Genomic DNA, 57671 nt, shown 5'->3' with positions numbered 1-57671 from the left:
ATGTGATAACAATTTTCTGTTTAGTTAATTACATAAATGAATTTTAAGAATCCCGCTAGCTAGCTTACTTATTAATTATCTTAAATTCATATGCGTTAATTAAATATAATAAGGATCAGAGCTTATCTATTGTTACAGATACACTCTGATCCTTTAGTTTAACTACATTAAACGCACTTAATATTTATAACTTTTCTTACATCGTGATGAAATACTAGTTCATCGATTTTATCTCATTTACTGATTAGATTTGTTTAATGTAAATATAATATCTCGCGACACTTAATTTGTTATTATCACTAGTGACATTTCCTGCAGTTGTTTTTTCATTAAAGTACAGACCTTTTTCCATTCATTGAAAAAGACAACTCCCCTTTTACTACTTTACTTCCACCGTATAATTCCCTGTCCCCCCGCCATACTGATACACATGTAAATAATACTTCCCTGGATACGTGTAGTAGCTACCTACTAATTTATTCCCTTGTTGCTGAGCATACGTAACATAATTATTTAAATCTGCTTCAGAATAAAGTACCCAGTTCATTCCAATATTATTTTCATTCGTTACGTTAATTTGAAGGTTTTTAGCAGTTTCCACATTAATTTCAAAGAAATCACTTGTATCGCCATTTCCTAAACTAGCACGTAAGACTTGATTTAACTGCAGTTTGTTTGCTGTTTGGAATGAGTTATTCGGTTCTTTTTCTACACTGTTATCTTCTTTCTTTTGAACAGCTACAGTCGCTGTAGCAGTATTAGTTGCTCCTTTATCGTCTGTTACTGTTAATTTAGCCGTATACGTTCCTTCTTTTGTATATACGTGAGTTGGATTTTGCTCATTACTTACTGCTCCATCACCAAACTCCCATTTATATGAAATAATTTTCCCATCTTCATCTTTTGATCCGTTGCTTGTAAATGAAATTGCTTCATTTACATTTCCACTATACGGACCGTTTATAACCGCAACTGGTGCTTTATTCTCTGCCCCTTCTTCCGTATTAATACCATGGAACACAACATCATATTCAAATTGTCCTGATACATTCACGCGATAATTTACGAAGTATGCTGTTACTGTTTTATAACCTGTCCATTCCTTTGCACTTAAACGTTTTAACGTATCATTAACGTTTTGTGTAATTGTTTTCCAATCTTCATATTCTCCTTTTGCTGCAGTTCCTGTATATGTTCCTTGTAGTGTGAATGTATTAAAGAACTGTGATTTATTTTTCTTCACTGATACATTTTTCAATTTTGCTTCCGCTGTTATTTCTGCTGCAATATCTGAAACTGGCTTCGATGCATGATTCGCTAAATAATCGTCTGATACTAATGGCACATTATATTTCTCACGATTATCAACTAACATTTGCATATAGTCTTGATATTCTTTATTTAAATTCGCATCTTTACTTAATGTAGAGCGATATGCATCATATGCTGTTACATCATTTTTCCTAATAAGATCATGTATTTTATCAAACATATCATATCTCTTATTGTACATATACGATTGTAAAGCAAAGGAATAATTATAGAAATCCCACGTTCCATACTTTGCATTTAACGTTCGCTCTGCCGTATAACGCTCTGCTGGGTTTGAAGATAACCCTCCTATAATACTCTTTCTCGGTACAACATTATCCGTTCTCGTTGCCCCTGCAAAAAATTCAGCATTCCCTTCTTCAAACCAAGATAATCTTTCATTTTCATATATTTTTCCTTGTCCCCATAACCCTGGTACTTCATATCTACCTTGTAAATAATGCGTAAACTCGTGCCGGAATAATTCTTCTAAACTATAAATACTTTCTTCTGGCGTACGCTCATAAGTAAAGAACGTACCTGTTCCTTCTATATAAAGACCACCGTTATTCGTTTCATATCCGTACAATTGACGATTAAATTGATATTCCGCTGGGCTATTATAAATAACCATCGTTAATACATCATCAGGATTTCCTTTTTCTAAAGGTTGATCACTTTCAACCGTACGATGGAATTGTGCCTTCACTTCTTTTGCCGCCCAATATAAACGTTTTACTTTTTCTTCTGTCACTTTATCTCCAGCTTTTAAAACAATTGCCCCATCATCAAACGTATACGTTTTTGGCAAATATTTTTTCTTTCCATCTTCTCTTATTTGATCTAAATTCACCACTTTACCATTTGCATCTTTCCCGCCATAATTCGTTGCAATTTGCTCAGCAGCTACGAAATATTGCTCCCCTAAATATGGATATATTTTCATCGCATCTGTTACAACTTGTAACCCTTTCGTTCCTGTACTATGGAACGTACCGAGTCTACCTGTATAATAAATGCCATTATTAATAAGCCAACCGGTTTTTGCTGTAATCGTTCCCATTAATGCAAAACGACTTAATTCATTAATATAACTATCTATTTTCTGATACCATACTGTATCTTTCGGTGCTTTCCTCGTATCGTACAAATACGATTGAATATCGTAATCAACACCTTGCATAATATCGTAAATAGCATTTCCAGCTGAAAGATTATCTACTAATGTAGAAAAATTATCATTATATTGTTTAAAAATCTTTGCAGCTGATGTTATCGTTTCCACATCACTCGAAGCGTTTCCTATTAACTTTCCGTATGATGATACCACTCTATTTTGCTCTAATGTACCCAGCTTGAAATTTGAATTGTTAGCTATCGCTTTTAATGCAGGTAAGCATTTATCATGATAACTCCGTTCATTTAATTTACTAAGTTCCGAATTATAAAATCCTAAATAAAATCCTGAACGTAATACCTCCACTAATGTCTCAATCCCTTTTGAATCATCCTTCGTATAGGCTTGTCCTTGCTGCTTCAATTTATCAATAATCGCCTGCATCCTACTATCATTTTGATAGAATGCTAGACTGTCTGTATTAAACTGAAATAGCCCCGTAATTTGCTCCCAATCAATTGTTACAAGTAAATCTACTAACTGCTGATTGCTTAATTGATTTAATTCAGCAATTGTATAAGTTTTCGCTACAGCTAATTGCTTACTTTCTTTTTTCACCTCAGGTGGTCTTTGTGATAAATCGGCAAATTGTAGCCTTTTCTCAAAAGACTTGCTTTCGAGCACTTTCGATGAATGAGCTAATTCTTGTACTGGTAGTTGTACACCGACTGGCTCCATTTTGAGCACATTTCGATAAGAAACTTGCTCTCCCTTAGTATCTTCTGCCAAACTTCCCCCTTGAAAACTCCCTAACATTAAACTAGCAAAACTTACCCCTACTAACATTTTCTTTGAATAGCCTTTCATGCTCTCCCCTACCTTACATTTTTAGTGTCCCGCTCCATTATTTTACTATTTTTACTTTTTGTCCTGTATTGAGAAAAAATAAGGTAACGTTCACACATGTACCCATTCCATGTAAAATTAACGCTTGACTTTCCGTGCATTTTATATCAAAAAAAGATAGATAATAGCAAAATTTCTGCTACATCTATCCTCGTTTTCAACACTATGATTTTAACTTTATAAACGTAACTTCCGGTAATGTTTGCATATGCTGAATAAACTCATTCTTTTCTTCTGACGATATATTTTTCAGTTGCATTCCTACCTTATAAACAGTTTCTGTACCTTGCTGTGAAGCTTCCACCTCATATGAGAGTATTGGGATGCCTTTCACTTGTAGTGTTTCTAATATTTGTTGTATCGCTTCATGTTTATTTACAAACATTTGCACTGTTATATTTTGTGGAAATAAAAATTGCACCTTAAAAATACGACTTACAATTTCTAAACCAATTAAAACGAGAATCGTCGCTCCAATGCCTACTACATACATTCCCGCTCCAATTGCTAATCCTATACCGGCAGTAGCCCATAAACCAGCCGCGGTCGTTAATCCTTTCACCGCCTGCTTTTGAATAATAATTGTGCCTGCACCTAAAAAACCAACTCCACTAACGACTTGTGCTGCAATACGACTTGGGTCTAGAGACATATGCTCTTCAAACACAATATCTGAAAAGGCATATTTCGAAACAACCATTATTAACGCACTTCCTACCGCTACGAGGAAATGAGTCTTTAATCCAGCTTCTTTCGATCGAATTTCTCTTTCAATACCAATCATTGCTCCTAACAAGCCAGCAACACCGATTCGTATAATAAAATCAAAATCTACACTCACGGGCACTTCCCCCTTTCATTCATTATAGATAGATAAAACAAAAAATATCACAAACATCCATTTATCAACATGAAGGAATACCACTAAAATACACTTAATACTCCGGTCGTTTTATGTTAATATTTTAAATATTAACATAAAATAAATAACTTCTAATTTTAAACCTTCACTAATTTTCTAAAAAATAAAAGGTGAATTACATGAAATTAGGTTGAGAAACTTCAGAAAACGCTTTCATTTTGTATCATAATTTTTTATAAATACTACATAAACAAAGGAGCTTACTAACAATGAACGTCTCGTTACTTACACCTACTACTGATTTACAAGAAGAATACTTAGATTTCTATAACGAATGGAAAGATAGCGGTGAAACAATGATCCCGTGGGTTATCTCAAAAAATCCTGCTAACTTCCCAGCTATGGTTCAAGAACTTCTCGATGCGCATAACGGAATAAATATCCCTGAAACTTGGGTACCAGATTCTACATATTGGCTCGTTACAAATAATAATAGAATTGTCGGAGCTGTTAATATACGTCATAGTTTAACTGAACATCTATTTAACGCTGGCGGTCATATCGGTTATGGCATTCGCCCTTCTGAAAGAAGAAAAGGTTATGCTACGAAATTACTAGCATTATCATTAGAAAAAACGAAGGAATTAGACATCACGAAAGTACTTGTCGTTTGCGACGCAGTGAATACCGCTTCTGAAAAAACGATTTTACATAACGGCGGGCTTCGTGATCATGATTTCACTGAGGAAGATGGGAATGTAGTAAGAAGATATTGGATTGAGCTATGAATGATCACAAATAAGCGAGAAAGTGATTATACACTTTCTCGCTTATTTTACACTGCTTCTATTTCAAATTGCACTGTAATACCACTTGGATCTACCACCACAAACCCATTTGTAGTTTCATTTATTTCATGTTGTTTTTCTATTAATCTTTCTTTCACTTCATCTAACGCCTCTTTATATGGTAGTACAATCGTATACACCTTTAGCCCAGTTGCATGTACTGGTGGGTGTGGATTGTTTACTCCGTTCCACGTATTTGCACCAATATGGTGATGATATCCCCCTGCTGAAATAAATAAGCAATCCTCTTCACGCTGTTGTACTTCAAAACCTACTGTTTCCACATAAAATTCATGTGATTTCTCTACATCAGCTATTCGTAAATGTACGTGCCCAACGACAGTATTAGCAGGCAAACCATCAAACTCATAATCAACAAGTGTTGCCAATTCTTTTAAATCAAGTGGTGTACTTCCTCCTGGCCCTTCTCCCCATTGATCACGCGGACGGTCTGCATAAATTTCAATACCATTCCCCTCTAAATCTTGCAAATAAAAAGCTTCGCTATATGTATGATCACTTGCACTATTAAACCTTGAAATTGGTAAAATTTCATTTGAATATGTATAACGCCCTTCTTGCTCATCCGGGCTGTCAATTACATTTTTATTACGAAGAACCCCAAATAGCGCAGAAGCAAAAGCTTCACGAGTCGGAACTAAAAAGGCTACATGATATATACCAGTCGTACGCGGTTCTTGCAGTACCCCGTCCTCTAACCTTTCAAGAACAAGTAACGCGTTCTTTCCACCTTTTCCAGATAAATATGCTTTATTCCCCTCTTGCTTAATTACCTCTAATCCTACAACATTCTCATAAAAAGCAATTTGACGCTCTAAATCTTTCACTTTAAATTCAACATGACCAATACGTGTTTTCGGATGAATTTTTACCATGAATAACTTCATCTCCTTATCCCTATATTTTCCCATTACATATAACCGTTACTATGAAGGATACAACTAAAATCATCCTATGTAAATAAGAAAAGTCAGAATTCACATGCATTTTTATTTTCATAATAAAAATGCCACCTTTTCTAACTTTTAGAAAAGGTGGCATTTTAACTCTTATCTCATTTTATGTACTTCAGCAACTAGCTTTCCACCCTGAATGCCCATATAAAGCTTCACAGGTGCATCATTCGTATTTTCAAATACTAAATCTAAATATGGATATGCAATTGTAGCATCTCTTCCTTGTGGAACATAACCTACCGTTTTAGAATGTGTAGTTCTCTCCACCATTTTCAGGCCAGCTTGATCTGCTGCATTGTATAAAGTTGAAGATGTTTGACAAACACCACCGCCATATCCATCTACTAATTTACCATCTACTATTTCTTTCCCTAATTGATATCCTTTATCTGGTGTTGTATCACCGATTAATGAATTAAAAGAGAAACGGTCTCCTTTTGCTAACACAACTCCATTTATGCTCGCTGCTGACAAACGAATATTCTCAATACGGCCACCTGTTGAACCACCTAAGTTCGTTTCATATCTACCAATTACCGTACCATTTCCTTGCGCATCACTTAATGTTGCGACTGGTTTTTTCTCCACAATCGGCAACTGATACGTAGCATCCCACATACCAACATTTAACAATTTATCTACTAATTCTTTTTCCATTAATTCATAAGAAGGTTTTCCTTCTTGCCAACTTCCATCAGGTGCTATACGTGAAGGAACCATTTTTTTGTCGACGCTTTTTCCAACCTCACCAACAACCTTTGTTACAGACTTTTTAAATTTCGCTTCATCTTCAAAATAGCCTAAACTAGATAAATCTAATTTTTTCACTTCAGTACCAGTTCGACCATCAACTAAACTAATAGTATCCTGCACTTCTGCTTTAGCCTCTACAGTATGCCCACCAATATCACTTACCAATGCAACATCACTTACTTTTGCACCACAGCCACTCATTATAGCTACACATAACACCCCAACCAATATACCCTTTACTTTACGGAACAATATACTCTCTCCCTTTCCCCAACATCACTATTATGTATTTATTTCATTTTTATGTATGTTTTGTTACAATCATTTTACAATATGTTTATAAAATGTTACAAGTTATTTTTCACTCTATATAAATTACTCTTTTCTTTTATAAATGTCTATACATATTTACATAAAAGTTTGAGTTTGATAGAATTGTAACTTTTATGTAAACTCTCTCTTTTATCCAGTATATACCATTAAGCAAAAGAAATACAAATCAAAAACCCTCAAGCTATTTTTTATAAAGTGAAACTGTAATCAGTGGGGGTTTTACGGGCATCCCGACCTTCTTTGTTTCTGCTGAATTTTGACATGGGGGTCTTATTGCCCAGCAAATAGCGGGATAAAGAGAAATCCCGTCAACATAAATAGGTATTTGCCGTGCCACCACTCCGCTTTTGCACATACATTATGGTGAATTCAACCTATTTTAAAGAAATGGAGGATGTTATTATGTATCCCTACAATCCATATGATCCATATAATCAATATGCGTACCAACAACCACAGTATGACTTACAAACACAATATCAATCTTATATAGATCAAGCAGAGCACACGAATCCATATGACCAAAATAGACAATTCCAACTTCCAATCTCTTTTCCTGGCACTGGAAATCGTCAATTAGAAAGACGCGTAAATGAGCTTGAACAAAGAGTTCGTCAACTAGAAAATACAGTTGAGCGCCATACACGTAGACTAAACCGCTTAAACCAACGTTTACGCACAGTAGAAAACAGACTAAACATTCCATTCGCAGCATTAGAAGACGGATTTTAATCGAGAAAATAAAGATTATATAAGGAAGGGGCTTCCCCTTCCTTATATAAATTGACGAAAGTTTTTTCCATCTCTATACTGATAAGAGTTAATGAAATGAAACAAGGTGATAAATATGGATTTTGAAATAAATTATCTTTCCTTTTATGTTGTACAAGTAGAAGGAAAAGGTGAAGCAGTTGATAAACGCTACAAACATTTTCAAACTTTAGACGCTGAAGAATATGAAGATAGTTCCTTAAAAGAATTTTTGAATGGTGAGTTATTAAAAATATCGAAGCGAAAAGTAGAACGTCATGCAAAAACAGAACAAGCCCCAACAAAAATTGGTCGCTTTATTGTAGAAGAAGGGCACGAACTTGATTCAAACCCTCATTACAACCTTTTTAATCGTATTCGCTTTGCAGAAACAAAAGAAAACTTTAAAGATATGAGCGAACCTCTCGTTTATACATATCTTGACACAAGCGCTGTACGTGGTGGTGTATTTTTAATTGCTCAGGCAAAACTACGCAAATACTTTGATGATCCCTTCGTATTCGTAATGAAATGCGACTTTGAACCAAAGGTTGCTTCTATTTCTGATGAATCAACACTGATTCGTAACGTTGAAATGGCCATCACAACAAAGAATATGAAATCTATCCAATATCCGTACATGCCTGAAGAAGGTATGGTTGAAGTAGGCGAACTAAAAATACACCAAGCATCACATGCCCGCTACTTTGAAGACTTCTTAAAATTCGTCGAATACGAACGCTCTATGCCTGAAATTATGAAAACACAAGTAATGGACATGGTATACGACCAAATTGAAGATGTATTTGAAGAAGGTACGGAAGAACGCGAACAATTCGACCAAGCGATGGAAGTATGGGCTGCCAGTCCGAAACGCGAAATTATGGAACAATTTTCAACCGAAGAAGTAATGGAAGCAACTGCTCAAATCGTCGAGCATGCTCCTGAAGTCGAATTAAAACTAAAAGCAGATCATATCTCTGTGAAGGCCCTGCTTGCTGATTTCGGGGATCAAATACATATTGCGAAGGTAAATGATCGATATGTACTTATGATTGAAGCAGACACACTTACATTTGAAAAAGGCTTCTCTCCTATTGAGTTTCTGAAGCCAGATGAGCTGCAAGATGTGATTGAGCGGATTGAGAATAAGCAGCAGTATTCGTTTGATCCGAGCGGTATTGAATAAAGTGAAACTTTAATCAGTGGGGTTTTGTTCATCCCCCACTAATTATTAACCCTCACCAATCGGGCTTTTACGGGATAAATACTTCCATATAACTGTTGTTACTGGGCGCTTTTAATAAGCGCTCTTTTGTTTATATTAAAAACCGATTCTACTAAGAATCGATTTTTCTGCTTTATAATAAAACATGTTTATTTTCAAATTTTTTTGATGCACGATGACATTTGTTGCAGAATCAAATACATCCCTTCCTTGTTATACAAGCTTATTTCCATTAGAAATATCTACTTCAATATTTCTAGTTGACCAAGTCCTTCTATAAGTTGTTAAGATGCAAATTTCACTTTACTACCTCAAATTTATTGTACTCGTAAAAAGATAATTGAAAACGATATTCCGGATGTTCTCTCACCCAATCGTAGGCTTCTTCTAAAATTTCCATTTTGTTTTGCAAGTCATTAAGTTCACTACATTCGTCCCTTTTCTGTTTGCACAGAGGGCAGAATCCATTCACTATTTCCGCACTCGTCGCCCTAATAGTTTTACTTTCTAAATCAACTACTAGACGAAGAATAACAGAATGCTCTTCTTTTGTAGTCACCTTCATTTCAGCAATCCGATCCTCATTCCAAAAGACACCGTTTAATTCCATCTTTACTGTGACATCTTTAATATCCAAGTCTACCACTATCACACCTCCCTTGTACAAAACTCAATCTTACTCTTCTATTTTAAACTTTAATACACCACAACTTAAAGAGATATTAAGTTTTTTCCAATTCTTCTTTACTATGAAAGAAAGTGTAGTTAATGCTAATTGTGTGGTAAATATTATCCCAAAAACTAAAACAGTTAAAATGTTAAAGATTGTTTCCATTAAACTACACTCTTTTCTTTATATATATTTTTATTTTATTAATACGGTTTAAAACGCTTATTACGTCTTAACAATCCCAAAACAATTATAATGCACAATCACAACAACAAATTGATGCCTATTTAATATCAATACGCTGTTATTACATGTATGTAGTTAGAGGTGGAGGAGAAATTCATTTAACCTCTGTATTCTCCTCCATCTCAGCCAAATACCTAATCTGCCGTTCCGCTTTTCTCACTGCTGTACGAAAATGTTTTTTCAGGAGTTCTACTGTATTTTCACTTATATAATATCTTTCCGTTATACTTTCCCATGTGTCACCACTTTCAAATGTACTCCATTCAAAAGGGCGTTCTGTATTTTTCTTTAGTTCTTTAAACACCCATTTTCGCATCTTTTTTTTCGCTTTTTCTGTTAGTTTTCCGTTTTTTACAAGTTCAAGTTCACCATGTCTTTTGTATCGCTTATTAATATCTCTCTCGCTATATACTTTAAGAAGTATATTTGCTGTATTTTCAGCATCTGCTAAAGCACGGTGCTGTTTTCCTTCCCACGTTAAAGCGAGCTGTTCTACCGCAAATTGTAAACTTGGCGTATGTTCAAACAATTCCTCATATGCTTGGAAAACAAATTTTTGCAAATCAATTCTATTTTCTTTTTCTATACTTGGGCATTCAACACCATATAATGTACAATCATGAGATAGAAAGCGATAATCTTCTTTTCCCCATGAAACAAATATAGAACCTTCGCCGATGAACTGAATAAATTTCTCTATAATTTGAGGGAATTTTTCTACACCCATTAAATCTTTTTTCGTAATACCGGTTAATTTTGTTGTATGACGAGTTAATCGTGCACTTGGTTTTACTAACTCCGAAAATTCTTCAATTATCTTCATTGTACCTATTTCTATTTTTACAGCTCCGATATCAACTATTTCTGATGGATCTTCTGATTTATACGGTCTGAAATTCCTTTCAATATCAAACACAATGAAATGTGTAGCGTTTTTCAATTTATTTACCTCTTTCTAAATTCCTTTTCACACAAACACTTTATTTTCAGTATTTATTTATTCATGTACTTTATACAAAAATACTCCGAATAAATGAATGAAAATTCAGTCTTGTTATGATATGTAAGTAGGAGGACATCTATAAAAATGCAAAAAAAAAGAAGGGCGAGCCCTTCTTTTTTCAAAAATTACTTCTTGTTTACGTTAGTAGCTTGAGGTCCACGGTTACCTTGTTCTACTTCGAAAGTAACTTCTTGACCTTCTTCTAAAGTTTTGAAGCCTTCGCCTTGGATAGCTGAGAAATGAACGAATACGTCTTCTCCGCCTTCAACTTCGATGAAACCGAAACCTTTTTCTGAGTTAAACCATTTTACTTTACCGTTTTGCATGAAAAAAATCCTCCTACAATGTACCTATATGTACATATTCATTTTCAACCACCTTACAATAATAAGCCAGATATTAAAAAACTGCAACCCCTGAGGAGATTTAACATTGCTATCCTCCTCGGAAGTTACAGCTCATTTAAATCTCTATATTATTAAAAGTAAAATGGTTTAAATATACTATATCATATCAATATAATAAAAGTAAAGTTTTTTTTCTTAAATTATTTTTTGTTCCCACTGCATTGCTTTTAATTCACCTGATCCGGCTACTACATAACCATCTTTTTGATTAACAATGCGCCATCCGTGCCCTTTAACTGAATCACATACTGTAACAATACCTTCTTCAAGAAGCACACGGCACACACTACTAATCCCCGCCTTATTTTGTGTTGAAGTTGTATATAAAACATGTTGATCTACACTTAAGTCTAAATAACTACTTGCTTTCTGCTCACTTTGACATGTATGCCAATATATTTTTTCACTTGCAATACTTTCATCTATTTTACAATAAGAAATATTCCCGCTAACTCCCTTGCACGATCCACTTGCCGCTACTAAATAAGAATTGTGTAAAGTCAACGCGGAGATCATTTGATTCATCGCAATTTTAATCCTCTTTAATTTACGTGTCTTCAAATCAAAGAGCCAAACACCACCATATTTAGCATGTATTTTCGTACCAATAAATAAGTAATGTTTATATAAAAATAATGATCGAATAGACGGTGCCGCACTGCCATACTCAAGAAACGGATGAATAGTTTCCCATGTCAAACCGAAATTATGAGAAAGATACAGCGTTTTTTCTCCATGAGCAACAACAGTTCCTTGTACAGTGCTACATACATTCCAACTCGTTGCTTTTGTTGGAAAACGCTGAATTGTCCAGTTCTCTCCACCATTCATACTGCGAATAAAAATCCCTTCGTCACCTACACCATAAACTACATTATCTTCGCTATGTAAATCCCTAATTCGTTTTTGAAAACCATTTAAAATTCGTTTCCATTCTCCGTCTTGTTCAACAAATAAGCCATTATATGTAGTAGCTAACAACAGTTTTCCATCTCTTAACTTTGTAATAGCAGTTGCACTTAACATTGTCTCCACGTTGACACTCCCATTCTTAGAACTTCTCAGCAAATGCAATTGCAAAATTACTGCATTTTTCAACATCCTCTTCATCTTCTGGAGCTAATTCAATTTTCAGCCCTTCTTGTACAAGCTCTGCACCGCGTTCCACAAGACGTTCTTCAAATATCGTTACCGCTTCACAAAACAGTTCATACGCCGTATCACCCGATCCGAATACCGCTACCTTTTTCCCAGCTAAATCTATATTTTCTAAGTCATCATGAAAATCTTCCGCTTCAAATGGTAATTCACCATCGCCCCACGTATAAGATCCTAAAATGATTCCATCATAAGCTAATAATTCTTCAGCATCCATGCCTTCCATTTCTTGCAATACTACTTCATGATCAAAAGCATCTAAACTAACTTTAATTAAATCAGCAATACTCTCTGTATTTCCTGACATACTTGCATAAGCTATTAAAATTTTTGCCACTTTGGCATCCCCCTCTAACGATAAATGATTCTCATTCTCATTATATTAATAATGAGAATCAATTTCAATTGATTTTTTCTACTTTTATTTACATTTCACATTACTTATTTCAAATAAAGTGAGGGTATTCATCCCCCACCTAACTTCTTTGTTTCCGCTGAATTTCGAGGCGGGGGGTCTTACTGCCCGGCAAATAGCGGGATAAAGTGAAAGTTTAATGAGTCCTCACCAATCAGGCTTTTTCAGACAGCCCACAAAGAGCGGAATAAATAAAAAAGCACAGATGACTATACAATCATCTGTGCTTTTTTATTATTTTTTAAAAATACCAAAAGGCTTTCCTACTGGTAAAACAACTTTTCCGAAGTGTGTATTTAACACTGCTGCTGCTGAACCGTAGAAAGATAATAACGAAATAAGAAGTTCAGAATATGCTGCTAAATTATGCATTGCATGCGGCATAACACCTAAAGTACTTAATGAAAGACCGATAAATAAGAAATCAATAAGGACGAAAATCATAAATAATACTTTATGTGTTTCCATTGCACCAATTGTCATAAAGATTGTGAAAATCAAATATCCGATAAAGGCTACACCAAGCTGTTTTGAATCTGCAGCTTGTGCTAATTTTTCGCCAAATACTCCAAGTTGAATTAACCAAGTCATTCCAACACCTAGCCAAAATAGACCGTACGCACCGAATGCTGTTGTACCGAATGTATTGTTATGCTTTGCATCATGAATGCAAGCAAAGATTTGTGCAAATCCTCCTAAAAAGATTGCCCACGGTAATACAAGTGAAACGCCATCTGTTAAACCTAACTTTTGAGATGATGCTACAAGTGTTACCATCGCTAATCCAAATAGACCAATTCCAGATGGATCCGCTGTTGTCATTTTCACATGATGTGTAGTAGTTTGATTGCTCATATAAACCTCCTGATTATAAACATACTCGAATACAATACTTAAATCAGAAGACTATGTCAATGGTTTTTTTTGTATGTTGTCAGACGTTATATTTTATAATGATTAAATATATTTCTGACCACTTCATAAGGTTTTATATTCACTTTTTCCAACTCGTTTATCGGTAGCCATAACGGAATATAATTTCCCCTACCTTCCAGCTGAAATTCCTCAGCTGTCCCGCTTCCGAACACTCCGCCTGTAATATAGGCAGCATAATAATATTCATTTCCTTTATATTTTACCTTTGTAATAAGGTGCTCCACTTGTATATGTACCCCTAATTCTTCGTATACCTCTCTTTTCGTTGCCTCTTCAGGCGTTTCACCTTCCTCAATCCCTCCGCCAGGAAAAACATAATATGTTTCCTCTTCTCGAATACGTTTTATAAGAGCGATTTTTCCTTCCTGTACAATGATAGCGGCTCCGCGATTTCTTATCATTTTATTACCTCAATACGAATCGCAACTGTTCCCCACTCTTTTTCTTGTTCTTTCGTATATATTTTGTATGTACTTTCTAACATCTCCTCTAAACTATCATTTTCACAATCCAATAATTTTTTATCGATTTGTTCATACATAGCTTTAAAGCTCTCGTATCGCTTTATTTCCGTTACTTTTACCGTCATCATTTCTGTTGTCGTAAGATTCGTAAATACGATTTCATCGCCTTTGTTTATTAGTTGACGTTTTTTATCGTATAGGCGTACTTCATATACTTTTTTCCCTGATTGAATTGACTGAAACGGTTTATTATATAAACCCATTTCGTATCGCATACATCCCACTCCCTTTTGTTCATTTCACCTATTAATACAGTTCACATTACTACATCTTGCATATAATATTCCATACGTATCACTTAATTGAGAAAGGAGGCTGAAGAAGCATGTTATATTTAAATCAAAAACCTGAATATAATAAATATGATATTGGTGATTATACTTATAGTAAAGTAGGGCCAACCATTTTTTCTTGGAACGATGAAACAAAATTGAAAATAGGTAAGTTTTGTTCATTAGCAGAAGAAGTCGTTTTCATACTTGGCGGTGAACATCGCGCAGACTGGATAACAACTTATCCATTTAATGCACTTTTTGATGAAGGAGCACATATTACTGGTCATCCTTCTTCAAAAGGTGATATCGTAGTTGGCAATGATGTATGGATTGGTTATCAATCCTGCATTTTATCTGGTGTTACAATTGGTAACGGTGCCATTATTGGTGCAAAAAGTGTTGTTACAAAGGACGTACCGCCATATGCAATTGTGGCTGGTAATCCAGCAAAATTTATTCGATATCGTTTCCCGCAAGAAACAATTGACAAACTAGAGAATCTTGCATGGTGGGACTGGGACATTTCTGTTATAAAAGGAGCTATTCCATTACTACTTTCCGACAAAATCGACGAATTTTTCACCTCGCCCGAAAAAGAATCTACATGATTAATGTAGAAAGAGCATCCTTCTCTTACAGGATGCTCTTTCTTCATTTATTTTTTCTTTATTTGCAAATGATCACACGGAGAACATTGAAAAGGAATTTTCCCTAAGCAATTAAGATTCGTTTCGCAAATTTGTTCAATCGTTGGAACAAATGGAATGACAACTATGTTACTTTCTACTATTTGTGTAACAGGTGGCAATACTGTGCCTACTTGATGTTCAAAACGAATACTCGCTTGATTTATATAATTTCCTGAACCATTTGGCGCGCTCTGTACTGCTACTTGGAACGAAACTGTCCTTGCTTCACCAGGATTTAAACTTCCTATAATAAATCCTGATACTGGGTTTACATTTGGCACTGGCGTATTATCAACCGTTACAGTTCCAAGAACAAATCGAACACTACTATCTAACATATCTTGAAAACGAATATTTTGCATTACAGTATCACCCGTATTTGTGATGACTGTCGTAAACGTAATGACATCTCCAATTGTTGCTACCTGTAAATCTGCCGTTTTTACGACTGTCGTTGAGACATTTTGAGGAATAAACGGGATAACAACTGTATTACTATCACCTTCAACTACTACTGGCGGCTCATTCGGATTTACAGTTGCAAGCCCATTCGCTGTAGCAGTATTTGTAACTAAATTATTTATTTGCCCTCCTATTATTACAACTTGGAAATTAATAATTGCTGCATCATTTGGCTGAAAATCACCTAATGGAATACCAGTATTCGGGTTAGCGAATGGAAAAGATACATCATTTACCGTTACCGTGCCATTTATAAATAGCGTATTCGGATCAATGATATCTGTTAACACAATGTTGGTCACAGGAACTGTACTATCATTTATAACAGCGATTCCGTAAGTGACAACATCCCCTATCATTGCTACTTCAAAGTTTGCTCCTTTTGCAACAAATAAGATTGCAGTATTTACCGTCACTATAACGGTATTGCTCGTATCCATCACTGTAACTGGCGGCTCCCCTGGTACTAAAATATATTCTGCTAACGCCCCAGCAACGTTCACTACTGTACCACCATCTGGAAAACTTGTAATCGTAGCTTCATATGTTACAATCGCCGTCTCACCGACTGGAATGTCTACAATCGTAAATCCAACCTGCGGATTTACTCCCGGACGAGCTACTCCATTTACGGTTACACTATTTGGTACAAAAACAGCTTCCTGAGATAGGACATCGATAAATTGAATATTCATCGCATCAGCAGTACCAGTATTTAATATTCGAACCGTATACTTTACTGTTTCTCCTACTCCAACAATTGAATGATCTACTTCTTTTTGCATATCTAAACTGCCTCTATTTACTGGTGTGACTGTCGTATTACTTGAATTCGTAATTGTAAACGGAGGTTCTCCTGGAATTAATTCAAAATCACCCGTTACTCTTGCTGTATTCATAATGCTACTAGAAGGCGGAACTGCGATTACATTTACTTCAAATGTAATTAATACGCTATCCCCTACTGCAAGATTAGGCAATGCAAAGCCTACAAATGGATCTAAACCTACTTGCGGAATCCCATTTATTTGTACACTTCCAGGAACGAATTCTAAACTAGGTGATGGAACATCGCTAAACTGAACGTTCGTCGCTGTTACCGTTCCCGTATTTGTAACTTGCACACTATACGTTAACGTATCTCCTAATCGTGTCGCTTCTTTATTTACAGATTTTATAACGCTGAATCGTCCTCTATTCACTCTAGTTATCGTCGTATTACTCGGCTCTGTTATTACAACCGGTGGCTCTCCTGGCACTAAAGTAAAGCTTCCTGTTATATTTGCAACGTTCGTAATTGTTCCTGATGACGGGATGTTTGTAACTGTCGCTTGAAACGTCACTATAACTGTTTCACCAACTGGGATATCTCCAACTCCAAATCCAGTAATCGGATTTAAGTTTGGTTGCGGAGCTCCATTTATCGTTACACTATTTGGTACAAATGACGCACCTGTTGAAATCGTATCAATAAACTGAACATTGTTAGCTGTTACTGTTCCTGTATTCGTTATTTGCACTGTATACGTCAATACATCTCCAACTAGAGTAGCGGCTCTATTTACTTGTTTAATAACATTAAAGCGTCCTCTATTTACAGTTGTGAGTGTTGTATTACTTGGCTGATTTACTATAACTGGTGGTTCTCCTGGTACTAAAATAAAGCTTCCGGTAACATTTGCCGTATTGGCAATTGTTCCGTTTGACGGAACGCTAACAACTGTTACTTGGAATGTGACTTCTACACTTTCACCTGGAATTATATCCGGAAGTGAGAAGCCAGTGTTAGGGTCTAATCCAGGCTGTAACGCACCGTTTATCGTTACACTATTCGGTACGAATGTTATAGAGGATGGTAATACATCACTATATTGAACATTCGTCGCTATCACTGTTCCCGTATTTTGAACTACTGTTGTATATGTGATTGTATCGCCTACTGCAACAACCGGCTGACTTACTGATTTTAAAACATTCAAACCAGATTCATTTATTTCTGTTAATGTCGTGTTACTTGTCGTCGTTTCCGTAATAGGCGGCTCTGTTTCACTTACAGCAAACGTAGCTGTAACATCTACAAAGTTAACAATCGTTCCACCTTCTGGTATGCTCGTAACCACTTCCTGATATGTGACGAGTACAAAATCATCTACAGGTATATCTGGAACTGTAAAACCAATGAAAGGATCTAATCCTGGTGCTGGTACCCCGTTTATACTCACGCTTCCTGGTACGAATGCTACACCGGCGGAAGTAGTATCGATAAATTGAACATTCGTCGCTGGCACTGTTCCGAAATTAAAAATCAATACATCATACGTTAATATTTCTCCTACAGTCGCTACTTCCTTATCTACTATTTTCACTGGAAAAATAAACGCTATATTAATTGTCGTAACGACTAAATTCGTTAATATCGTTTCCGTAATCGGTGGTTCCTGCGGATTTGGTTGTGAAGTAAATGTAACGTCTGCATCATTTAATATGACTTCATTATCTGGAATTTCTGTAATCGTCACTTGGAATGTGACCTCAATACTTCCACCAGCGATTAATAATGGCGTAACTGTAAATCCTATTTCTGGATTTAAACCAAGTTGCTGCACTCCACCTATCGTTACACTATTGTCAACAAACGTCGTTCCTTCTGGTATGACATCTTGGAAGAACACATCTGTAACAGGGATAATTCCTACGTTTGAAATGAGCACGGTATACGTTAATACATCCCCAACAGCCCCAGTTGCAACATCAACTGTTTTTGTTGCTGTTACTTCACCAGGAGGAGGTAACGGTATTGTAACTACCGTTGTATTACTTGAATTCGTTGTTGTTACAGGTGGTTGTAAAGGATTTAATAAGAAAGTGGCTGTAGCAGATGCTGTATTTAATACTGCTCCACGTGTAGACGGTGCAACTACCGTAACTTGGAACGTTACTGTCAATGCTGTTCCAGCTGCAATATTAGGAAGCGGGAAACCAACATTTGGGTCAAATCCAGGTTGTGGCGTTCCATTTATCGTTACACTATTTGCTACAAATGTTGTTTCTGGAGAAACTGGATCAAGGAAAGAGATATTCGTTGCTGTTACTGTACCGTTATTTCGAATGACAACAGAATACGTGTAAGTTTCTCCAAGTGCTACTTGTTGTACAGATGAAGATTTTTGTATATTTAACTGTGCTGTGTTTACTTGCGTCACTACAAAATTACTATTTGTAACAGTCGTTATTGGAGGGTTTGCTGGATTTATAAGAAAACTTGCAGTAACGTTCGATTGGTTTCTTATATTTCCACCGCTCGGAACACCCGTCACTGTAACTTGAAACGTAATGGTAGCCGTTTGCCCGACCGGAATATTTGGTACCGGGAATCCTGCCATAGGATCCGCGCCTTGCTGTACGACTCCATTTATCGTCACACTATTTGCTACAAAGGCAGTACCAGACGGAATTGGATCTTGAAAAACAATATTCGTTGCAGGAACAGTTCCTGTATTTTGAATAAGAATCGTATACGTTAACGTATCTCCTACACCAGCTTGTGGTGTGTTTACACTCTTCATTACATTAAGTGATCCTACATTCACTCGCGTCACAACAATATTACTAATCGTTACAATTGTAATTGGTGGCTGGAGAGGACTTACTTGGAAATCAGCAGTGACATTCGCATTATTCGGAAGAACTCTATTTGGTGGTACACTCGTGATTGTCACTTGAAAAGTGACCGTCACCATACCTCCTACTGGAATATTAGCAAGTGGAAATCCAATTGTCGGGTTTAAACCTGGTTGAGGTGTCCCATTTATCGTTACACTATTCGCTACAAAAGTGGTTCCAGCTGGAATCGGATCAAGGAATGATACATTTGTCGCTGTCACCGTTCCACTATTTTGTATACGAACTGTATACGTTAACGTATCTCCTACACCGGCTTCAGTAGCACTTACACTTTTCATTACATTTAACCCTGAAGAATTCACAATCGTCATAACAGTATTACTTGGTACTGTTACAGTAATCGGTGGCTCTGTTGGATTTACAAGGAAATCTCCAGTTACATTCGCATTATTTACAACATTATTTCCTTGAGGAATTTCATCAATTAATACTTCAAATGTAACAATAACACTGGTACCAGTAGGCAAATTATTTAATGGGAATCCAAGTTCTGGATCTGCCCCTTCTTGTAAAACACCATTCACAACTACACTATTTTCAATAAATAATGTCCCTTGTGGAATTGAATCTTGGAAAAATACATTTGTAGCTGGTACACTACCTGCATTTATAACTTCGATTGTATATACTAAAACATCTCCTACCGTTGCAACATCTGTATTCACTGCTTTCACAACTTCAAAATTTCCTGATTGTACTGTCGTATTCACAACATTACTCGGAACATTGATTGTTACTGGTGGTTCATTCGGATTCACTTGAAAGCTTGCTGTTACATTTGCTTGATTTAAAATATCTTCATTTTCTGGATTCTGTACAATTACTACGTCAAATGTGACTACAACCGTTTGAGCCGCAGGAATATTCGGAAGAGAGAATCCTGTATTCGGATTTAGTCCACTTTGCTGTACTCCATTAATTGTTACAGAATTTGCAACAAATGAAACAGCAGAAGAAATAGGGTCTTGGAAAAATACATTTGTTAACGGAACGTTCCCTGTATTTTGGACGGCAATTGTGTACGTTAAAGTATCCCCTACCGCCGCTTGCGTTGTATTTACTTCTTTTATTACATTTAAACCGCCTGTATTAACTTGTGTCACAACTGTATTCGTTTGTCTATTAATCGTTATCGGTGGCTGATTCGGAATAACGACGAAATTAGCAGATACATTTCCGCGATTCGGAATCGTACCTCCTGACGGCGTAGATGTCACTCTTACTTGAAAAGTCACTGTCCTACTTCCGCCGGGAGATATATTTGCTACTGTAAAACCGGTCGCTGGATTTGACCCCGGTTGTGAAACCCCGTCCACAGTCACACTATTTGGTATAAAAGTCGTTCCAATTGGGATTGGATCTTGAAAAATAACGTTCGTTGCAAGTACATTTCCTGTATTTTGAATTGTTACCGTGTACGTAAGAACATCGTTAACCGTTGCAAAAGCTTTATCCACTGTTTTTCTCGTTGCTATATCAGCTATATTAATTGTCGTAACTACAGTATTACTTGTCGCTTGCCCTGAAACTGGTTGTTGACCAGGCACTGGAGTAAAGGTAAATGTTACACTCGCACGGTTTGGAATTGGATTGACAAGAGGGTTCGATGTTACTCGAACTTGAAAGCGCACTACAGTCGTTTGCGATGCATTAATACTTCCAAGATTAATACTACTTGCTGGATTCGCTCCTGGACGCGCTACTCCATTTACCGTAACGCTATTTGCGACAAATGTTGTTCCAGCAGGGATACTATCAACAAAAATAACATTGTTCGCAGTGACGTTTCCATTATTTGTGACATTAACTGTGTACGTTAATACATCATTAAGCGTTGCCGTCTGTAAATCTACAGATTTCTGCATACTTATAGTTGCTTGATTCACTGTCGTTTGTACTGTGTTTGAAGAAGACGTACTTGTAATAGGAGGACTACCAACGAAGGGACGGAATTGATATGACACCATTGCACGATTTAAAATAGGATTGGGATTCGGGAATGATGTTATTCGAACTTGAAATGTAACAATTCTTTGCGTGTTATTTGGGATTGTGCCTAAATTAATTCCATTAGCAGGGTTTGCATTCGGCTGTGTTACTCCCCCTACCGTAACACTACCTGCAACAAACGTCGTTCCGCTCGGAATACTATCACGTAATACAACGTTTTCTGCACTTCCTGTTCCTGTATTTGGGACCGTAATTGTATAAGTGAGAGTATCCCCTACCCCCGCGACTGTTCTATTAACTGATTTAACAGGATTAATAATTGGACCTGTTGCATCAATTTGAACACCAAAACCAGCTGCAGCGTATCCATCTCCATTTGTAACAAATCGAACCGTTGCTGATGTTTGACTGTTTACTAAAGATGAGGAGGCATCTACATTCGTAATATCCCACCCCTGTCTTCGGACGGCCAAAGCTACCCCTAACGGCTGATTCAAATCTCCAAACGTGCCGCTCGTATCTAAATTTCCACTGTCATTACAAATTTGTGACTGAAAGAAATTATTCGCAGGATTTCTCGGTCCGAATAATGCAACTGTAGCATTTGCATTCGGCCCAAAGCGAAGTTGATCTCCAACAATGTTAGAATCACCTTCTTGAGCAGTTACGAGCACTCTTCCTGTAACAGCTCCTGTTGCCGGCGTAGCAAAACCTGAAATTGTAGCATCAACTGGCGGGGATGAAGCATCGATAATTTCTTGACCTGCATATACTGACAAATTTCGAAGTGGTAAACTTGCATTTTGATACACAACCTCAAGCGTCCATCCAGCTGAACGACTGATTGTTGGGTCGGCTGAAGTTCTTGCAGCTGGCACAGCACCCGTTGTATATGTGCCTGCCCCACCTGCACTAACAAGATTCGTTACATTGGCAGAGCGAGCATAATAAAACTGATTTCCTACTGAACCTTGCTGCGCGGTAGCAGGATCTGGCGTAACAGAAAACGTCCCTGCTGGCGTTGTAAATGTAATGTTATCATTTAAAAATGGTAACACATCTTCCGTATCAGTCCGGAAAGTACCAGCCCAAACTAATTCTGCATATAATACACTGCTTCCCGCTGGAAGATTTAAAATTGCACTTGAAGAATTCAATTGCCATTCATCTGTTGTCCCTGCTGGGAACCCTGGTACTTGCAATGCTGTATTTACTGTCGTAAACACAGCAAGTGTACCAAAAATATTACCTGGTGCAGGTGATGTAGGGCTAAGTCCCAGCGTATTCCCAGTAAACGTGACGGCACCAGGTACTGTTGTCGTAAACCTATTTATAAAAGGCACACAATCATCTCATTTCAATTATAGTAAAAAGTGCTCTATACTATAAAATGTAGACAAACTATACAATGTACGTTGTCCAACAAAATTCCGCACATATGAGAGGGGTTTATAAAACTATGCGCTACGTTATCATAACAGGAACTTCACAAGGTTTAGGTGAGGCAATCGCTACGCAATTATTAGAAAAAAATACAACTGTCATCTCTATTTCTAGAAGAGAAAATAAAGAGCTTACGAAACTTGCAGAGCAATATAACAGCAATTGCATTTTTCATTCCCTAGATCTTCAAGATGTACATAACTTAGAAACTAACTTTAAAGAGATCATTTCATCTATTAAAAAAGACAATGTATCCTCTATTCATTTAATTAATAATGCGGGTACAGTTGCACCTATGAAGCCAATCGAAAAAGCTGAAAGCGAACAATTCATTACGAACGTTCACATTAATTTACTTGCACCTATGATTCTTACATCTACATTTATGAAACATACGAAAGACTGGAAAGTAGATAAACGCGTTATTAACATTTCATCTGGTGCAGGAAAAAATCCTTACTTTGGCTGGGGCGCTTATTGTACAACGAAAGCTGGTGTAAATATGTTTACACAGTGCGTAGCAACTGAAGAAGCAGAAAAAGAATATCCAGTAAAAATCGTCGCTTTTGCACCTGGCGTTGTTGATACTAATATGCAATCACAAATTCGTGAAACAAATAAAGAAGATTTCATAAACTTGGACCGCTTCATTGCATTAAAAGAAGAAGGAAAACTATTATCACCTGAATATGTTGCGAAAGCTATTCGTAACTTACTAGAAACTGAGGACTTCCCTCAAGGCGAGATTATTAGAATTGATGAATAACAAAAAGGTGTGCTAAAATAGCACACCTTTTTGTTTTACTTCTCTAAAAATATAAGCACAGACTCCGCAATTTTCTCATAACCAATTTCTTGATAAATTTTATTCGATGTCGGATTCGCTAAATCAGTATATAACGTAGTCGTCTTGTACCCTTCATCTAACATACGTTGACTAAGTGCTGCTACACACTTAGATGCGTATCCCTTTTTCCTTGCTTCTTTCGGCGTATATACAAAATTAACTGTTATATTATTTTTAGTTGGTCTCGTTTTTGCAGCTACAGAAACGAGTTTCCCATCCACTTCCAAACCAAACAGTCGATTTGTAGTTATTAATGTATACGCAGTTTGTTTTGCTTCTTCTTTCGTAGTAGGAAGCTTTACGTCTTCACAAAATTGATATATCCACTGTTCTATTAATGGTAATTCATCATTATTTACCGCTCGAAAAAGTCCATTCGCATTACACTTCTTCTTTACTCTGTTCAACTCATACACACCTTGCTCCATTGCAACATGCGTTTTTTTATTTTCTAATACTGCAATCTCTTCCGCTAATTTCTGTACAATTTTCTTATTACCGATCAATCCAGGAATATCCGGATATACTTTCGTTAATTCTTTTGCAAGTTCCTCAATAGTTACTCCCGCAATTTCAGAAGTTGCAACAATAATTTGTTTCTTCTCTTCTGTTTGCAGAAATACAACCGCAATTTCTTCTCCTTGTTTCGCTATCCCCATAAATGTTGGTTGTTGGACCATTTGTAATACACCTAATATGAGATTGTTTTCCTGCTCATTCTTTTCTAGAAATGGTGTAACATCTTCTTTAAAATGAAAAATCTCTTCATATACATGTAATTGAATCATCGACAATCTCTTCTCTCTATTTATATTTTAATTAAGTATTGGCGATTAATTCATTAAATCCCTCTTTTACGATTCAATAATATTCAAAGCTAATGTATTCAAAGCATTTTCAGCTTGTAAAATTCTCTGTTTTTCCTTTTCAAATACATCTTCTTCTTTTCGAAATGACTCTTGTCGATTTTTAATCATACGATTCATTTCTTTTTTACTCGGTCCACCGTATACATTTCTTTTTTGAATAAAAGCTTCTGGCGATATAATTTCTTTCCACTCTTTTTCTAATAAATTTATTTTAAAATGTTCTTGCAAGTACATATTTACCTCTTTGAAGTGTAATTCATGTAGTTCTTTTTTCTGCTCCAATAACATATTTGCAATAGCACTTGCTGCATGATGAGCATGCCGAAATGGAATTTCATAGTTTTTTGTTAAAACATCGGCGAAATCCGTTATCGTTATTGCATGTTTATAGGAACGACTTTTTAACGTTTCTTCTTCTACTTTCATCGTTCGGATCACTGCATTCATCATACAAAAAACACGAATTGCCTTTTCAATCCCTTTATATAAATATGGCTGCAAGTCATCTTCCGTATCGACAATATCACCAAATGGTGTATTATGAATCATTTGAAATACTGTAAATGCTTCTCCTAAAGCACTACTCGTAATTGCACGAGCGTGTTCAATTGAAACCGGATTTCGTTTTTGCGGCATAATACTACTGATTTGTACATATGGCTTTGCAACAGTAATACCGTCATATTCTTTCGTTGCTAACAACAAAAAGTCATGAATCCATCTACTCGTATTCGTCATCATTACCATAAGTAGCGAGCTAACTTCTAATAAATAATCCGCTCCAGCAACAGCATCATATGAGTTCTCAATTACATTTGTAAATCCAAGTAGATGAGCAACTCGTTCTCGTTTAATCGGGAAACTTGTTGTAGAGAGTGCAGCTGCCCCCATTGGAGACTGATTTAAAAGCTGGTACGTTTTTTTCATTCGTTCTAAATCTCTTTGCATCGTATCATAAATTGCTAACGTATAATGACCAAATGTTGTTGGCTGTGCTGGTTGTGTATGTGTATAAGCTGGCATGATCGTTTCCTTATGATCAACGGCAAGTTGCAGTACACTTTCTTGCAATAACAAATGATGTTCTATTAATCGTAATACATATCGCCTTAAACTCATGCGATACATCGTTACGCCCATATCATTTCTACTTCTACCAATATGCATATTACTTACAAAATCGCATTTCGCTTCTTGAGAAATTAAATGTTCGACTAAAAAAAAGAGATCTTCATGCTGCTCTGTATAGAGCAATTGCTCTTCTGGAATTCCCTCTACCTTTTTTAATGCGTGTAATATAACTTTAGCTTCTTCCTTTTTCATTAAATTTTCTTCCGTCAGCATCGTAATATGTGCTTTATGCACTTGAAACATATCTTTCAATAAGTAATTTCTTTGAAAATGAAATACATGTTGTAATACACAATCCACATATGTTTTCCCAGGGAAATCAGCGCCTTCACTCTTTATAAACTCTTCTTTACTTTGTTTCATCACCTTTTCCCCTCTCACCTAAGTATTACTACCCATCATACCCAGAGATAGAAAAAAAGTGCTTGTACATAAAAATAAACTCAGTGCTCTCTGCACCGAGTTTATTTAATAAAAGTCGCATCATACTTATCACTTTGCAACACTTGGAAATGTAAGTTTGCTAAATGTTTCCGTATTTCTGCACTATCGTCTTCATTTAAATTATTCGCCAAAAACACAATCTCGGTACAATTTCCATGTTTATCCATAGCATAAACTGCTTTTGTAACCGTCCATGGTGTGTAACCATTCTTTTGCCCAGCATGTCTAAATGTTTTACGGTATTTCTTGGCACTCATGTCTGTTTCAACGATATTTGCCCACACTTTTTCTTCAGCTTCTGTCAAGCCACCTTTATGGTTTGCCTTTTGAAGTAATACCATATAATCATTTGCAGAAGCTGCTGGTAATCTATCTGACCAAATTTTGTCGTAACGTTCCTCTAAATAAAGCGGAATTTCCTTCTGTAATAATGGTCCCTTCTTCTTTAAGCGTTCATGAATAATCATCGCATATTCACGATATTGCTCTTGAGACATTTCTTTTAACTTTTTCTCTATTTTATATTTTGGAACATGTAATTCTTTATGCAAATATCCCGGGATATACAAAGATGAAACGATTGGAAATAGTGGTTGATGTGCAGGAAGTGATAAACTTTGTAAATTTCGATTGATGTTATCTAATCCTAACAATTCCATTAAGTATTCAGCATTTGCATTCGAACTAAACTTAACCATTCCTTTTGCCACTTCTTCTAAAGAAACCGCTCCTTCAGTTATCTTGCCCGTCTTCTCCAAATACTTTTGCCATCTATCTTGTGCACCACCATCTGTATTCGGCACATAATAGCGATTCACATCATTAATCGACACGAAACTAGAAGAATCAATTTTCCCTTCAGTAACTTGTTTCGTATATTCAAGCGCCACAATTAATTTCATCGTACTAGCAACTGGCAATACAACATTTGGGTTTACAGAATAAACAACTTTATCATTTCTCTTTACTAGAAGCGCACTATTTTTTTCATCTTTATGTTCTTCAATAAAAGATGCAATATACTGTGCATCATCATTATTTGAACTCCACACTTTTTTCACTAAAAAGTTACCCGATATTAGCAAAACAAAAATACCCACAATTACTGCGCATACTATAGTTTTTTTCAAGTAAAATTCCTCTCCTATTGTGTAACTCTTCTCTATTTATCATTTAAAAACAAAATAATGGAGATGGTCATTTAAATAACCATCTCCATTATTTTAACTTGTATGCTCCTATTATGTCTACGTCATAAATTTCACAAAATCCTCAAGAAACTTTTTATAATGTAACGACCAACCAATTCGCACCCAATTTTTTAATGCTTTTGCATCAGGTTGAGGCCGAAAATCAGCAATACTCTCTCCTTTTGCAATTCCAACTGTATCTACATCGACACGACGATATACATAATCTAAAATGGATGGATTTGCCGCAACCATCATTGTAACGACGTCATGTACTGGACTACCTGTTATTTTCGGGTTTAACTTTTTATATGCTTTATAATAATACGTAAATATCGGCTCGATTAACTTATTAAAACTCGTTTTAGAGTGTTTCGTAATATATTTTACCATTTCCGGTGTAATAATTGCTTCAGATGTAACGTTAAGTGGCACTAATGTCACATTTTTGGCATTTTGCATAACTAATTGTGACGCAATGGGATCACCATGAAAATTCGCCTCTGCGACTGGTGTTACATTGCCAGGCATTAAGAAAGCACCGCCCATTATATAATATTCTTTCACATACTTCATCATCGGCTTTTCTAAAATAAATGCTGTCGCTAATGTTGTTGATCTACCAGCATCGACTATTATTAATTCTCCTTTATATTTTTCAAGAAGATCAAAAAATGTACAAAAAGGCTTTATATTTGGTGAAAAAGTTTTTGGAGGTTTAATTGGCCCTAAACCGTCTGTCCCATGAATTTCTGGATAATACGTCGTAATATCTCCGGATAAAGGAATTTTCGCACCATTAATAACAGGTATATCTTCCCGTCCTGCCATTTGCAATAAATATGCGGCATTACTTGTCGCCTTTTCTTGTGTTACATTTCCATATCCCGTTACTACACCAACAATATCAATATCAGGATGCAACAATCCATACATAATTGCTAAAGAGTCATCAATTCCTGGGTCTCCTAAAAATAACACTTTTTTCATCGACCTCAACTCCATCCCCTCAGTTGTTATTAATTTATGAATAACCGTGGATATACAGAATAAAAAAAGAACAAATTCATATGAAAAAACGCAGTCTTCTAAGGACTACGTTTTTTCAGCTAACCTATACTGTTTTTTTTACAGCACTCATACTTCCAATAACATAAGCGATAAACGCAAAACAAATTGGGAAGACAACTGTATGTATACCGAACGGATTTGGATAGAAAAGATGAATACACATATATGAGCCTACCCCAACTAAAATAGACGCAAGCGCTCCTGTAGCATTTCCTTTCCTCCAATATAACCCTAATACGATTGGCCAAATGAATGCTGCTTCTAATCCACCGAAAGAAAATAAATTTAGCCATATTAAAAAATCTGGGGGTTTAATCGCCGCTGCATAAACGAGTAGTCCTACAATACCAGTAATCCATAAACTTCCTTTTTTTATCGTACTGTCTGCTGCATCTTTATTTATGTAATTTACGTATATATCTTTAATAATTGACGAGCTTACAAGTAATAATAAAGAGTTTACTGTAGACATAATCGCTGCCATCGGTGCAGCTAAGAAAACTCCAGCTAACCAAGGAGGTAACACTTCCATCGCAAGTAGCGGCATTACTTTATCTGGTACCGTTATACCTGGAAGTACTACTCTTGCAAATACACCAGTTAAATGCATACCGATCATAATTGTGCCAACGACAACGGTTCCAATTATTAAAGCTTGATGCATCGCTTTTGAATTTTTATAAGACATGGCACGCACGCTAATTTGCGGTAAGCCGACAACGCCAATTCCAATTAAAATCCAAAATGATGTAACATATGATTTCGTTAAACTGCCATCTGCTCCGAATGGTGTAATTAACTTTGGATTAATTTGAACAAGTTCCTGCATAATCTTTTCAATTCCACCACCAGCAATGACAGTAGCAATTAAAATGATTGTCGTTCCAACTAACATAATGATTCCTAATAATGTATCTGATAGAGCAACTGCACGAAATCCACCAATTAATACGTACACAAGTACAGAAAAAGTAAATAAAAATAGTGCTGTTGTATACGATAGACCTGTTAGTGACTCGATTAATCGTCCCCCGCCGACCCACTGGGCTACTGTCGCTGAAAATAAAAAGATAATAATACATAACGCAGAAAGTATAACAACTGCTTTATTATTGTATCTCCCTTTTAAATAATCGATAAGAGTAATTGCTTCCATCTTCCTAGCGATAATTGCAAACTTTTTACCGATAACCGTTAAAACGATATAGCCTGTTACAACTTGAATCGCAGATAACAGTACCCATCCAAGCCCCATATTGTAAGCAATACCAGGGCCACCAATAAAACTACTTGCACTACCGTACGTAGCAATCATTGTCATCGCTAATAATAAACCGCCTAGCTCACGCCCACCAAGAAAATATTCTTGTAAAAATTTATTATGAGCAGTTGCTTGCACACGTTTTGAAGCATATACACCAATTAAAAATACAACGATAAACGAAATTATCATTGGAATGATTACATACCAATTCATCTATTATTCCTCACTTTTTTCTTCCTCATCGAGTGAAATATCTTGAAATACAAAACGAACAACTAAACTAAGTAAAATAACCATAACGATAAATCCAACGATACAGCTATAAAAAAACCATGCGGGAAAACCTAATACATATGTATATTCATTCGGATTTTTACTACCAAGCCCATAAGCAAATCCGTACCATATTATAAAATTAATAATAGCAAGTCCAAGACCAATTAACGCTTCTCTATGGGCTATTCGAAAGCGTGGATCATCATGATAATCTTTCATTTTTCCCCCTCCTCTCACGATGTATTATTGTACCATTGTTCTTCTAGTTTTTCCTACTAGAAAGCAAAAACAAGCAGGATTTTTTATAATCATATAGAAGCTTCTCTTACATTACATATTTTTTACAATTGTAACACAAATGAAATTTGAATTTTCAGTATTTCTTAATTATGATTTTAATTAGAGGCTTTCCATCTAGTTTCCACATCCTTGATTTCGGAATAAACGCCGTCTCGTACTGCGTTTACATTATATTTTCAAGGGGGTTATACAATGAGTCAACTAGCTGTAAATCTTCATGAAAAGGTAGAAAAGTTTCTTCAAGGTACAAAAAAGTTATATGTGAATGGATCTTTCATTGAAAGCGCTTCCGGAAAAACATTTAAAACACCTAACCCAGCAACTGGTGAAACACTTGCCGTCGTTTCTGAAGCTGGTCGCGAAGATATTCATAAAGCTGTAGTCGCAGCTCGTATGGCTTTTGACGAAGGTCCTTGGTCTCGTATGAGCACTGCTGAGCGAAGCCGTCTCATGTACAAGTTAGCTGATTTAATGGATGAACATAAAGAAGAGCTTGCACAGCTCGAAACATTAGATAACGGAAAGCCAATCCGTGAAACAATGGCAGCAGACATACCACTTGCAATTGAGCATATGCGCTATTACGCTGGTTGGGCTACGAAAATCGTTGGTCAAACAATTCCTGTTTCCGGTGATTACTTTAACTATACACGCCATGAAGCTGTTGGTGTCGTTGGTCAAATTATCCCTTGGAACTTCCCGCTTCTTATGGCAATGTGGAAAATGGGAGCAGCGCTTGCTACAGGATGTACAATCGTTTTAAAACCTGCAGAACAAACTCCACTATCTGCTCTATACTTAGCTGAATTAATTGAAGAAGCTGGATTCCCGAAAGGTGTTATTAATATCGTACCTGGATTCGGTGAATCGGCTGGACAAGCTCTCGTTAATCATCCACTCGTTGACAAAATTGCATTTACCGGTTCTACTCCTGTCGGTAAACAAATTATGCGACAAGCATCCGAAACATTAAAACGCGTTACACTTGAATTAGGCGGTAAATCACCAAATATCATATTGCCAGATGCTGATTTATCTCGCGCGATTCCTGGTGCACTTTCTGGTGTTATGTTTAACCAAGGACAAGTATGCTCTGCTGGATCACGCTTATTTGTTCCGAAGAAAATGTATGATAATGTCATGGCTGATCTCGTCCTCTATTCTAAAAAACTAAATCAAGGTGTCGGTCTTAACCCTGAAACAACAATTGGCCCTCTCGTTTCCGAAGAACAACAAAAACGTGTAATGGGCTACATTGAAAAAGGGATTGAAGAAGGCGCTGAAGTACTTTGCGGAGGAAGTAATCCATTCGATCAAGGCTACTTCGTTTCTCCTACAGTATTCGCTGACGTAAATGATGAAATGACGATCGCAAAAGAAGAAATTTTCGGTCCAGTTATTTCTGCAATACCGTTTAACGATATTGACGAAGTAATTGAACGTGCAAATAAATCACAATTCGGCTTAGCGGCTGGTGTGTGGACAGAAAATGTTAAAACAGCACACTATGTTGCAAGTAAAGTACGTGCAGGTACAGTATGGGTAAACTGTTATAACGTCTTTGATGCAGCATCTCCATTTGGAGGATTTAAACAATCTGGTCTTGGCCGTGAAATGGGATCTTACGCATTAAATAACTATACAGAAGTAAAGAGCGTTTGGCTTAACTTAAATTAATGAGAAAGAACCTGACCTACCTGGTCAGGTTCTTTTCATTATGTATTCCTTTAAACTTGCAGTCCTCCGCTCACATTTAATACTTCACCTGTAATATAAGATGCGTATTCTGATGCTAAAAAGGCTGCTGCGTTCGCAATATCTTCTGGCGTTCCAATTCTACCAACTGGAATAGCGCCAACCATCTTTTCTTTCACTTTATCTGGTATCGTTTTGGTCATATCTGTATCCATAAACCCCGGACAAATCGCATTACAAGTAATACCGAAACTTCCAACTTCTTTCGCTGCTGTTTTCGTTAATCCTACAACTCCTGCCTTTGTAGCCGCATAATTTGCTTGACCTATGTTTCCTTCTCTACTAATTGAAGATATATTAATAATGCGTCCATACCCTTGTTGTCTCATGTAAAGAAGCGCGGGTTGCATACAATAAAAAACTCCAGTTAAATTCACTTGTAATACTTGTTCCCAGGCAGACTTCTCCATTTTATGTAACATTGCGTCTCTTGTAATTCCAGCATTATTCACCAAAATATGTAACGTACCAAATTTTTGAACCGCATATTCAATTAACGACTTTGCTTCATTTTGATTACTCACATCACATCGATATGAGCACACTTCATATCCTTCATCTGATAACTCGTGTGTCGTTTTTTGTAGATTCTCTTCATTTACATCGCTAATTAATACTTTCGCCCCTAGTTTTGCATAAACCCTTGCAATCTCTTTTCCAATTCCCTGTGCAGCTCCTGTTACAACAGCTGTTTTCCCATTTAAAAACTCCATTCCTATCCCCCATTTCTATTACTTATACTGTATATTTCGGCTCCTTGCTTTCCAATTCCTCTTTGTATAAAAAAGTCTATTTGTGTCAAACTAACTTTGCAACGTCGCATAAACGCAAGGAGATTGTGTCGAATGAACAAAAAGAATTTCAAACAAAGCAAAGCAACGGATGGCATTGATGTTGAGTTCTCTCGCGAACTCGCTGACCACAATGACTTAGAAGCAAACGCACGTGCAAATGCCGCTGATGCACGTCAAAAGCGCCAATCAACCGAAAAATAAGGTACATCACAACCTTATTCTTTTCAAAAGGGACCTACTACCCAACAAAATAAACCGAGAGACATCTCTCGGTTTATTTTCTATATTTTTTTGCATAATGAGCCAAAGTAAGCAACGGATATATATGAGCATAACTATGATAACGAATATAAAACCCACCTGGTAAACCTGTTCCAGTAGGATATTTTTCATTTATATAAGAGTTGGAGAGCAAATATGAAATACCTTTTCGAATAACTGGCGTTTCTTTATCATAGTAAGAAATGAGGGCATCTAACGCCCATGCTGTTTGGGATGGTGTACTAAATGGCAAAGTAACAAATCTTTTTTCCACACTACTTTGGCAAGATTCTCCCCAGCCACCATCTTCATGCTGTATATGTTCAAGCCATAAAGCTGCTCGTTTCACTGATGGATCGCTAGATGGTATTCCTAGTGACCGTAAACCAGTCAACACTGCCCACGTACCATATATATAACAAATTCCCCATTTCCCATACCACGATCCATTTTCCTCTTGTACATTCATTAACCAATTTATCGCACTTTGTTTTTGTTTCTCGGGCAATTCATTTTGCGTATACGTTCCGAAAAATTCTAATACTCTTCCTGTAATATCTGGTGTAGAAGGATCTGTAATCATATCACTTGCATTTTCGATTGGTAAATTTGCTAATATACGGCTCGTTACCCCTTTTTCAAAAGCCCCCCAACCACCATCATTATTTTGCAATCCTTTAACCCAATTAACCGCTCGCTTCCAAGCAGTGTCTACATTTTCGTTCCCTCTACTTCGCGCCAATGCTCTTAACGCAGCAGTTGTATCATCAATATCTGGAATCGTCGTATTCACATCCGAAAAGCCCCAACCACCTGGGAAGAGATCCGGTGCATGTACACTCCAATCTACTTTCTTTGTTTGCTGTTTTCTTAGTAAATACGCTGATGCATTTTGAATCACTTTACTTGCTTTCGGAACTTGAGCTTCTTGCAAAGCATAACTGAGTAAAGCTGTATCCCATATAGTTGACGGAGAGTTTTGCAAATGGCTCCCTCTCTCCATCTTCCATATATAAGATGTGATTCCCATTATAGCCTTCTGAATAATTGGTGAGTGAATAGAATGTCCTAATGCAAGTAAAGCATAAATCATATAAAACGAGGCAGTTGCGTAACTATATAATGTTCCATTTTCATCAATACGCTCTTTCATAAAACGTTCTACTTCCTCATATCCTTTATGATGCAAAGAAAGTGGATACGTTATAATTTTCTTCACGTCACTTACTAACGTTTGAAAAACTGGAGACCGATCCTCCCGAAACCATTCTCCGCCCCCGCCTGCAATATGATTTAAATTTGGCAATAACTTTTTCCCTACTCGAAATCTTTTATTTAAACACAACATCATCGGAATTAAATGAATACGTGCTGAGCTACTCAGTTCAAAAATACTGAGAGGGGAATCATTCTGCAGAAACATAATTGGTGTTGGCAAATGAAAGAGAGAAGGATATTCATATTCTCCATGAATCGCTAATAAAAACTTCGTCATAAAATGAGCACGCGCTACCCCACCGCGCTCATTTATAAACATTTCCGCTCGCTTCATATTCGCATCTTCTTTTGTATATTTTTCCGATGCAAGTAAGGCAGCATAAGATTGAATTGTAGCAGATAAATTACCACCCATTTCATCTTCATACAATTTCCATGTTCCTTCATTTGTTTGAAGTGATGCTAATCTTTTTACAAACGGTTCTATCTCTTTATCTCTACCTAATAATTTTAATAAAAAAATCATATGACAATCTGTTAGTGGCGCTCCTTCAAAACAAAACTGCCACGTACCATCTTGCCGTTGCATTGTTTGAAGTGCAGTTGTTCTTCTCGCTATTTCTTCATGCACTTTTTCATATAATAACAAGTTACTCACCCACCCTTTCGAAATCCGTATAACGATATTCAAAAAGGTAGCTGAATATGTATAAAAACAAAGAAAAGCAGAACATATAAAATGTTCCGCTCATAAACAATATCCTACTCCGACAATAATCCCTAATAAAGCACCAACTACTACTTCATACGGTGTATGCCCAACAAGTTCATTTAACTTCTTATATTCTGTTTGTCTACCGTGAAAAAACTCATTCAATATTTTTGCTTGTTTACTTACTGCAAGCCTTACTCCTGAAGCATCATACATAACAATAATGGCAAAAATAGTAGCAACCGCAAACATCGAGCTTTCCACACCTTCTACTACCCCAACTCCTGTAGCAAGTGCTGTAACAGTTGAAGCATGAGAACTCGGCATCCCACCTGAAGCAAAAAACTTTGCAAAATCAAATTCACCCGTTTTGACTAATTTAAAGACTACTTTCGTTAATTGTGCTAAAAACCATGAAATTACAGCGGCCATAAGCGGATCATTATGTAAAATTGTTTCCACGTTCTCAGCTCCCTACTAGCTATGATGGAAATCCTATATAGTATCAGTATAAAGAAAAATGCGTAGAAAATACTACGCATTATGATACTTTTGCTGATTTATTTTTTATAAATTTCGGTTGTTTCTGCACTAAAAACTTTGTCTTCGCTACCGAGAATACAAATAAAGCAACCCATATACAGAAAAATGCAATCATATGTGTAGATGTGAAATGTTCACCAAATACAAATACACCTAAAATTAAGCTAATTGTTGGCGCAATATATTGTAAAAATCCCACCATATAAAGCGGAATAAGTTGTGCTCCTTTTGCAAAATAAAATAGTGGTAATGCCGTTACAATACCTGCTCCTATTAAAAGTAACGTTGATAACATTGAAATAGATCCAAATGAGCCGAAACCATGTGCTCCTGTCATAACAAGATAAATGATTGCAAACGGCGTCACTAACATCGTTTCCATCGTAAGTCCAATTGTGGCATCATAGTTTAACAGTTTTTTCGTTAATCCGTATAATCCAAATGAAAAGGCAAGTGAAAGAGAAACCCACGGAATAGATCCGAAACGTACTGTTAAAATGACAACCCCTACTCCTGCTAAACCAACTGCAACATATTGCCAAAAGTTTAACTTTTCCTTTAAAACGACTGTACCAAGTAAAATACTAATAAGCGGATTAATATAATAGCCAAGACTCGCTTCAATAACATGATTATGATTAACGGCCCATATGTAAACAAACCAGTTTCCGCTAATCAAGACTGAAGCTATTGTTAATGACATTAATAATTTAGGTCGTTTAAAAAGATTCACAAATTCCCCAATAAACTGGCGAAACCTCTTCGTAACACCTAATACAAGTAACATAAAAACAAATGCCCAAACGATGCGGTGTGCTAATATTTCATCTGCTGGAACTTCCTCAACCCATTTCCAATAAATCGGTAGAATTCCCCACATCGTATAAGCACCAGCCGCATATAGTATCCCTTTTTTTTGCTCTGCTGATTGACTCCCCATCTTCCTTTTTCTCCTCTTCTCATTTTTTCTCCATTATACGGTCTCACATGCTCACTTTACCAATAATCAATCTGCATTTCTTTCGACATTTCTCATACAACGAATAATAAACATACCGTTATTACAACAAGTAACGGTATGCCGAAAACAAATTTCTTTTTATGAGTTTTATGATGAAACATATACATACCGATCCAAGCTCCAACTGCTCCCCCAGCTGCCGCTGATAAAAACAGCGTACTTTCTGGCGTTCTCCACTGTTTCTTCTTTGCTTTTCGTTTATCAAGCCCCATAAGGCTAAAAGCTATAACGTTAATAATAAGAAAATAAATCCATTTCATCGCTTTCTCTCCTTATGAAAAATTCGCTTAATGGTAACACGAAAAAACGCCGGAAACAACTGAAGAACTCTTTTTATCAAACTAGGTTCATTCCTTTTTCTTAATTAGTTACCTTCATATTTACAAAACCAACTAAAATCGCAATTAAAGCATTTAAATAGAAAAATGTTATGAGCAGAATCTTATATTTCATTACATTCACCCACTACCATATCATCAAAAAAACTGCTCTCAATCACTTTCTCCTCAAAATGAAGAACTACAATTAGCCCTACATATAAAGAAACCAAATTTAGAAACCATTCCCCATTCTCATCTTTCTTAGCTAAGCATTTAAATATCTCTTGAAATTGCATACGCTCGTCTGCAGCAATAATCGGACGTACACCAAAATATTTCAATACAAGATTCAGCTTCAGCTGTACGGATAATGATAAAATATATTTTAATAGCTTCGTGTACTCTGCACTATCTTTTTGACTATACAACTTCACAAGCTTTGGATGTAAATTCGAAATCGATAATTCCTCGTCAGTCACTCTAGTTACTTCTATCGTTTCAATCATCTTTTTCATATCCATCACATTCACCCCTTCTGAAAAAATTCTAAAGCCAAAGAGTACTTAATTCAAAATGTACAACAATTGTGCGTTTCTCGTCTCTCGTTCTTCCTCACTGACTAAATCATACTTTTTTAGGAGGTGAAAAACATCATTTAATAATTTCTGCGAATGAATACCTTGCAAAAAACTCTTTAACTCTTTAAAGATCCCTTCAGGTAAAAAATTCTTTTGACTTTCAAGCTTATTCATCACATCTTCAATAGAATGATCAATGTTACATGCCATACTAAACTTCCCCCTCTATCCTCTATAAATAATATCCTCAGCTAACGATGTAAACACTTCTCCAACAAGAGAATCTTCATCATATACAGATGAACCATTATTTTCTTCACGTTTCGCAAAAGGTATTTTGGCAATTACTTCTGTTTGCAATTGTTCTGCAAGCATTTCGCCGCCGCCTTTTCCGAAGAGATAATTTTTCGATCCATCTTGTTCTTCATAATAAGCCATATTTTCCACAATACCTAAAATCTCATGCTTCGTATGTTTTGCCATTACACCAACTCTTGAAGCAACGAATGAAGCTATATTGTGCGGAGTTGTAACAATTATTTCTTTCGCTTGCGGAATCATCGCTGCAACATCAATCGCAACATCTCCTGTACCTGGTGGTAAATCAAGTAATAAATAATCTAATTCTCCCCAGTGCGTATTCGCAAGGAAATTTTGAATCCATTTATTTAGCATCGGTCCGCGCCACATCACTGGGTTATTTCCTTCTGTAAAGAATCCCATCGACATGATTTTAACACCGTGACTAATGACTGGAATTGCCGTTTGATTAATCATCGTTGGTTTCTTATTCGTTTCCATCATAGCCGGAATACTAAAACCATATATATCTGCATCTAATATCCCCACTTTTTTGCCCATACGAGCTAGTGCAGTTGCAAGATTAATTGTCACCGTTGATTTTCCAACTCCGCCTTTTCCGCTCGTTACAGTAATAAAACGTACTCCTGAATCCGGGCGAAGCATGCTCGGCATACCAGTTTCTGTTCTAGTATTTCGCTTTAACTTCTCTGTTAAAGCTGCACGTTCTTCTTGTGTCATAGAACCAAATGTTACCTCCACTTTAGAGGCACCAATTGCGTGAAGCGATTCTTCAATATCTTGTTGAATTTTTGCTTTTAACGGACAACCTTGGATTGTTAGTACTACTTCAAGTTTAACCTCTGTTCCGTTCATTTGTATATTTCTAACCATATTTAATTCTACAACACTTTTGTGTAACTCTGGATCCTCTACATGTTTTAATGCATTCATTATTTGTTCTTGAGTAAGCATAGAACTCATCCCTTCTCTTATTCTAATTTATATACAACATTTTCTTGGCACTTCATCTGGTGAAAAAGCTTATTATCCCCCGCTAACGGGTGGGATTAATGCGACTATATCTCCGGCTTTTATCATCTCTTCATTCATTACAAACTCTTCATTAACAGCCACCATCACTTTATCCAGCGATTGTAAACAATAGCTGGCTTTGAGCCATTCTTTTAATTGCTGCACTGTCATTTCTTGCTTTTCTGAAATTACTAATCGATCCGATCCAACTTCCTCACGCAAATTTGCAAACAGTAAAATTGTAATCATTTTCTCATTCTTCCTTCTTTGGTTTTCCTTCTGGATAAGGTGTGTTTTCAAGTTGATCTCCAACCCACATCGTTCCATCTTCCCAAAATTCTTTTTTCCAAATTGGAACGATTCGTTTTATACGTTCAATCGCGTACTCATTCGCTTCATAAGCTACTTTACGATGCGGTGATGAAACTGCAATGACTACCGCAATATCCATTATTTCTAGCCGCCCTACACGGTGCGTAATTGCTACTTTTGCATCCAGCCATCTTTCACTAATTTCTTCACCAATTCTCATAAGTTGTTTTACTGCCATCGGTTTATATGCTTCATACTCTAAATGTAGCGTTCGTTTTCCTTTTGTTAATTCTCTCACCGTACCAATAAATGTTGTAATCGCACCTGCTTCCCTTCTTGCGACTTTATTCGTTACTTCTTCAACTAAAATCGGTTTATCTACAATCTCAAATAGCACTTGTCCCATTAAAACCACCTCTCACTTTATGAAATGTCCAAGGCCATTCACTACCTTCGTTATCTTCTAATAAAAGAACATCGACAAACATATCTTTTTTATATCCTCTTGTCCCGCCCGGCAATACGATAAACGCGTTGGATTCTGCCAATGAAGAAACTGAGCTAGATTTATCAAACCCTGATGGATAAGCGATTAATTTCCCCTCATCATATTGCAATTTTGCTCGTACAAATCTTGTAAATGGATTCGGTTTTAGAAAATCTTCTCCTAATAACGCTTTTTCTCTTTTTAAATGTACTTTTTCACTAAACATATACGTCCGAATACACGGTCTTACGAATAATTCAAACCCTACGTAACAAGCTGATGGATTCCCTGATAAACCAAATAATAACTTGCCATTTAATTGTGCTACAGTCGTAACACTTCCTGGTCGCATTGCAACTTTATTAAAAAGAACAGATGCACCTAACTTTTCGTAAATAGCTGGTAAATAATCATAATCTCCTACTGATACACCGCCCGTTGTAATTAACATATCTACTTGGCCAAGCGCTTCTTTCACAGCTGTAAAACACGTATTAAAATCATCACTAAACTTCCCAAAATATTTTACTCTTCCGCCCGCTCTTCGAATTTGAGACAATATCATGTACATATTACTGTTTCGGATTTTCCCTGGCTGTAATGAGTCATTGACATCCAGTAATTCACTCCCAGTCGCTAACAGTCCAATTACAGGCTTTCTCGCAACTGGTACTTCACTATAACCGAATGTAGCAAGAAGAGCTGAAATACCTGGATTAATGTACGATCCCTTCTTTGCAAGAACTGTTCCTTTACGAGCATCTTCACCTTGAAAAGAAATATTGTCGCCCGTTTTGAATGATCGCTTCACTTCCATATAATTGTTGCCATTCTTCTCATATTGACGAGTCAGCTCTAACATAACAACCGCATCACACCCATTCGGAATTTGTGCTCCTGTCATAATTCGAACTGCTTGAAATGGACCTACTTTCTCATGGAATAGCGATCCTGCACCAATTTCACCCACTACTTCAAATACAATTGGCGTTTCATAACTTGCTAAATTAGTATCTTCTGCTCGAATAGCAAATCCGTCATACGGCGAACGATTAAATGACGGTACATCATGTTCAGCTACTAAATCCTCTGCTAATATACGTCCATAAGCTAATTCAATTGGTAATAGCTCCTTTAAGCCCTTATCAGCAAATCCCATCACTTTACGAACAGCTTCTTCAACCGTAATTGGCACTCTTCTTTCCATTGTTGACACCCTCTCTATTAACCGAATACGCGATAATATAGTTGTTTCGCTTTCGAAATATCATTTGTACCATGAATAAAAACACGACCATCCCGAAAAAAAACGATGCGGTAATCATCGAATTGGCAAGATAGTAAATACGGATTCCGATCTACTTTTCCCAGTTTTTTTAATACTTTTTCTATATCATCAAAATTGTATTTCCTATTGTCTACTGTTCTAATTTGAACTGTATTTCTTCCGCACAAAACAGCTGCTTTCGTTTGATTTTCGTATGATAAATAAGGATAAGTTCGATTCAAACCGCATGAGAGACAAGCGTCTGTTTTTATTTTCCCTAATTTTATAAAATGATTTTGATTACTCCATATATCAAACATGAAAAATGTTTTTCTAATTGCTGAGAAATCTTCCACTAAAATTTTGAGCGCTTCTGCCACTTGATATGCTGCGACGATTTGAACAGTCGGGCTAATAATCCCAGCGGTATCACACGTCACACCTGTAACAGGGATATTTTTCAGCATACAATGTAAACACGGTGTCTCTTGCGGAATAATTATATAACTCATACCATATGATCCAACGCAAGAACCATATACCCACGGAATATTATGTTTTTGTGATAAATCATTTATTACAAATCGAATATCAAAATTATCTGTTGCATCAATGATTACATCTACATTTTTTAATAGACCTTCCATATTTTCTGGAGTTGCATCCATTACGAAAGCATGTATTTGTACTTCCGAATTAATTTGTTCTAGCCGATTTTTTGCAGCAATTGCTTTCGGCATTTTCTCTCTCGCATCTTGTTCAGAGTACAATTGTTGCCTTTGTAAATTACTCCATTCAACGTAGTCACGATCAATAATCGTCAACTTGCCAACACCTGCACGTACGAAACTTTCGGCACTTGCACTTCCTAATGCGCCTGCCCCTACAATTAACACATGTTTATTTCGAATTTTTTCTTGTCCTTTACTCCCAATTGGTTTGAACAACTGTTGTCGTGAATACCGATCAGCCATTACATACCCTTCCTCTCAAGAACTCTATTTCATATTAGAATGTTGTTTCTGATAACAAGCAAAGTAAGCAAAACCAACAAACCCAGCTCCTCCAATTACATTTCCGATAAAAACAGGAACAAAATTTTTAGCCAGATCCATCCACGTTAGATGACCAGCAAAAATAACAGCGGAAATGACAAACATATTTGCTACTACTTGCTGAAATCCAATCACTACAAATGCCATAATTGGAATCCAAATTCCGATGATTTTCCCGACAAAATCACTCGTCCCGTAAGCGAGCCAAAGAGCAAGACAAACGAGCCAATTACAACCAATTGCTAAAATCAAAGTTCTCCCAAATGATTCATGTAACTTCCCTTCCGCTATCGCTACCGTTTTATTTAAATACTCTCCCTCTGTTAATCCGCCAAGATGTCCAAAGCAATACGCAACGAAAATTGCCCCAATAAAGTTCATGAGAGTAATCCAAACCCAGTTATTCAGTACACTTATCAATGTAATTTTCTTTGCATAAAGCGCCATAGACAGTGACATCATATTTCCCGTAATTAATTCTCCTCCTGCTAATACTACGAGCATGAGTCCAACAGGAAATACTGCTCCTCCTAAAACATTCACTAGACTTCCCCAGCGCTCAGGTAAATTCCCTAAAACTCGAATGTTAAGTAAAAAACCTATCGCAATAAACGCTCCTCCTAAAAAACCGAGAATAAGCATCGCTGGCAATGTCTGTCTTACTTTTTGAACACCGGCCTCAATGACAAGCTCAGCAATTTGTTCCGGCTTATGAAATGCCATTACCCATTCCTCCATTTTCTCTAAATAAAAAAGCAGCTTCAAAAAACCTTCTCAAAATAAAGGTTTTTGAATGCTGCTTAATTTCTCTGCACATCTTTTACAGAGATATCAATCATCACTTTTACTATAAAATAGAAAATCCACAACTCTTGTAAATTTTCCATTTTTCACTATGACGCTAGCTTTATATATTAACCACCGATATGTGACATTTCAATTTTAGGTATTGTTTTCTTATTTGTATGATTTAAGCGTTCATCTGAATAACGATCTTCCCTATTATTCCATATATCGCGTACTACATCTGTAATGTCCTCATCTGTATGTTCAGAACGAAGCAATTCTCTTAAATCACTTCCTTTAGAAGCAAATAAGCAAGTATATAATTTTCCTTCTGCAGAAATACGAGCTCTCGTACATGATGAGCAAAAAGAATCTGTTACTGATGAAATAATACCTATTTCCTCATCGCTTCCTATATAATGATACCTAGTAGCCACTTCACCAGAATAATTTGCTTCTATCCGTTCTAACGGCATAACTTGATGAATCGTATCTACTATTTCTTGTTTAGAGACGACCTCTTTTAAATCCCAACCATTATAATTTCCAACATCCATATACTCAATAAAACGAAGAATATGCTTATTTTCCTTAAAATATTGCGCCATCTGCAAAATGTCCTGTTCGTTTTTTCCCTTTTGAACGACCATGTTTATTTTAATTTTCATTCCAACTTCAGCTGCAGCCTGTATTCCTTCCAGAACCCTTTGCACTTTGCTCCTATTACCATTTAAATAGAAAAACCGCTCTTCTTCTAAGGAATCTAAGCTAACTGTTACACGTGATAGTCCCGCCTTATATAAATCAGGAGCAAACTTTTTAAGTAACGATCCATTGGTTGTTAAACCGATATCTTCTACACCATCAATTTTATTAAGGCGCTCAATAAGCTTTGGAAGCCCTCTTCGAAGTAACGGTTCTCCGCCTGTAATCCGTAATTTTCTCACACCTAAAGAAACGAAAATACGTGTTATCCTTTCAATTTCATCAAAAGATAAAATTTTATCATTAGACAAAAACGAGTAATCAGGACCAAATATTTCTTCTGGCATACAATATCGGCAGCGAAAATTACAGCGATCAGTAACTGAAATACGTAAATCCTTTAACGGACGTTGCAACTTGTCTAATGTAACTGATTTCATCTTCATTGCCTCACTTTTATTTTATATTTAAAACACGTTCTGGATGGGTATATACATTTAAGGAGTGATTACGAATAAATCCTATTGTCGTAATACCTAAATCTTCCGCTAGTTGCAAAGCTAACTCAGTTGGAGCTGATTTTGATAGTATAATTTCACAACCGATTTTTGCAACTTTCAATAATATTTCCGAAGAAATACGACCACTAAAAACAATGATTTTATCTTTTATAGAAATATCGTTTCTTAAACAATAACCGTAAATTTTGTCTAGTGCATTATGCCTACCAATATCCATTCGGCTTAAAATAATACCATTCACATCACATAAAGTTGCATTATGAACCCCACCAGTACGATGAAACGTATCCGCAGATTGCTGCATTTCTTTCATTAACCGAAAACAATCATCGGCAGCAACCTGTACATGGACACCCTTCATTTTTTTTGCACTTAGTGCATCATTTGCAAAAACAAACCCTTGCCTACTCATACCACAACAAGACGTAATATAGCGTTTATTTTGCATTTGTTCATAATACGGATTTACTTTTGTCGTTGTTACATGCACAAATCCTTCTTTCTCCTGCACCCATACACTATCAATATCTTCATACTTCCGAATGATTCCTTCAGACGCTAAGAAGCCTATTACCATATCTTCTATATATTCTGGAGTACTAACCATTGTAACAAACTCCTGTCCGTTCATTTTAATGGTGACAGGAAACTCTGTTACAATGCTGTCCTCTATATGTTTAAATGCTCCTTGTTCATAACGAAAGATTTCTCTTTCTACCTGTATCGGTTTCACGATCAGTATCCTTCTCTCACGTTATATTTTTATCAAAAACAAATACAGAAACTGCAATATCTTCTTCTACTTTCATATCTGAAAACAAATTCACTAATTTCGCTCCAACAAGTTCCTCCAAATGTTCACGGGAATTCGCAGCATACACTTCTTGAATCATTTTCGTTCTAGCCATATGAACCATTTCCGCACCGTCCATCGTACTTGAAATAAATTTTTCAGTAGGTGTTAAGTTTCCATAAAGAGTCGCTATAGCCATATTTTCCGCAAAAACAGTATGAATTCGTTCTGGTCCTTTTCCGAAAAGTTCCTTTCGAAGTTTTCGTATCATATCATTAAATTCATGTACTTTTTTTGACATACAATTATACCTCCCAAAAGCCTCATTTTACTCTATTATATATTTTACCAAAATGAGCCTTCCGCCCAAACTATTTCCTACAAATATTTGGGCGGAAAGGTTCACTTCATGAAGTTTATTCGTCCTTTAACCCTTTCCCCATACCTTTTAAGAAATGAAGCCCAAACCCGATAGCACGGTTAATATCTGGGTCTTTCAATACTTTCATAAGATCGAATACCCCTACTTTTTTACTACTTTCTAGATGTTCATTACCTTCTTCTAGCCCGACTAATAAACTACCTATAAGCTTTTTCGTAAGTTCTGGGTCAAGTTCAGTTAACGCACCTGCAGCGCCCATCATATTATTAATTAAATTTGTAACAGGCTCACGAGTTACTTGACCTAGAACAATTTTCGCAATTGGTTCTTTCGCTTTTAGCATTGAATTTGCAGCTTCTAGCATTCCAATGTCATTTAATTCCCCTACTATATTAAACACCTGATTTAGAGCTTCTTCATTATTAGTTAGAAGCTCTTTTAAATCATCTAACTTTTGCTGTTTTATTTCTTCCTCAGTTAATTCTTGTTTTTGAATCATTTTTATAGGTGCAGCCATAGTTTTCTCCTCCTACTTATCCGTTAAATGCACATACCCTGGACGTGCCCACTTACGATGTACCTCAATTCCAGCTTGAGGGTGACGTTTTTTATTGCGTGGGTTCGCTTTTGGCATCGGATTTTCGCCATCAACTTCTAATACTTCCATACGTACTTTTGTTTGTTTATACGCAGGTGTATTCGTACGTACATCCACAGCAGGACCTGTTAAGAAATTAATTGCCGTTTCGTTATCTGTAGAGTTCATCGGTAAATATAACTCATTCGCTTTTACACGATCTGTAACGAGTGCACGTAATTTTAATGCTCCAAAAGGAGAGACAAGACGAACTAACGAACCTGTTTTTACGCCACGTTCTTTTGCAAGGTCTGGAGAGATTTCAACGAAAACACCAGGTACTTTCGTTTGAATACCTGTTGATTTATTTGTCATATTCCCTTCATGGAAATGCTCAAGCATACGACCGTTGTTAATGTGAAGGTCAAACTCAGCTGGAAATTCAGCTGGACGTACCCAGTCAGCAATCGCAAAACGAGCTTTTTTATCTGGGAAGTTAAATCCGTCTTGGAACAGAAGTGGTGTATTCGTTCCATCAAAACTTCCCCAATGGAAACTGTTCCATCCTTCAAGCACTTCATAGTTCGCTTGCGAGAACAATGGTGATAAACTTGCCATCTCAGCAAAGATTTCACTTGGGTGGCTATAATTCCAGTTTGCACCTAGTTTATTCGCAACTTCCTGGACGATCCACCAGTCTGGTTTCGCATCTCCTAGCGTAGGAAGAACTTGATATAATCTTTGGACACGGCGCTCTGTATTTGTGAAAGTACCTTCTTTCTCAAGAGATGGCGCTGCTGGTAATACAACATCTGCATATTGAGCAGTTTTAGAAAGGAAAACATCTTGCACAACGAAGAAATCAAGGCTCGATAACACTTCATGTACATGATTTGCATTAGAATCTACAAGAGCCATATCTTCTCCTACAAGATACATTGCTTTCATTTTTCCTTCGTCAATTGCGTGAAGCATTTCGATATTATTAAGACCTGGTTCACTATCAATTTTCACTCCGTAAGCAGTTTCAAATTTCGCACGTTCCATTTCGTTAGTAACGTGCTGATATCCTGGAAGCCATCCTGGTAAAGTCCCCATATCACAAGCACCTTGTACGTTATTGTGGCCTCGAAGTGGGTATGCACCTGCTCCTGGACGACGATAGTTCCCTGTTGCAAGAAGTAAGTTTGAAATTGCAGCGGAAGTATCAGAACCACCTGTATTTTGCGTTACCCCCATACCCCAAAGGATACATGTACCATCTGCATCACGAATCATTTCAGCCATTTGAATAAGTGTTTCTTTTGAAATGCCTGTTACTTCTTCTGCATATTCAAGTGTATATTCCTCTAGGCTTTCTTTGAAATCTTCAAAGAAGTTTACATTCTCATTAATGAATTCCTGATCATGCCAACCTTGATCGATCATATATTTCGTAACAGCCATTAACCAAACTTGATCTGTTCCTTGTTTTGGACTAATAAAGACATCTGATCGCTCTGCCATTTCGGTTTTACGAAGATCAGCTACAATTAACTTTTGTCCGTGTAATTTATGTGCACGTTTAATACGTGTAGCTAGAACAGGATGACCTTCTGTCGGATTACATCCTACAATAATAACAAGACCAGATTGCGCAATATCTTTAATCGTTCCGGCATCACCGCCCATACCAATTGTACGGAACAAACCATCCGTTGCTGGTGATTGGCAATAACGTGAGCAGTTATCAATATTATTCGTTCCAAATACTTGTCGAGCTAATTTTTGAATTACATAATTGTCTTCATTTGTAATTTTAGAGGAGGAAATGAATCCGATAGAACCTTTACCGTACTCTTCTTTAATAGCGCCTAATTTATTTGCAACTACATTCAGTGCTTCTTCCCATGTAGATTCAACAAACGTTCCATTTTTACGAATTAAAGGTTTTGTTATTCGTTCTTTAGAATTTACGAAATCCCAACCAAATTTCCCTTTTACACAAGTGGAAATTGCGTTAACTGGTGCATCTGAAGATGGCTGTACTTTAAGAATTTTACGCCCCTTCGTCCACACTTCAAACGAACAACCTACACCACAAAATGTACATACTGTTTTCGTTTTCTTCGTACGAGTATCACGCATGGCCGCTTCCACTTCTGATACCGCAAAAATACCGCTATATCCAGGCTCAACTTCTTTAATTAAATCTACCATCGGTTCAAGAATATCTGGTTTTAATCCCGTCATAAATCCAGCTTCACCGAGCATCGTTTTCTCCATTAAAGCGTTACAAGGACAAATCGTTACACATTGACCACAGCTAACGCATGAAGAATCATTAATATTTACTCCTTCATCCCAAATAACTCGTGGGCGTTCCGCTTCCCAGTCTATCGATAACGTTTCATTTACTTGTAAGTTTTGACACACCTCAACGCATTGACCGCATGCAATACATTGATTAGGATCATAGCGATAAAACGGATGTGTCATATCAACTTCACTTACATCTACTTTCGGTTCATACGGATATTTTTGATGTTCAATTTCCATTAATTCTGCTGTATTATGCAGTTTACAGTTCCCATTGTTGTTGTCACATACTGTACAGTATAATAAATGATTTTCTAGTAACCGATCCATCGCCTCTGTTTGTGCTTCTTTTGCGCGAACAGAAGCACGTTCAATGTTCATACCTTCCATCACTACTGTCGAACAAGATCGCATTAACTTTCCGTCAACTTCTACAATACAAGTGTCACATGTTTGAATAGGATCTACTTCTGGCACGTAACAAATTTGCGGATGTTCAATCCCGTTCTCATTAATAACACCCAATATCGTTGAACCGGGCTCCGCTGTATACTTTTTTCCTTCAATTGTAATATGAACCATGTTGTTATTCATGGTCTTTCCCCCTTTTTGAGAATAAAAAAACTCCACCACGAAAATATACGCACCGCATTTCGGCACGTTATTATCATGGTGGAGTAGTTTATTAGCACATCTTGCTAAAATACCAATCCATTTATTCATAAATAAAACGATAGAGTCATAACAGGTCATATCACGATTCCATCTTTAACACTATAATTATAGCGTTAAAGTTAAAAATATACAATATAAAATTTAAACTACGCATATGTCAGCTTGTAACTATCCATAATAACCCATATAAAGTGAAACTTTAATCAGTGGGGGGTTTTCTTCATCCCCCACTGATTATCAGCCCTCACCAATCGAGATAAAACATAACAAGGAGTAAGCGAACAAATGGGGTCTTTTAATAAATGGATTCGTGGTGAAAAATCTTTTTCTACCCAAGAGCAAGCTGATTACGCATTAAATAAATCTATCTCTTCTTCCCTTTCCCTTAATTTAAAGCACTTGTCCAAAATGTTTAGCGGTATTCCAGAATTAATAACACGCACTTTTCCATTAAAAAACGGACAGGAAGCTGCACTTATATATATGGAAGGACTTGTAGACAAAACTGTTATTAACGTAAACATTCTTCGTCCTCTCTTATTTAAAGAGTGGAATGAAGACGATTTTTGGGAAGCATCTGTTTCTATCGGAAATATTAAAAAAGTTCAACAGTGGACAGACATTGAACAATCTCTTTTACACGGCAAAAGTATTTTATTTATAAACGGACAACTATCCACTTTAGAGCTTGATACGCAAGCGGCACCAAAAAGGAGCATTGAAGAACCTACAACAGAGAGCTCCATAAAAAGCTCACACGAAGGATTTAATGAAGTAGCGAGCGACAGCCTTGCACTTATTCGTCGATATATTCCAAATCGCGAATTAAAAGTGAAGGAATTCACTGTTGGTGAACGAGCTACTTCAAAGGTTTTTTTGCTTTATCTAGCAGATGTTGCGAACGAAAATGTCGTAAAAGAAATGGCATCTCGTATCGAGTCAGTAAAAGTTGATGCGATTCTTACTACTGGTGAATTAGAGGGGTTTGTTGAAGATAATTCCTTTACTCTCTTTCCGCAATTATCAATAACTGAACGCCCTGACACAACAGCACATCATATTCTAGATGGGCGAATTGCCGTTGTTGTAGATCGCTCACCAGGCGTATTAATAGGACCTATGACCTTTTCATCCTTTTTTCAGACGATAGATGATTACAGCTTCAGACCCATGATTCCATCTTTTATACGACTTCTTCGTTTCACTGGGCTATTTATTGCAATATTTGCTCCTGCTCTTTATATTGCTATGATTTCCTTCCATTATGAAGTGATTCCGCTCAAATTGTTGTTAACGATTGGAGAATCTCGAGCCAAAATTCCTTTTCCCCCCATATTAGAAGCTTTATTAATGGAATTAGTTCTCGAAATGCTCCGAGAAGCAGCGATTCGGCTTCCTGGGCCTGTTGGACAAACAATCGGCGTCGTAGGAGGAATTGTAATTGGACAAGCTGCCGTTCAAGCTGGGATTGTTAGTAACGTTATGGTTATCGTCGTATCAATTACTGCGGTTGCCTCCTTCATTATTCCTAACTTAGAAATGTCAGCAGGAATTCGACTTCTTCGATTCCCAATGATGATAGCCGCCTCTTTATTTGGCGTCATTGGAATTATGGTTGGGATGGCAATCATTATTATTCATATACTTTCTATGGAATCTCTCGGTGTTCCTTATGGTAGTCCTTTTTCTCCGTTATTTGCTTCGGATTTAAAAGATACCCTTGTACGTTTCCCATGGAAAATTATGAAGAAACGACCACTATCTCTACAATTAAAACAAGATAACCGGCAAAGAGATGTTGAGGAAAAGGAGGATAATAAGTGACAAAACGTGCAAAGAGGGAGATTAGTTTATTTCAATACATTTTAACGATTAGTGGTGTTCAAGTAGGATTCGGTGTCCTTACACTTCCGCGTGAAGTTGCACAAGGGGCAAATACAGATGGCTGGATGTCTATTATTATTGGATGTGCTCTCACTACTTTAGTCAGTTTATGTATTGTGAAAATTATGGAAAATCATCCTGGATATACTTTACTCGATGTGCTGACTCGTTATCTTGGGGAGTGGCTAGGAAGAGTAGGAATGATTTTTTGGATTTTATATGCTGTCCTTGCAGCTATTTCCTTAATTTTTTCCCTCTTATACGTTATTCACATTTGGATTTTACCTAGAACTCCAATGTTTTTAATTATGATTTTACTATCTATTCCAATGTTAATGCTAGCATGTAAAGGCGTTCTTATTATAAGTCGCTATGCTGTTTTCACTGTATTTTTCACACTATGGATGCCTTTTCTATTGTTTATTCCGCTTAAAGATGGGCATTGGATTTATCTTCTTCCTCTTCTTAAAGAAGGCTGGATACCAGTTTTAAACACAGTAAAATCAACTATCATTGCGTTTCTCGGATTTGAGTTTGCATTTGTCCTTTATCCTTATCTCAGTAATAAATCATCTGCAAAAAAAGGAATTGTTCTTGCGAATTTGATTACGCTATTTATTTATCTTCAAGTCACGTTTGTCTCTTTTGTTTATTTTAGTCCAGATGGTATAACAAAGTTTTTATGGCCGACTCTTTCTCTTGTTACACCATTTCACTTCTCATTTCTTGAGCGATTTGAAATTATCTTTTTGTCATTTTATCTCTTTATTATTTTTGATTCCTGTATTCCTTATATTTTCACTGCTTCAGATGGAATTAATCAATTACTTAACAAAAAAAGCAGTTCATTACCTATTTATGTTTTATTATTCGGGTGTATTTTCATCTTATTCTTTTATATCCCTTCCTCTTACCAAATAAGTTCGTTGCGAGAATTTTGGGGAACTGCAAGTTATTTTATCGTTTTTCTATTCCCAGTCGTATTTCTCTTATACATGACACTTTATCAGCATTGGAAAAGGAGAAGAGTTTAAATGAGGCGCTTTATTCATTTCACTATACTTTACTTTCTCATAACCTTTTTAACAGGCTGTGGAGATCGACTCGACTTAGAAAAACAATCGATTTCATTAATTTACGGCTTTGACGCAAAAGCAAAAGGAAAATTAATTGTGTACCACGTAAATCCTATTTTTAATGAAGACGTAGAAAAAAGTACGAAACACATGAAGCGAAAGTACGTACACCTCGAGAAGCAAAAGCAACGTTTAATAGTTCAAGTGGCGGTTTAGTATCTACAGAAAAGTTACAGCTCATTTTATTTAGCACAAATTTTTTAAAACAAGAAGGGGCTATGCCTTACCTTGATGTTTGGTATCGTGATCCTAAAAACACTGGAAACATGCGCATGGTTGCAGTAGACGGTCCAATTTCTTCAGTTATATATAATAACTTTAAAGATAAGCCTGCCCTTCCCGAGTATTTAACAGATTTAATTAACACGAACAAACTGTACAATCGGACCGTTTTTACGACATTCCATGAATTTCACAGGCAAACGTTTAATAAAGGTATAACACCTGCTATTTCAGAAATAAAAAAAGGTAAAAAGGATGTTATCGTTACTGGTTCCGCGCTATTAACTTCTCGCGGAATTTATAAAATGTCATTAAATCGTTATGAAAGCGCCCTTCTTCTTTTGTTACAAAAGAAAGCGAATACACCGGTTTCGCTTACATTGAAAATCCCTTCTACTTCAGTTGAAAGTAATAGTGATTTAAAAGATACCGATGGCGGCGATTTCGTAACAATAAATGTTCTTAGCATGAATCGTGATATCCATACAGACTATAGCGATAACCACTTCAAATTTCATGTTAAAATGGATTTAAAAATTGCTGTCTCTGAACTTACATTCAATATGGATATAGACAAAGATAGAAAGAAATTAACTTCTCTTATTACAAAACAACTAAACAAAGATTTGAACGATTTAATCCACAACATTCAAAAACAGCAACTTGATCCATTCGGATTTGGTGATTATGCGAGAGCGTTTCAATATAAAGAATGGAAACAAGTCGAAGATGATTGGCCGAGTGCCTTTTCAAAAGCTAATGTGAAAGTGGCACCAACTATTAAAATTTTAGAAAATGGGATTATTAAATAGAAAAAACACGCTACTTGTTCTTATATGAATAAGTAGCGTGTTTTCATTTCCATTACAAGTATTATTTCAATGGACTATACTTTATTTCTATTTCTAACATTACTATGTTTTTTAGCATATACAAAATATATGAAAACCCCTACTATAATCCATGCCACAAAACTAATTAAAGTAAGCTTAGAAAGGTTCAAAGCTAAATATATACAACTTACTATCGAAACGATAGGTAAAAAAGGTACTAGAGGAGCACGGAATGGCCTCTTCATATTAGGATGTGTCTTTCTTAATACAATGACAGCTATAGATACAAACACAAATGCTGTTATCGTTCCCATATTCACTAAATTAGCTAATAAATTCAAATCCACTAATCCCGCTAATAAAGCTGCTAGTATACCTGTAACCCATGTATTAAAAAATGGAGTTTGTAAACGTTTATGGACACTTGAAAGTCTTTTTGGTAACAATCCATCTCGACTCATCGAATAAGATACACGAACAAATGCAAACATAGCTACTAACAGAACTGTTGTTAGCCCTGCTATCGCTCCCACCGATAACACCCCAGCAATTCTATCTTCTCCTACAATGCGCAACGCATATGCAACCGGATCAGCAACATTTAATTCCGTAAACGGAACCATTCCAGTTAACACGAATGAAACACCTACATATAGAACCGTACAAATGAACAAGGAAACAAGTAGCCCAATTGGCACGTTACGTTGTGGACGCTTCACTTCTTCTGCGGCTGTTGCAACTGCATCAAATCCTAAAAAAGCAAAAAATACAGTAGCAGCGCCTCCTACCACACCGTGAAAACCAAACGGTAGAAATGGTTGCCAATTCTCTGGTCTTACATATTGTGTCCCTACAACAATAAATCCTACAATAACAGCCAGTTTAATAATAACCATTATATTATTTATTCGTGCACTTTCTTTTGCACCACGGCTTAATAAAAATGTAACAACTAAAATAATAAGAACTGCTGGTAAATCAATGATTCCACCCTTCCCCATTCCTGGTGCCGAAGCAAAAACCGTAGGAATGTGAATATTAAAACCTAGTAGCAATGACTGAAAATATGCTGACCAGCCTGCTGCAACCGCAGAAGTCGCTAATAAATACTCCAGCATAACACACCAGCCAACTATAAATGCAAATATCTCACCTAGTGTCATATATGTATATGAATATACACTTCCCGAAACTGGAACTGTAGATGCAAATTCAGCATAACAGAAAGCTACACATGCACATATAATTGCCGCTAATACAAAAGATAATACAATCGCCGGACCAGCATGTTTCGCTGCTACAATACCAGTTAATACGAAAATACCTGTACCAATAATTGCTCCAATACCTAAAAGAGTTAAATCAATCGCTCCTAAAGTTTGATTCAATACTTTTTTCTTTTCTTCATCCATTGCTTTCTTTATGAAAAGACTCATTCTTTGAAACCTCTTTTTCAAGTTTATCTCTTACTTGTTACATTCTTTATTACTGTTCTATTTTAAAAATAAAAATATACATAGTTCACTTCCCCTATAGACTTAGTAACCCACCTCAAAAAAACAGAAAAATCAATTCCCTTATAGAATATTGAATTTTCAAAATATTAATGGTACAAAAAAACCATTAAGAATGCTGATTGAATTTATCATACAATTAATTATATTGTCAATAATAAATCAATCAAAAATAATCGGTTGATTATGTATCAAATGTTATTTTTATACATAATTATTTTCTCAAAAACATTGTTGTTTTCCACCTTAATATTCATACACATTTTATTACATTGATTTTCATACAATTTTCATTGCATACAATGCAATGAAAATCATAATAACCTCAAATGAGTTATTATTTAAAAATAATAATTCATTTGAGGTTATTTTACCATTTTAATACTAACAAAAAAGTGCAGATTTTCATCTGCACTTTTTTTATTCTTCCGCTTCAGCTTCTGCACTACTATTTTCAAGATGCTCCTTCTGAGCTTCCTCTTGCAGCTCCGCTGAAATCATCCCATAATAAAGTTCCGGATATAACCCAAATATTTGATATACACTTCCTAAAAACGGCATCAGAATCCCTCTTTTCTAAAGTTGTATTGCCACTTTTAAGGATTCCCTTTTCATTCATTATACATTCGTTTTTGACGTTTCTTCTTCATCTTGAACACCTAATAAATTTTGCCATTTTTTATACGGAGCGCTATTTGGATCTACATATCCTTTTGCATGCGAGCGATCCCACAATTGTTTAATAAACATTTCTTTCTCTTTCTTTGCCACCATATCGGCACCTGTACCGTAATAGTTCTGGAAATACAACTCGATTTCATCAAGGAATAGTCTTAATAATTCATCTGATGTTTCTTCTAACGTCGGATCATACTTCGCTTCACGGTCATACATTAAAATCATATCTAAAAGATTGTGGACATGTTCTTTTCTAAGCCATCTTACATCTTGGGCTCCTAATACGAACGGATGTGTATATAAATGTCCACCTTGTATCATCGCCTTTTCTTGCTCTTCTTCAAATCGTGACAAGATGTTTTCATAAATAAACGGATTATGAAGCAACGCTCTGTGTAATTTATAACTTTCGCTTGAAATATTTTTCCCCATCGACTGAATTAAAAAGCTACGTCCTACACCGTTATATTGATACACAAACTGTCCATCAACAGCAACTAAACTAATCCAGCGATACATATATGCGTATAGTAATGCACGATTACATTTATCATAATCTAATTTTGTTTGAGTCGCGTTTAAATCTGGCATAAAGGCTGGTAAATGCCAATACTTATCTAAATGCGGCGTTAAACTAGATTTTTTACTATTTAATTTGTTTACACGGCGATAATACGATTGGAAATAGTCACCTTTATCATTCATAAATCCATTTGAAATATGTCCTGATGATAATTTAGGAAAGTCTTGCAGCGATAAGCCGTAATGCGCTCGATAACAGATCACTTCAAATGGCGAAAAGGCTTCATGTACTGTATCTTTTTCTTTAAACATTTCTTGAATTAATTCCTCTTGCAACTCTTTCTTTAAAGAAGGATGTATACCCCAATATTGTAATTCCCTATGATGAGCAACTTTCGGAACGAATGGACTCGCTAAATGGAACAGGTCTTCAATTTTTTCACGAACGTATTCATCGCGATCACGTTTCTTATAATCTGCTTCTTTTCGCAACGCTTCAATAATATTCAGTTCTAATTTATCACGATAGCGTACTTGCAGTTCGTCATAACAATAGCTCAGTATATGTTCTCGGTAGAAATCCTCTACCTTTTTCGACTGAATCTCTTCTGTTTTCGCATCACGACAGTATTCCCCGTACAAACTCATATAAATTTCCGCTGATATATCTTTCGGTAGTACACCTAAATTTAAATGTTGCTGCATATCTTGCCATATCTTTTCTTGCAGCTGTTCCTCAGCTAATACATATACATTCGTCGGGTTTGTTTTCCCTTCAAATTCCTTACTGCGCTTTTGGATTTCAAACAGTAAATTTTCACGTGTTTCATGTAAATTATCAAAAAATCTTTCCCAATATTGAATCATTTTATTAACTGCTTGATATAGCGATTGATATACAAGTTCTAATAGCATTTCTTTTCGATATTCATTTAATTTGTGTACATATTGCGTTACGATGTCTTCAAATTCTCTTTTGAATAAACGTTGCTGATTATTAATCATTTTTCCGAACCAGCCTTGTTGTTGAGCAATTTCTACTCGGCGTACAGCCGTTACCGTTCCATCAATATTACCCACATTAAATTTTTTATCGTAATTTTGAATTACATTACGCTTTTGTTCATTATTTTCATGTAGTCGATTCATTTTTTCTACTAACTGCTTTCGAATTTCATATAACATAAAACGTGCTGCTACTGGGTGAACGGGATCTGTTTTCTTTAAAAACCATGTATTTAATTGATAGGACTGCCCTTCAGAGCCACTTGGTGAAAAGCGGTCTGATTCAATCATGTCATATAAAAGTGTCGTTACATGTTCATGTACCCGGCTCGGAATCGCATACGCATATAAACGAACCGCATGATCCACTCTTGCCACTTCACCCTTCATTTGTTCCATCATTTTCAATTTCGTAGCTGAAATTTTACACTCATGTTGCAGACGATTTAATTCCTCATCTTTTTGCACCGTTCGTTGTACATAACTTTCTACAGCTTCTAAAAAAAGTTTTGATTTCGCAACTCCGAGCTTACCACCCTCTGCTCCTTCACGTGTTTCATTGTACATTTGTCTATAGAAAATATGAGCTTGCTCTGGACGGGTAGCAAGATGCTCCAAGTCCTCTAAATAACTTTTACCTCTCTCCGGCTTTTCACGTTGCATCCCACGTTTTACATCTTGATCGTATCTTTGCTTCTTCTCTTGAAACAGTTGATCTAAATGAAGCCACGATTCATCTAAACCTTGCACAGCCCATTTTAAAGCACAATATTTTAACACATGTTCATATGGATAAATGAGTTTTGCCGTTCCTGCCCCGCAATATCGTCCTTTTCCGCTTGATTCTGCTAATTGCTGAATTTGATTGTCTTCCTGTGCAAAATGACTTGTGGACATCGGGCTAAATAACTGTAAATAAATTGTATTTGCCATCTGTTCCATATAGTCTGATAAATTGTGTAAATGGTGTCCATGTAGGTTTTCGTAATCGTATAAGAAACAATAATTGTACGGTAAATGATGTTGTTTAATTGTATGATTCGTTCTTCCGTCTTCATCTACTTGATCAGGGCGATACTCTAATTCAATTGTTACACCGCCGCGTTTTGATAATTCTCCAGTAGACCCGAGCGTAATAGCATG

50 protein-coding genes and 1 pseudogene (2 of these 51 running past the window's edge) are annotated in these 57671 nt (G+C 36.3%); 11 read left to right on the top strand and 40 right to left on the bottom strand.

Going from position 1 to position 57671, the window contains the following annotated elements; genetic code table 11:
* The coding region annotated (locus DN404_RS22885; protein WP_255445302.1) for an ATP-binding protein crosses the window boundary (this coding region is incomplete at its 5' end): on the top strand, window position 1 shows 1 of its 1187 nt. The annotated region extends 1186 nt beyond the left edge of the window.
* Window positions 2-379: 378 nt separating this feature from the next.
* On the opposite strand, the gene colA is transcribed toward DN404_RS22885, so the two are convergent.
* Both colA and DN404_RS22875 read right to left on the bottom strand, forming a co-directional pair.
* A complete protein-coding gene (colA, locus tag DN404_RS22880) occupies window positions 380-3295 on the bottom strand; it encodes a collagenase ColA (RefSeq protein ID WP_149215498.1) in 2916 nt (971 codons plus the stop codon).
* Between the two features lie 202 nt (window positions 3296-3497).
* The gene (locus DN404_RS22875; RefSeq protein ID WP_000109719.1) at window positions 3498-4175 is read right to left on the bottom strand and encodes an MgtC/SapB family protein; all 678 of its coding nucleotides are present in this window, start codon (window positions 4173-4175) and stop codon (window positions 3498-3500) included.
* Between the two features lie 290 nt (window positions 4176-4465).
* Between DN404_RS22875 and DN404_RS22870 the strand changes: the two genes are divergently transcribed.
* Window positions 4466-4984 (top strand): GNAT family N-acetyltransferase, encoded by a 519-nt coding sequence (locus tag DN404_RS22870; RefSeq protein ID WP_001103123.1) that lies wholly within the window; start codon window positions 4466-4468, stop codon window positions 4982-4984.
* Window positions 4985-5031: 47 nt separating this feature from the next.
* On the opposite strand, the gene DN404_RS22865 is transcribed toward DN404_RS22870, so the two are convergent.
* Both DN404_RS22865 and DN404_RS22860 read right to left on the bottom strand, forming a co-directional pair.
* The gene (locus DN404_RS22865) at window positions 5032-5976 is read right to left on the bottom strand and encodes a VOC family protein (RefSeq protein ID WP_002024552.1); all 945 of its coding nucleotides are present in this window, start codon (window positions 5974-5976) and stop codon (window positions 5032-5034) included.
* A 138-nt stretch (window positions 5977-6114) separates the two neighbouring features.
* On the bottom strand, window positions 6115-7026 hold the full coding sequence (locus tag DN404_RS22860) for a VanW family protein (protein ID WP_000488973.1): 912 nt from the start codon (window positions 7024-7026) through the stop codon (window positions 6115-6117).
* 483 nt (window positions 7027-7509) lie between these two features.
* Between DN404_RS22860 and DN404_RS22855 the strand changes: the two genes are divergently transcribed.
* Complete coding sequence (locus DN404_RS22855) at window positions 7510-7839, top strand: hypothetical protein (RefSeq protein WP_000283715.1); 330 nt, start codon at window positions 7510-7512, stop codon at window positions 7837-7839.
* Between the two features lie 115 nt (window positions 7840-7954).
* Window positions 7955-9046, top strand: a complete 1092-nt coding sequence (locus tag DN404_RS22850; protein WP_000345046.1) for a DUF3900 domain-containing protein — start codon at window positions 7955-7957, stop codon at window positions 9044-9046.
* A gap of 337 nt (window positions 9047-9383) precedes the next feature.
* Here DN404_RS22850 and DN404_RS22845 read toward each other — a convergent pair whose 3' ends face one another.
* From DN404_RS22845 to DN404_RS22810, 8 genes are all read right to left on the bottom strand, one after another.
* A complete protein-coding gene (locus DN404_RS22845; RefSeq protein ID WP_000227983.1) occupies window positions 9384-9731 on the bottom strand; it encodes a hypothetical protein in 348 nt (115 codons plus the stop codon).
* Window positions 9732-10095: 364 nt separating this feature from the next.
* Window positions 10096-10941 carry an exonuclease gene (locus DN404_RS22840; protein WP_000786417.1) on the bottom strand — a complete coding sequence of 282 codons (846 nt, stop codon included), beginning with the start codon at window positions 10939-10941 and terminating at the stop codon, window positions 10096-10098.
* A gap of 188 nt (window positions 10942-11129) precedes the next feature.
* Complete coding sequence (cspB, locus tag DN404_RS22835) at window positions 11130-11330, bottom strand: cold shock-like protein CspB (RefSeq protein ID WP_001179150.1); 201 nt, start codon at window positions 11328-11330, stop codon at window positions 11130-11132.
* Between the two features lie 216 nt (window positions 11331-11546).
* On the bottom strand, window positions 11547-12446 hold the full coding sequence (locus DN404_RS22830) for a WD40/YVTN/BNR-like repeat-containing protein (RefSeq protein ID WP_006922620.1): 900 nt from the start codon (window positions 12444-12446) through the stop codon (window positions 11547-11549).
* Between the two features lie 16 nt (window positions 12447-12462).
* The gene (locus tag DN404_RS22825; protein ID WP_001062752.1) at window positions 12463-12906 is read right to left on the bottom strand and encodes a flavodoxin; all 444 of its coding nucleotides are present in this window, start codon (window positions 12904-12906) and stop codon (window positions 12463-12465) included.
* 312 nt (window positions 12907-13218) lie between these two features.
* Complete coding sequence (locus DN404_RS22820; protein WP_000070938.1) at window positions 13219-13839, bottom strand: acetate uptake transporter; 621 nt, start codon at window positions 13837-13839, stop codon at window positions 13219-13221.
* Window positions 13840-13925: 86 nt separating this feature from the next.
* Window positions 13926-14321: an NUDIX hydrolase gene (locus DN404_RS22815; RefSeq protein ID WP_006922619.1), complete on the bottom strand. Its 396-nt coding sequence runs from the start codon at window positions 14319-14321 to the stop codon at window positions 13926-13928.
* Window positions 14318-14659 carry an ASCH domain-containing protein gene (locus DN404_RS22810; protein ID WP_065224140.1) on the bottom strand — a complete coding sequence of 114 codons (342 nt, stop codon included), beginning with the start codon at window positions 14657-14659 and terminating at the stop codon, window positions 14318-14320. The genes DN404_RS22815 and DN404_RS22810 overlap by 4 nt, the downstream gene beginning before the upstream one ends.
* A 110-nt stretch (window positions 14660-14769) precedes the next feature.
* Here DN404_RS22810 and DN404_RS22805 point away from each other — a divergent pair, with 110 nt between their 5' ends.
* Window positions 14770-15327, top strand: coding sequence for a CatB-related O-acetyltransferase (locus DN404_RS22805; protein ID WP_000966302.1), 558 nt, complete (start codon window positions 14770-14772; stop codon window positions 15325-15327).
* A 47-nt stretch (window positions 15328-15374) separates the two neighbouring features.
* Here DN404_RS22805 and DN404_RS22800 read toward each other — a convergent pair whose 3' ends face one another.
* Window positions 15375-22847: a DUF7507 domain-containing protein gene (locus tag DN404_RS22800; RefSeq protein WP_149215497.1), complete on the bottom strand. Its 7473-nt coding sequence runs from the start codon at window positions 22845-22847 to the stop codon at window positions 15375-15377.
* 116 nt (window positions 22848-22963) lie between these two features.
* On the opposite strand from DN404_RS22800, the gene DN404_RS22795 reads away from it, so the two are divergent.
* The gene (locus DN404_RS22795; RefSeq protein WP_001271056.1) at window positions 22964-23713 is read left to right on the top strand and encodes a (S)-benzoin forming benzil reductase; all 750 of its coding nucleotides are present in this window, start codon (window positions 22964-22966) and stop codon (window positions 23711-23713) included.
* Between the two features lie 35 nt (window positions 23714-23748).
* Here DN404_RS22795 and DN404_RS22790 read toward each other — a convergent pair whose 3' ends face one another.
* The 6 genes from DN404_RS22790 to DN404_RS22765 all read right to left on the bottom strand — a co-directional run bounded on the left by DN404_RS22790 (window position 23749) and on the right by DN404_RS22765 (window position 30258).
* Window positions 23749-24582 (bottom strand): GNAT family N-acetyltransferase, encoded by an 834-nt coding sequence (locus DN404_RS22790; protein ID WP_149215496.1) that lies wholly within the window; start codon window positions 24580-24582, stop codon window positions 23749-23751.
* A gap of 66 nt (window positions 24583-24648) precedes the next feature.
* Window positions 24649-26157: an argininosuccinate lyase gene (gene argH / locus DN404_RS22785; protein WP_025708950.1), complete on the bottom strand. Its 1509-nt coding sequence runs from the start codon at window positions 26155-26157 to the stop codon at window positions 24649-24651.
* A 101-nt stretch (window positions 26158-26258) separates the two neighbouring features.
* Window positions 26259-27368, bottom strand: coding sequence for a serine hydrolase (locus DN404_RS22780; protein WP_000751365.1), 1110 nt, complete (start codon window positions 27366-27368; stop codon window positions 26259-26261).
* Between the two features lie 117 nt (window positions 27369-27485).
* A complete protein-coding gene (locus tag DN404_RS22775) occupies window positions 27486-28418 on the bottom strand; it encodes a nucleoside hydrolase (RefSeq protein WP_000756457.1) in 933 nt (310 codons plus the stop codon).
* Between the two features lie 124 nt (window positions 28419-28542).
* Window positions 28543-29976, bottom strand: coding sequence for a sodium/pantothenate symporter (panF, locus tag DN404_RS22770; RefSeq protein ID WP_001104812.1), 1434 nt, complete (start codon window positions 29974-29976; stop codon window positions 28543-28545).
* 3 nt (window positions 29977-29979) lie between these two features.
* A complete protein-coding gene (locus tag DN404_RS22765) occupies window positions 29980-30258 on the bottom strand; it encodes a YhdT family protein (protein ID WP_000656239.1) in 279 nt (92 codons plus the stop codon).
* A 273-nt stretch (window positions 30259-30531) separates the two neighbouring features.
* On the opposite strand from DN404_RS22765, the gene dhaS reads away from it, so the two are divergent.
* On the top strand, window positions 30532-32016 hold the full coding sequence (gene dhaS / locus DN404_RS22760; protein WP_000080274.1) for an aldehyde dehydrogenase DhaS: 1485 nt from the start codon (window positions 30532-30534) through the stop codon (window positions 32014-32016).
* Between the two features lie 50 nt (window positions 32017-32066).
* Here dhaS and fabG read toward each other — a convergent pair whose 3' ends face one another.
* The gene (gene fabG / locus DN404_RS22755) at window positions 32067-32807 is read right to left on the bottom strand and encodes a 3-oxoacyl-ACP reductase FabG (protein WP_025708953.1); all 741 of its coding nucleotides are present in this window, start codon (window positions 32805-32807) and stop codon (window positions 32067-32069) included.
* Window positions 32808-32939: 132 nt separating this feature from the next.
* Between fabG and DN404_RS22750 the strand changes: the two genes are divergently transcribed.
* On the top strand, window positions 32940-33089 hold the full coding sequence (locus DN404_RS22750) for a YfhD family protein (RefSeq protein ID WP_001035815.1): 150 nt from the start codon (window positions 32940-32942) through the stop codon (window positions 33087-33089).
* 73 nt (window positions 33090-33162) lie between these two features.
* On the opposite strand, the gene DN404_RS22745 is transcribed toward DN404_RS22750, so the two are convergent.
* The 17 genes from DN404_RS22745 to fdhF all read right to left on the bottom strand — a co-directional run bounded on the left by DN404_RS22745 (window position 33163) and on the right by fdhF (window position 48653).
* Window positions 33163-35016 (bottom strand): terpene cyclase/mutase family protein, encoded by a 1854-nt coding sequence (locus DN404_RS22745; RefSeq protein WP_049106831.1) that lies wholly within the window; start codon window positions 35014-35016, stop codon window positions 33163-33165.
* Between the two features lie 99 nt (window positions 35017-35115).
* Window positions 35116-35541, bottom strand: a complete 426-nt coding sequence (locus DN404_RS22740) for a divergent PAP2 family protein (RefSeq protein ID WP_000447822.1) — start codon at window positions 35539-35541, stop codon at window positions 35116-35118.
* Between the two features lie 79 nt (window positions 35542-35620).
* On the bottom strand, window positions 35621-36562 hold the full coding sequence (rarD, locus tag DN404_RS22735; RefSeq protein ID WP_000535541.1) for an EamA family transporter RarD: 942 nt from the start codon (window positions 36560-36562) through the stop codon (window positions 35621-35623).
* Window positions 36563-36654: 92 nt separating this feature from the next.
* Window positions 36655-36903, bottom strand: coding sequence for a DUF1294 domain-containing protein (locus DN404_RS22730; RefSeq protein WP_000871349.1), 249 nt, complete (start codon window positions 36901-36903; stop codon window positions 36655-36657).
* 182 nt (window positions 36904-37085) lie between these two features.
* Window positions 37086-37484, bottom strand: coding sequence for a hypothetical protein (locus tag DN404_RS22725; protein ID WP_044306928.1), 399 nt, complete (start codon window positions 37482-37484; stop codon window positions 37086-37088).
* Window positions 37485-37526: 42 nt separating this feature from the next.
* Window positions 37527-37751 carry a hypothetical protein gene (locus DN404_RS22720; protein ID WP_000752375.1) on the bottom strand — a complete coding sequence of 75 codons (225 nt, stop codon included), beginning with the start codon at window positions 37749-37751 and terminating at the stop codon, window positions 37527-37529.
* A 15-nt stretch (window positions 37752-37766) separates the two neighbouring features.
* Window positions 37767-38816, bottom strand: a complete 1050-nt coding sequence (locus tag DN404_RS22715) for a P-loop NTPase (protein ID WP_149215495.1) — start codon at window positions 38814-38816, stop codon at window positions 37767-37769.
* 72 nt (window positions 38817-38888) lie between these two features.
* Window positions 38889-39125, bottom strand: coding sequence for a molybdopterin converting factor subunit 1 (gene moaD / locus DN404_RS22710; RefSeq protein ID WP_000628500.1), 237 nt, complete (start codon window positions 39123-39125; stop codon window positions 38889-38891).
* A gap of 4 nt (window positions 39126-39129) precedes the next feature.
* Window positions 39130-39594: a molybdopterin synthase catalytic subunit MoaE gene (moaE, locus tag DN404_RS22705; RefSeq protein ID WP_000531881.1), complete on the bottom strand. Its 465-nt coding sequence runs from the start codon at window positions 39592-39594 to the stop codon at window positions 39130-39132.
* Window positions 39575-40882 (bottom strand): molybdopterin molybdotransferase MoeA, encoded by a 1308-nt coding sequence (locus tag DN404_RS22700; protein ID WP_088361768.1) that lies wholly within the window; start codon window positions 40880-40882, stop codon window positions 39575-39577. Before DN404_RS22700 ends, moaE begins: the two co-directional genes overlap by 20 nt.
* 17 nt (window positions 40883-40899) lie before the next feature.
* Window positions 40900-41916, bottom strand: coding sequence for a molybdopterin-synthase adenylyltransferase MoeB (locus tag DN404_RS22695; protein ID WP_086412201.1), 1017 nt, complete (start codon window positions 41914-41916; stop codon window positions 40900-40902).
* Window positions 41917-41940: 24 nt separating this feature from the next.
* Complete coding sequence (locus tag DN404_RS22690; RefSeq protein ID WP_000863998.1) at window positions 41941-42720, bottom strand: formate channel; 780 nt, start codon at window positions 42718-42720, stop codon at window positions 41941-41943.
* A 191-nt stretch (window positions 42721-42911) separates the two neighbouring features.
* A complete protein-coding gene (gene moaA / locus DN404_RS22685) occupies window positions 42912-43928 on the bottom strand; it encodes a GTP 3',8-cyclase MoaA (RefSeq protein WP_046392943.1) in 1017 nt (338 codons plus the stop codon).
* Window positions 43929-43944: 16 nt separating this feature from the next.
* Window positions 43945-44742: a formate dehydrogenase accessory sulfurtransferase FdhD gene (gene fdhD / locus DN404_RS22680; protein ID WP_046392944.1), complete on the bottom strand. Its 798-nt coding sequence runs from the start codon at window positions 44740-44742 to the stop codon at window positions 43945-43947.
* Window positions 44743-44758: 16 nt separating this feature from the next.
* Window positions 44759-45103 carry a Na-translocating system protein MpsC family protein gene (locus DN404_RS22675; RefSeq protein WP_000039582.1) on the bottom strand — a complete coding sequence of 115 codons (345 nt, stop codon included), beginning with the start codon at window positions 45101-45103 and terminating at the stop codon, window positions 44759-44761.
* A 115-nt stretch (window positions 45104-45218) separates the two neighbouring features.
* Window positions 45219-45701 (bottom strand): helical membrane plugin domain-containing protein, encoded by a 483-nt coding sequence (locus DN404_RS22670; protein ID WP_088361769.1) that lies wholly within the window; start codon window positions 45699-45701, stop codon window positions 45219-45221.
* A gap of 12 nt (window positions 45702-45713) precedes the next feature.
* Window positions 45714-48653, bottom strand: a complete 2940-nt coding sequence (gene fdhF / locus DN404_RS22665) for a formate dehydrogenase subunit alpha (RefSeq protein WP_086412200.1) — start codon at window positions 48651-48653, stop codon at window positions 45714-45716.
* A gap of 366 nt (window positions 48654-49019) precedes the next feature.
* Here fdhF and DN404_RS22660 point away from each other — a divergent pair, with 366 nt between their 5' ends.
* The 3 genes and pseudogenes from DN404_RS22660 (at window position 49020) to gerSC (ending at window position 52788) form a co-directional block, all read left to right on the top strand.
* On the top strand, window positions 49020-50558 hold the full coding sequence (locus DN404_RS22660) for a spore germination protein (RefSeq protein WP_000534516.1): 1539 nt from the start codon (window positions 49020-49022) through the stop codon (window positions 50556-50558).
* Window positions 50555-51652 (top strand): endospore germination permease, encoded by a 1098-nt coding sequence (locus DN404_RS22655; protein ID WP_000166518.1) that lies wholly within the window; start codon window positions 50555-50557, stop codon window positions 51650-51652. Before DN404_RS22660 ends, DN404_RS22655 begins: the two co-directional genes overlap by 4 nt.
* A pseudogene (gerSC, locus tag DN404_RS22650) lies at window positions 51653-52788 on the top strand (spore germination protein GerSC).
* Window positions 52789-52862: 74 nt separating this feature from the next.
* On the opposite strand, the gene DN404_RS22645 reads toward gerSC, so the two are convergent.
* From DN404_RS22645 to DN404_RS22635, 3 genes are all read right to left on the bottom strand, one after another.
* Complete coding sequence (locus DN404_RS22645; RefSeq protein WP_149215494.1) at window positions 52863-54245, bottom strand: APC family permease; 1383 nt, start codon at window positions 54243-54245, stop codon at window positions 52863-52865.
* A 498-nt stretch (window positions 54246-54743) separates the two neighbouring features.
* Complete coding sequence (locus tag DN404_RS22640; RefSeq protein WP_001116192.1) at window positions 54744-54884, bottom strand: hypothetical protein; 141 nt, start codon at window positions 54882-54884, stop codon at window positions 54744-54746.
* A 57-nt stretch (window positions 54885-54941) separates the two neighbouring features.
* Window positions 54942-57671, bottom strand: partial view of a tubulin-like doman-containing protein gene (locus tag DN404_RS22635; protein WP_000175124.1) — the 3' portion only. 633 nt of this gene lie beyond the right edge of the window; 2730 of the gene's 3363 nt are visible here — the last part of the coding sequence; its start codon lies beyond the right edge, outside the window; the stop codon is at window positions 54942-54944.

It is taken from the genome of Bacillus sp. TE8-1 (assembly GCF_008368855.1).
Classification (GTDB): Bacteria; Bacillota; Bacilli; order Bacillales; family Bacillaceae_G; genus Bacillus_A; species Bacillus_A cereus.
Note: the sequence above shows the minus strand (reverse complement) of the source record. Positions and strands in the feature narration are given on the sequence as shown.

What these genes read in the sequence shown, in the direction of transcription:
- DN404_RS22805 (WP_000966302.1), top strand. Translation starts at nt 14,770, where the DNA reads ATGTTATATTTAAATCAAAAACCTGAATATAATAAATATGATATTGGT.
- fdhF (WP_086412200.1), bottom strand. Translation starts at nt 48,653, where the DNA reads ATGAATAACAACATGGTTCATATTACAATTGAAGGAAAAAAGTATACA.
- DN404_RS22850 (WP_000345046.1), top strand. Translation starts at nt 7,955, where the DNA reads ATGGATTTTGAAATAAATTATCTTTCCTTTTATGTTGTACAAGTAGAA.
- moaD (WP_000628500.1), bottom strand. Translation starts at nt 39,125, where the DNA reads ATGATTACAATTTTACTGTTTGCAAATTTGCGTGAGGAAGTTGGATCG.
- DN404_RS22810 (WP_065224140.1), bottom strand. Translation starts at nt 14,659, where the DNA reads ATGCGATACGAAATGGGTTTATATAATAAACCGTTTCAGTCAATTCAA.
- moaA (WP_046392943.1), bottom strand. Translation starts at nt 43,928, where the DNA reads ATGAAATCAGTTACATTAGACAAGTTGCAACGTCCGTTAAAGGATTTA.
- dhaS (WP_000080274.1), top strand. Translation starts at nt 30,532, where the DNA reads ATGAGTCAACTAGCTGTAAATCTTCATGAAAAGGTAGAAAAGTTTCTT.
- DN404_RS22645 (WP_149215494.1), bottom strand. Translation starts at nt 54,245, where the DNA reads ATGAGTCTTTTCATAAAGAAAGCAATGGATGAAGAAAAGAAAAAAGTA.
- DN404_RS22870 (WP_001103123.1), top strand. Translation starts at nt 4,466, where the DNA reads ATGAACGTCTCGTTACTTACACCTACTACTGATTTACAAGAAGAATAC.
- DN404_RS22815 (WP_006922619.1), bottom strand. Translation starts at nt 14,321, where the DNA reads ATGATAAGAAATCGCGGAGCCGCTATCATTGTACAGGAAGGAAAAATC.
- DN404_RS22675 (WP_000039582.1), bottom strand. Translation starts at nt 45,103, where the DNA reads ATGTCAAAAAAAGTACATGAATTTAATGATATGATACGAAAACTTCGA.
- DN404_RS22820 (WP_000070938.1), bottom strand. Translation starts at nt 13,839, where the DNA reads ATGAGCAATCAAACTACTACACATCATGTGAAAATGACAACAGCGGAT.
- argH (WP_025708950.1), bottom strand. Translation starts at nt 26,157, where the DNA reads ATGAAACAAAGTAAAGAAGAGTTTATAAAGAGTGAAGGCGCTGATTTC.
- DN404_RS22720 (WP_000752375.1), bottom strand. Translation starts at nt 37,751, where the DNA reads ATGGCATGTAACATTGATCATTCTATTGAAGATGTGATGAATAAGCTT.
- panF (WP_001104812.1), bottom strand. Translation starts at nt 29,976, where the DNA reads ATGAATTGGTATGTAATCATTCCAATGATAATTTCGTTTATCGTTGTA.
- cspB (WP_001179150.1), bottom strand. Translation starts at nt 11,330, where the DNA reads ATGCAAAACGGTAAAGTAAAATGGTTTAACTCAGAAAAAGGTTTCGGT.
- moaE (WP_000531881.1), bottom strand. Translation starts at nt 39,594, where the DNA reads ATGGGACAAGTGCTATTTGAGATTGTAGATAAACCGATTTTAGTTGAA.
- colA (WP_149215498.1), bottom strand. Translation starts at nt 3,295, where the DNA reads ATGAAAGGCTATTCAAAGAAAATGTTAGTAGGGGTAAGTTTTGCTAGT.
- DN404_RS22730 (WP_000871349.1), bottom strand. Translation starts at nt 36,903, where the DNA reads ATGAAATGGATTTATTTTCTTATTATTAACGTTATAGCTTTTAGCCTT.
- DN404_RS22695 (WP_086412201.1), bottom strand. Translation starts at nt 41,916, where the DNA reads ATGGCTGATCGGTATTCACGACAACAGTTGTTCAAACCAATTGGGAGT.
- DN404_RS22660 (WP_000534516.1), top strand. Translation starts at nt 49,020, where the DNA reads ATGGGGTCTTTTAATAAATGGATTCGTGGTGAAAAATCTTTTTCTACC.
- DN404_RS22855 (WP_000283715.1), top strand. Translation starts at nt 7,510, where the DNA reads ATGTATCCCTACAATCCATATGATCCATATAATCAATATGCGTACCAA.
- DN404_RS22690 (WP_000863998.1), bottom strand. Translation starts at nt 42,720, where the DNA reads ATGGCATTTCATAAGCCGGAACAAATTGCTGAGCTTGTCATTGAGGCC.
- DN404_RS22865 (WP_002024552.1), bottom strand. Translation starts at nt 5,976, where the DNA reads ATGGGAAAATATAGGGATAAGGAGATGAAGTTATTCATGGTAAAAATT.
- DN404_RS22790 (WP_149215496.1), bottom strand. Translation starts at nt 24,582, where the DNA reads ATGATTCAATTACATGTATATGAAGAGATTTTTCATTTTAAAGAAGAT.
- DN404_RS22715 (WP_149215495.1), bottom strand. Translation starts at nt 38,816, where the DNA reads ATGCTTACTCAAGAACAAATAATGAATGCATTAAAACATGTAGAGGAT.
- DN404_RS22795 (WP_001271056.1), top strand. Translation starts at nt 22,964, where the DNA reads ATGCGCTACGTTATCATAACAGGAACTTCACAAGGTTTAGGTGAGGCA.
- DN404_RS22700 (WP_088361768.1), bottom strand. Translation starts at nt 40,882, where the DNA reads ATGGAAAGAAGAGTGCCAATTACGGTTGAAGAAGCTGTTCGTAAAGTG.
- DN404_RS22750 (WP_001035815.1), top strand. Translation starts at nt 32,940, where the DNA reads ATGAACAAAAAGAATTTCAAACAAAGCAAAGCAACGGATGGCATTGAT.
- DN404_RS22775 (WP_000756457.1), bottom strand. Translation starts at nt 28,418, where the DNA reads ATGAAAAAAGTGTTATTTTTAGGAGACCCAGGAATTGATGACTCTTTA.
- DN404_RS22640 (WP_001116192.1), bottom strand. Translation starts at nt 54,884, where the DNA reads ATGCCGTTTTTAGGAAGTGTATATCAAATATTTGGGTTATATCCGGAA.
- DN404_RS22670 (WP_088361769.1), bottom strand. Translation starts at nt 45,701, where the DNA reads ATGGCTGCACCTATAAAAATGATTCAAAAACAAGAATTAACTGAGGAA.
- fabG (WP_025708953.1), bottom strand. Translation starts at nt 32,807, where the DNA reads ATGGAGTTTTTAAATGGGAAAACAGCTGTTGTAACAGGAGCTGCACAG.
- rarD (WP_000535541.1), bottom strand. Translation starts at nt 36,562, where the DNA reads ATGGGGAGTCAATCAGCAGAGCAAAAAAAAGGGATACTATATGCGGCT.
- DN404_RS22725 (WP_044306928.1), bottom strand. Translation starts at nt 37,484, where the DNA reads ATGGATATGAAAAAGATGATTGAAACGATAGAAGTAACTAGAGTGACT.
- DN404_RS22765 (WP_000656239.1), bottom strand. Translation starts at nt 30,258, where the DNA reads ATGAAAGATTATCATGATGATCCACGCTTTCGAATAGCCCATAGAGAA.